We start from the raw sequence: 57,671 nt of genomic DNA, 5'->3' as shown, positions 1-57,671 counted from the left end.
TTTTGTTTTTCTTAAATTCCTGAAAAATAGAATTAGTGTAATCCAATATTCGGCGATCCTCCACGCCCGCATTATTGACGTAAGGCGGGCCGATATCTTTAGCCGTTATACTTTGATCCACTTGTTTATTGAGAAAAAATACATCCAGATTTTGCCAATCCCAGTTTTGCGGCGTGATAAAAAAAGTGCGGTAACCCAGCGCTTTAGACACATTCCAAAGCGTCGGCATGCGATGATAATCGGCGGAAGTGGCGGTTGTGGGAATCATGCCCATAAGAATAGCAGGCAAGCTGACACGGGTAGAACTCGAATTGCTGCGTGCGCGTTTGAATACGAAAGACAAGCTGTCAGAAGCGATTGCGTCGGTCATGCGTGAAGCCGGCGGAATCGGATTAGCCAATGTCTGATAACCGATAAAATCGGCGCGCAACGTTTCGTTGATGATCAACAGTACATTGGATGGTTTTGGGGCGGTCCGATTCTCCGGTAAAATAATTCGTTGAGGAACAGAATAGCCTTTTCCCGACTTATCGCCGAACGCATATTTTGCGACGGCTTGTAAACTCCCGAAGTCCATCGGTAACGTAGCGGACAGTTTTTTGGAAAAAAAACCGCCGAGCAACGATGCCGCGGTGATGATTGCCAAAATCGCTAAGACTTTCTTCACCGAAGCCGGGGTACTCGTGTGCATACGTTGTGCAATATGACGTATCACAAAATAGTGGCAGGCATATATCGCTGCGAATACGGACATCAGAAGAAACATCAGCGGCATAGAAATATAACCGGTAATAAGACTAACCGCGTCAGTCCATTCATCCATCAGATACGCCACGGCAAACTTATTGGGCAAGTTACCAAACTCATAATAATATCCGAGGCTTACGGAAATCGTAGCGGTAAATACCAAGGCAAAAAGAATTTGCCCGACAATGAAAAGCATGCGAACCCGTTTGTGTTCGCGATAATGATGCAGCGTGTACGCCGAAGCTAATTGATAAAAAGTCCAAAACGCGATAGAACCGATAAACCCGTTGGTATACGCCAGGATACGGTTGGTATTAAAAGTAACGGTTGATTTATTGGTTACATAATCGAGCAGAATCAATGCGCAAGGAAAGATAAACGCCGGTAACGTGATTTTTTTCATTTTGATTTCCCCATTTTAGCACGGCAGGTGCGATGCTACGGCAACGACGAGCATAAAAAATAAAAAGGCTTGGAACAAGTCCAAGCCTTTTCGTGTGTAATCAAGACGGGATCTATTGTTTGAATTGATCCGCGTTCTTCTGAATAAAACTTTTCCATTTATCGGGCGTGTTTTCGGCGGCGAAAATCGCTTCGACAGGGCATTCGGGTTCACATGCGCCGCAATCAATACATTCATCCGGATGAATGTACAACTGATCCCAACCGTCGCCGTCATAAATGCAGTCCACCGGGCAAACCTTGACGCAGGCTGTATCTTTAACACCGATGCACGGTTCTGCAATAATATAAGCCATATCTACTCCTCTGAAAATTTTTTATAGTGAGCACAAATCCATCATTATCGTGGCTCAACATAAAAATTAAGCCGTGAATAGTCAAGATTTTTTCAGCGAAGAGGGTGCGGCAAAAAATAAAAAGAGCTGCGCAAATTATTCGCGCAGCTCGGAGTAAGAAATGAATATATCCAGACGGACTAATACGAGGGGAAGTATCGTTTGAAAAGCACATCCGTAAGACCGGTTGCTTCTTTGCTGTCTTGTCTGATTTTTTTACGCATAAACTCGGCTTCGACGGCGTCCATCACGTCTTTCCAGTCGCGCATGGGCTCCAGTTTGGACATGAACGCATTGAATTCCTGCGTATTGCCGTCGTACAGTTTCTTAATAGCTTTATCACGCTTCACGACCCATTCCGGATCGGAATTGAATAATTCCGTAATGCTGATCAAAGGGCGCGATTCGGGTTGAGAGATTGACATAATATATACTCCGTTTCATGTCATTTTTTTTCAGATTTTCCGGACTTGATATAGAGATGTACAAACACGCCGAAAATTGTGATCGATAGGGCGATCACAACGATCTTGGTGAGCACATCGGTTGAAAAACTCATAGTACCTCCGTGAGAAACACCACCACGGATGGCATGAAGCTGTGCCGGCTCAGCCACACCGGGTGGCCGATAAATGATTTATAGAGGGGGAGATGTCAGCAGATCGGCGGGGCGCGAAGACCTGTCGTATGCCCGAGGAGAAAATTGTGGGCCAGTGAAAGTTGAAAAAAATCGAGGTATTTGCGGTACGTAATAAATGAAACAGGTAGTGCAGGCAGAATCCACGCTTTATGGCGTGTTTCTTTTAATTGGGATGCAGTTTCTTCGCGGGACGATGAAAGAAAAAATAAACCGTCACGCTGATCTAATGATGACCAGGCCGGCTCTTGTGCTGTTTTATGCGGGGAACGGTTTTCGTTTTGTTGGCTGGCCGAATAAGTATGCGAAGCAATGCTTAATAAAACGAAAACAGTGAAAAACAATGAAGCTTTAAAAATCCGTTGCATGACGTAAATTAGAACAGTTCGTATCGTATTGTCAAGCACTACTTCTAATAATCGGTATCACAAAAAACGAATTGATTTTTTGAAGAGGTTGGATTATTATAATTCGTTAATAAACGAATTAATATGACCATTCAAAATTACGCCGAAGTATTCAAAGCGCTTTCCGATCCTAACAGGCTCCGCATTCTCAAAATGCTGGAGCAACGTACGTTGTGTGTATGTGAAATACGGGACGTCTTAAAATTGGCGCCGTCCACCGTTTCGCAGCATTTGAAAATTTTGAAAAAAAATGCCTATATAAAAGAAGAGAAAAAAGGCCGTTGGGTGTATTATAGTTTGAATACGAAACCTCTGTATCCGGAAATAACCGCGCTACGTATATTGCTTCATACAGCGCTCAATGATACGGCGCAGGTACAGTCGGATGTAAAAAAAATACAAGCACCCAAAATGATAGCGTGTTTATAATATTTCGTAATATAACGAATTAATATTAATAGGTAGTGTTTATGAAAAAACGTGTCTTAATCCTTTGTACCGGGAATTCCTGCCGCAGTCAAATGGCCGAAGGGTTTCTTAAATCATTTGATGCTTCGCTTGAGGTGTATTCCGCAGGTACACGGCCTTCATCTCAAGTGCATCCGAAGGCGGTCAAGGTAATGGGCGAGATTGGAATTGATCTCAGCGGTAACTATCCCAAAAGCACCGATCTTTTTTTGGATAAGCCGTTTGACTATGTCATCACCGTATGCGGTAATGCCCAAGAACAGTGCCCTGTTTTTACGGGAACCGTGAGCCACCGATTGCACATTGGGTTTGATGATCCAGCGGAGGCTTCTGGGGCAGAAGAACATGTGATGAAGGAATTTCGCCGCATCCGTGATGAAATTAAAAAAGACTTTTTTGCATTTTATCAAAAGTCACTTCGATAAGTGATGCCACACGCAAGATTCACTATGGAAAAGATCAGTAAACTTTCATTTATAGACCGGTATCTGACGTTGTGGATTTTTATCGCCATGTTGATCGGCGTTTTTTCAGGCTATTTGTTTCCGCCCATCGTTGGATTCTGGAACCGGTTCCAATCCGGCACGACCAATATTCCTATCGCCGTAGGGTTGATTCTGATGATGTATCCGCCGCTGGCCAAAGTCAAATACGAAGAACTCGCGGATGTTTTTCGGAATAAAAAAGTTTTGTTTCTGTCGCTCGTTCAAAACTGGTTGATCGGCCCCGTGTTTATGTTTTTGCTGGCGGTCGTATTTCTCCGCGATTATCCGGAATATATGGCCGGCCTGATCATGATCGGACTTGCACGCTGTATCGCTATGGTTATCGTGTGGAATGAACTTGCGCATGGTGATACGGAGTACGCGGCGGGTCTGGTTGCTTTTAATTCCATTTTCCAAGTTTTGTTTTTCCCGGTGTATGCGTATCTCTTTTTGACGTTGTTTCCCTCCATGCTCGGATTACAAGCGTTTGCGGTGGATATCACGATCATGCAGATCGCCGAAAGCGTATTTATCTATCTTGGAATTCCTTTTTTAGCCGGGATGCTTACGCGGATGATTTTATTAAAAGCTAAAGGTCGGGTTTGGTATCATGAAAAATTTATTCCCAAAATATCGCCGCTGACATTGATTGCGTTGCTGTTTACGATCGTGGTTATGTTTTCGCTCAAAGGTGAGTATATCGTAACGATTCCGTTCGATGTTTTGCGCATCGCCGTTCCTCTGGTGATCTATTTTGTCGTGATGTTTTTGATTTCTTTTTATCTCAGCCGTCGCAGCGGTGCGGACTATGCCGAGTCGGCTACGCTCTCGTTTACCGCGGCGAGCAATAATTTTGAACTGGCGATCGCCGTTGCCATAGCGGTTTTCGGTATCTCATCCGGTGCAGCGTTTGCTGCCGTGATCGGTCCATTGGTCGAGGTGCCCGTTTTGGTAAGCCTCGTTCGCGTTGCGTTGTGGATCAAAAGTAAATATTATGATGCGCCGACGGGGGCGAACTGAATTTCAATCCGTCTTTCCATTATTTTTTGCGCACATATTGTATGCGCCATTGCAAGGCCCATGTTTTGCCGCCGTCCTCTGTTTTTTCCCAATCCCACGTAAACGCATCCGTCTTGATATCGTAAAACAGCATACGTGACATATATTGTTTGCCGTTGGCTTCGCGTATTTTGGTTTTAAAAATCTTTTTTCCGTCCGACATATCGCCTTCAAAATCAAAATAACCGCCTTGGTTATCGGCCCATGCTTGACGCCATTTTTTTTGAACAGGTGTATATACGGAAAGGCTCGTTCCTTTGAATCCGCTTTCGTCTTCAAAATGTTCCTGAATCACTTTGCCGTCTAAAATTTTGACGATGCGATTTTGACCTTTACCGGTGCTGCCGTCGGCGTTGGACCAAGTCGCCGTCCATTCACCTACCCAAAAATCAAACGCTGTCGAATCCATCGGCATTTGTGCAAAGGATTGAGTCCATATAAAAAAAAGCGCGATAATGAAAGATCGCATCAACATACGTGTGCCTTTCGTTTTGGAATAATATCATCCCTATAATATGCGCAGAGGTTTGTTAAAACAAGGTGGTGAAAATTGCTTTTTTTTATTGCGTGCGGTCGGAGGGTTTTTTGCCGAAATGCTGACGAAACAATCGTGAAAATGAACTTCGGTCTTCAAAGCCGACACGGCGTGCAATGTCTTCAATACGAAGGGAAGTGGTTTCGGTGAGTCGTTTGGCCTCGAGCAATCGGCATCGTATGAGATATTGGTGCGGCGTACATAAAAAATGTGATTTGAAAAGGCGAATCAAATGATGCACGGAAAGGCACGCCACGCGACTGAGATCGTGCAGATTTATAGATTCCGCATAACAGGCCTCCATATAATCCCGGACATGCTGAAGCCGCCGGTACAGTTCTTCGCGTGTCGAGACTTTTTGGAAAGGCAGGCCGCGCGTTTTTTTATTTTCTGACGCGGAAAGCGTGCGCATCGCTTCATATAAAAACGACAACTCTTCGTCCACGCGTCCGTTCAAATCCGCGGGCATGGTAAGGCATCGTCGAATACGGTTCAGACGGGTCCGGATATGATGATGATACGGCAGCGTGTACTCCGGAAATTGCACGGAAGGCGCTTCGCCCGAAAAAGGATCATCTAATTTTTGCATACTATCGGACATGCTATCGCGCAAAGCGGTGCGTATAAAATCCGCACTGAAATTGATTGTAAACGATTCGACGGTTTCACCGTCGCGAATATAACTGGCGTAAGTCGTATCTTCATTGAGTATCAAAATCCGTTCCGGCGTAACGCGGTGCGTGCTGTGCCGTGTGACATAGTATTCATGACCGGATAATGTGGTTTTGAGCGAGAGGGGACCCCAATGCTTGGGAAAAGCAATTCCTGAAGATTGGCAATGAATGATCACGTTGGCCACACCATGTTCATCACGCCATTCGGCTTTATCAAATCGGCGGGAGTGCGGATCGGGAAAACGATCAACGTAACGCATGGCGAAGTATCGGTTATGATTTCTAATTTATACGGTATTTTTTAAAAAAGTTTCTTTGCTAAAGGTATATCGCCCCGAAGGAGTTATTCTTCAATATTTACTTAGGAACATTACTATATGATCCAGCCGCCTATGATTGCGATACGGGCCAAGCACCGTGCAATGCCTTTAGAGTGAGGTCGTAGAGACACGCGGTAAAAGACGGATGATCGCGGAGTGCAGGCATCATATCAAAATACCGAACGCCTGCTTGTTCCGCTTCATGACGCGCTTCGATATTGATTTCAGAAAGCGTTTCGATGTGCTCCGTCACGAAAGCGATAGGAACCACCAGTATGCCTGATGCCTTTTGTGACGCGAGTTGAGCGATGGTCTGCACCAGCGAAGGCTCAAGCCACTTTTGCGGGCCGACTTTGCTTTGGAAACACAGATGATGGGGTAACCTAAAATTACCGGCGGATAAAACTGCTTCGTATGTGCGACGAATATGCAACGAATACGGATCGCCATCGCGAACAAGTTTCATCGGTGTGCCGTGTGCACTAAATACCAGATGTATCTGCGCACGCTCTTCGCTCGGTAGTTTGGCTAGTGCTTTTTGGATATTATCCGTGATTGCGCGAATATAATCCGGATGATCAAAATAACTTTCGATGATTTTGGCAGGAATGCGATCAATCTGATATTTTTTAACGCAGCGTTTCCATTCATTGATACCGGAGCCGGTCGTAGCCTTGCAATAATGCGGATACAGCGGGAGCAAAAGAATACGATCGTAACCACCCTCGGCTATGGATCGGGCTACCGCATCGGTCATGGGGTGCCAATAGCGCATCGCGATAAATACGGTACATCGGTGACCGGATGTATCCAATCGTACTTGCAACGCCTGTGCCTGCTCTTCGGTTTGCGGCAAGATCGGTGAACGGCCTCCGATATTTTTGTAGAGTTCCCGGACGGGCAGTGAACGGCGGGTCGAAATCAAACGTGCGAGACCTTTACGAAAAAGGAAAGCGCCTGGCAGATCAATGATGTCCGGATCACAAAATAAATTATACAAAAACGGTTCGACTGCATCTAAGTTATCCGGTCCGCCAAGCTGTAGTAATATAATGGCCGTTTTTTGTGCCACGTCAAGATCTCACAAGGTTTTGGAAAAAGCAGATTTTTTCCGCCTCGCATTCATATCAAAACATATTTAATATTTTGATGCACTGGGGGATCATTTGCCGTTATAGATTTGTTTGAATAATCGAAGACGTCGCCATAGCTGGGTGAACATGATCATAACGGCAACGCTATTGCACAAAGCCACGCTCAATGTGATCGCGGACCGTGCCGATCCGGAGATTTCGGAAACGAGTCCGGCGATGAGGCCGGTGTGCCATAGCACCCAGGCGGTGATAATGAGTTTGGGATTGCCGCGATCATGGGGGCCGTCGTTGCGCGGCAGTATCCAGTGTGCTACGCCGATGATAAAAGGAATCATAAAACCGAGCAACATGGTGTAGATGTGCAGCGGCAGCAAACGCCACCAGAGCATATCCCATGACCAGGTTTTGTGCAAAAGTAAAAGTGCGCCGAGCGTAACGCCGACTACAAAATAAATCAACGCGCCGCGAATCCACCATATACTGAGGCGATCCATGTCATTTGCTCCGCACTCTTTGCCAGATATGCGCGGCATATACGACGCATCCCAGCCACATCAGTATCACGGAAGCCGTAAGCGCGAATCGCAACGCATCGCCGGAGGACGGATCGAGAAACGGTTCACACACCCCGCGCAGTACGAGGCCGCTATTGATCGTCAAAAGCGCAAACCAACCGATCCGGTCGCGGAGTATGAACTGCGCCTTATCTTGCCACGGAAACATCCACAGCGATACGCCGATGATCATCTGCATGACCCAGCCGAATAAGAAAAAATGAAAAAATACGGGCTGAAGATTGTGAATGGTCGTCCAACCCCAATGCGGTCCCACTTGGGTCAACGCCTGTATCAGGATCGAAAGCAGGAGAAATACCAAAGCGCATCGGATAAAATATTTGGCTATAGCCGGCATAAGTTTGAGTATAGGTAATTCGATCATAAGATTATCGGGCACGCATCCCGCTCAATGTAAGAAAAAAAAGTAAAATAAAAAGCCGGTATGTATATGCCGCCGTACTTCGGTTAATTGTCTATACACGTTGCGGCGGGTAATGCTTCATTTTATGAAGTGATTTCTTTGAGATAGAGTTTTTTTATAATCCATCGTTCAGTATGTTTGATGGATCTTAGGCAGGTAACATAACACATGAGCATTGGAATACCTGCGCCAAAAATTGCAAAAGCCGATCGTTCATACAGCGTTGATGCGCTTTCGATACCGTCAACGGACATGCGATCCGTAAAAAAAGCAGTACATAAAAAAACTAAAGCGCACAGTGTGAACGATAATATCCACCCGTATCGCGGTGTAATATGGATATGTATCTTTGTGGGGTTATCACCCAGTATCGTACCTTGGATGGTCGGATAGATCATTCCGTTATTGGTGGCCCATACATTTTCTTTGAAACGGAAATGGTTTTCTTTGATCGCGCCGGTAAAAGTTTTTGATGAAAAGAAAACGATACGGTTCTTTTTCTCTAAGGTTTCTTGCACGATGGCCGTGATACGGCTTGGGGAATATTCGGTGATGTATGTTTTTTCTATTTCAAACGGGTTTTTCATCAATCACTTTGCTTAAGTTTTTTTAATTCCGTGTATGGTAAGTGCTAACAGTGCACTATAGTATCCCATTCATCGCTTTTTTTTAATTTCGATGATCATATTATACACTTGCCGGACGTTTTGTATCAGATGAAGTGACGGTGTCGGATTTGTTCCTGGCCACCAGCTCATTCCGTTTCCCCATACCATCATCGGATTTTTCGGGCCTATCGTGATCGTGCCGCTACCGTCATTTTTTTCGTCGTATTCGAAATCAGCGAGGGTTTTGATATGTATGGATTTTATAGTCTTCTTAAATAGGCCGGACTTGATAATGATGCGTTCATCGGTCAAACCGTAAATCGTCGATTCCCTTAGTTTGGCGTCTATGATAAATCGCCCGAATACCATCATCAGCCCTATGACAACAAATGGAACCCCAAACAAGCTAAAGAAAATCGGTGCACCGGAAGTAATGGCTGTGGTAAACCAAAATATCGCAAACCCGCACCACAAAAGGCTAAACGGTATCATAAAAATGTCCGCCGCACTAAAAACAATTCCCTTTCGGGGCTGTCCTGTCCAAAGCAGTTTTTCGTTTTTATCTAAATAGTCTTGTAATTCCGAGGTCAGATTGAAATCCATACATCCTCTGTATATGTTATGTAGATTATGCTTGATCGTAATGCTTCATCGGCGACAGATATTATTTGTAGATCAGTTTTGTCGTCACGGCGATGCGATTCCATGAATTAATCAAAACGATCAGCATTATGATTTGAGCGGTTGTTTTTTCGCCAAAATGTTTTACGACGGCATTATAGGTATCATCCTGCACGCCATGCGCATGGATCAAGGTGACTTCTTCTGTCAATTGTAAAACCAGTCGCTCTTCGTCAGAAAACAGATGCGATTCTTTCCAGGCCGGTAATACGAAGAGCCGTCTTTCGCTTTCGCCTAACTTAATAGCATACTCCGTGTGCATGTCTATGCAGTAAGCGCACCCATTGATCTGCGAAGCGCGTATCTTTATGAGTTCTGTCAGAAGTGGTGAAACACCGATCGTTTTGGTATAGTTTTCTAAAGCCATCATGGCCTTATACGCTTCGGGTTCAATGTCTTTTATCGAAATGCGAGTAAGCATGTTGTATCGTTTTATTAAATGACAGTAATCAAATAATCGGACGTTACGCGATGGTGCGAACGTCTGTATAAAAGCGATCCGACGAAGTTTGGTGATTTTTCCGGTCGGATGAAAGTATTTATTTAGTCCGGAGAATGGTAAAGGCCCGGTCTTCTTTGGTCATTCCGATTTTGGGATAGTAGGTCATCGCGGTGGCAACCGAAAGCAATAGTATCATGACTTCTTCGCCCACTTTTTCTTTGGTGAGGCGAACCAGTTCCTTACCGATGCCGTTTTTTTGGTAATCGGGATGGATCGCCAGGTCGGCGAGGTAACAACTCCAAACCCAATCCGTGATCGAGCGGGAAACTCCGACCAGCAGGTCGCCGTCCCAGGCGGTTACGATCAGATCGGAATGGTCATACATCTTTTGTATGCGTTCTTTGTCCTGGGTCGGTCTCGGCAAACCCGATCTATCATAGAGCGCTATGATCTGGTCGGCGGAGGGTCTTTTGTCAAAACTATATTCGATGGGCATGGTGGTGGTTTGATAGTTAAGGTTAAGGATTCTCAGTTTGGCATTGGTGCGGGATTTTCAGTACAAATACTCAATCGAAAAACGATCGTTGTATTTAGCATTAAGCCTGTTATTTTATTTAACGGGTGATCAGTGTTCGTTTTTATTTCTTTTTAGACTTCATTGTTTTTCTTAAAATTTTAACCCACCAATTCCATTCGCTACTTTTTTTGTCTTTTGTGAACTGGTTTTCGATTTTATCAAAAGCGTCTTCAATGTAAGCATCGTGCAGCCAACGAATTGCTAACACCCATTTTAAAGTCGCTGAACCTGTTGTTGTCATATCAATAATATGTGTAAGCTCAGTTTTGTTGGGCTCTACCTCGTTGATGTCAAATCTGTGGTAACCATTAAAACCGATCAAGTTAAACTGAAAAGTGATTGATTTTTCAGGCTGATACTCCGTTACAACATATTTGATGGGTCCGTGTCCGCCTTTTGAACCAACCTGTAATCCTTTGTCCAATTTCATCGGCGACCATTTATCTGTTGCCAACATCATATCATTTTCCGTCGCCAAAGTGTTTAACAGTTTGGCGATATCGGCCTTGGGTTGTCCGATTTCTCTCGTATGAATATTTATTACTTTCATCTAACTTTTCCTGATACCCATTATGCAGATCGGTTACAGTTACCCGTAAAGTGACGAAGAACTTATGAAGGCGGCGGTTTCCGAAGCCGTTATTTTCCAATGTGGATGAACGAAAAAACTAAACTTCATATCAACCTGTCACCTGCAGCTGACATAAACACGGTGTGGGTGGTTGTGTGGCTTTCTCGTTATCTCATTTATTATCCAACTCTCAAGTCATTCGGCAAGCATTTCCTTCAATCGATCTTATTTACTTTACTGCAATACATATACCAATTCCACTCCCAAGTCTTACCATTGTCGCCCGAAAATGCTTGACTCCAAATTGGATTTTCTTTGTCTCTAACGTCCCAACGGAATACGACTAATATGTTGCGCCCGTTAAAAATGTCCTTTGTAAAAAAATGAGCAATATTGTTTTCAAATGAACCTAGAACCGGCGGTTGTAATACACCTTCGTTAGAATCAGCCCAGTAGATGCTCCATAGTTTTGTCTTTGGATTAAACAGTCTGATGGACATTCCCTCAAATGGTACGCCGTCAAATGTTGCAAAGAAATTGTCAATATTTCCTAGTCCGTTTAAAACCTTATACATGTCCTGAGTTGATTCAAACTCTGCCCACTCTGTACAATTGTTTAATCGTGTTTTTAATTTCTTATTTTTAAGTTTCCATTTACCCTGATAAAAATCAAAATCATTTTTGGAAGAAGTCGGTGATGCTGTGATTACCAACTCTCCGTTGTCGTCAAAGCTTATTTTGGGTATCTCTATAATTTCTTGATTTGTCATACTCTTCAATGATCCATACGTTTTAGTAAGAAAGAAAAGTGGTAAAATTAACGACATAATGTATCATGTTGTTATTTTAGTTGCTATTTGTTTTACATTTTTCGTCTTCCCAACGCAAATCGTTATTAGTAGAGCTTCAAACCGTTAAGAGACGTTAAGACGTGCGATTTTAGTAAGAATATCTTTCAATTTTCTATGCGGCTTTGCTAGGCATTGTATTTATCGGTCATTTCGGTACGGCAAACCTACGAAATGACCTAGGATACGTTCCCGCAGAGACGCCAAGGCACAAGAGGTTTATTAAGAATATTTTTCAGTTTCTCTTAGCGGCTTTGCGAGAGATTGGTTTTCGACTAGTTGTTTCATCTTCAAGAGAGCTTCACTCCAAAACTCGCCCGAAGGTTTTTTGCTTTTCTGCGGGTATATTATCTATTAGTAATGGATAATTTTAAGGTTCATGCCTTTTCCAATTGATCAAAAGTCCATATTCTATCATCAGGTAGTCCATCAAAATACTTCATTGAGAATGTTGTTGCCAAACGACAGCTCTATGTTTAAAAGCATTCTTTTGCTTGTTCGGGGTTGGCTAATGCGTTCCAAATATTAGGAGGAGAGGCATTTTATAACTAAAGATGGTTTTGTAATCAATTTCTTGTTCGCATAGTTTTACTTTACTGTGTGAAAACGGATTTGGCGTTAGCGACGCGTGAACAATAAAAAAAATCAGCTCACAACATTGGTTCAAATATTCATTTTAATAGCCAATGTTGATCATATAGTATGGTTTTGTCTTTACGATATTAACGATTAGCCTTCTCAAGTAAGTTTAGTTCTTGGATTAAACTTTTGCAGATTTCTGTACTCCATGCGTTATTGTTAGGACCGGTGTCTTTTGCCCAAACAATAATTTTATAACCATTTTTTAGGAAATAAATGCTGTTATTGTGCATCCAATCACCTCTTCCGCGATGCCTGATTTCCAGAACATTTTCTTTGGATTGAACAATTGCCCATCCATAAGCAAAAGATAAAATAGTATCATTTGTGTTGCTAAGTTCAAATCTAGGTCGAAACAGTTCTCTTAAAGAGATTTGATTAAGTAGTTGTCCACTATTAAGAGCAATCATCATCTTATAAAGATCTGCTGTATTGCTGCTTATTCCAGCAGCGCCTTTATTGTTCCAATTCTCGAGAGTTTTTCCATCTCTGAATATTTTCGGATAAAACGGGTAGTATTTAGCTGAATCATTCACCGGATCTACGGCAATATCGTCGCCTCCCCAAAAACCTGAATTAGTCATACCGGATTTGGTAAACACAGCATCTCTTATATACGATTCGTATTTTTTGTTTGAACTTAACTCAATTATTGCTGCAAGGAGAATGTACCCGTCATTGGTGTAATTAAACTCCTTTCCCGGTTCAGAAATCAGTTTTTGAGACAGAATTTGCTTAACAGCCAACTCCATATTTTGTTCACCTTCTGCAATAAAATCACTTGGCAAACCTGATAAATGAGTAAGTAATTGTTCGATCGTAATATTTTTTTTGTCTGATGGAACGTTTTTTAAAAACTTAGTAATGCTGTCCTTAACGGAAAGTTTTCCATCTTCTTGTAGTTTTAATATTGCGATAGCGGTGATGGGTTTTGTGTTGGATGCAATCCAAAAAGTCGTATTTGAGTCATGATTGTTTTTGCTTTTCCCATAAGCTCTATTCATGATTATATCAGACGAGTCGGCAAAAAGTACAACTCCAACAAAACCTTTATCGACAAATGGAGTTATTATTTGATGCAATTTTAATATTAAGTCCGCAGTTTGGGCTTGCTTATTACTTTCATTTTTTTTCGAATTATTTGAGTTACACGCGCAAAGTATGAGGAACAAATAAAGTGCGCTTAGTTTGAATATTTTACTCATATGGATTTAACTTATAGTCTTATTGTTTACAATGTAATATGCATATGTTGTATATGTCTCTACCAAATTGAATGATGCTTTTTAGTGTATTCATACACTCCTAAGTTAGGCTTATTGTGTGAATTTAAATTTAATAAAAGCGGCTAATGTTTTTTTAAGTCGCATAGCGTTTTGGTGTTTTACAAGGAGTTAAGAGGCTTTTAGTTTTTTCTTATTCTTTTGATTTACATGCGAAAAAATGAAATGTGTTTTTATTTCTTATTTATCTCATGAATTTACGGAATAGCCTGATTTTTTTATGTTTCTAGAATTCTCGTAAAGTAGGCGACGTACGTATGAAATGAATTCGTTTCTAGCTGTTTTGGCGAGAACTTGGTTTTTATCGGTCATTTCGATACGGCAAACCTACGAAATGACATAGGATACGTTCCCGCGGAGACGCCAAGGTACAAGAGGTTTATTAAGAATATTTTTCAGGTTCTCTTAGCGACTTTGCGAGAGATTGGTTTTTATCGGTCATTTCGACACGGCAAACCTACGCAATGACCGGGATGTAGGACACGTTCTTGCCGAGACGCCGAGGTTAAAAATCAGCGACAGTTTTATTTTTTGACTTCCGGTGAAGGATCGGTGAGATCCAGTGTGATTTTCCATTGGTTTTTTTCGTTACGTTTCCAGAAGCGCACGTAGTGGCCCTTTTCGGAAGCCTCGCCGCGTCGGATAGTGTACGTCCCGTACGTGTAGCCGAGGTCACCGGAAGCGGCTACATCGCCGCCGATGGGTTGGGATTCCCAAGCGGTGATCCCGCGCAAACGTGCTGCGATCGTATCGCGATGGGTCGTGGGCAGGTATTCATTGCGCTGCAAACGTGCATCGCTTGATAGCGCTTCGAAAAACGACGGGGCCGAGAATGACGCTGCCGTCGAGCGGCCCAGCGCGGCATCGCGTTGGATCAGTTCGTCCCGTACGGCATCGAGCTTAGCGACGGGGGTAAACGATCGGACTTTATCGGCGCCCGGCGGGTACTGCAAAGCGTAGGTGTATGTCGCCGGTTTCGGATTGGATGTACCGATGTCGAGTACGACTTTCCATGTGCCATCAGTTTGTTTTTTCCATACCGATGTGAAGTATCCGTAGCCGCCGGACTCCGTGAGCGGGCGATATTCCTGTATCTCCCAAGGACCTGTCGTAAAACCAAAATCACCGGAGGCGGCGATGTCGGCAAACTCCGGTTCCCATTTGAGTAAAAACGGCGCGGGTTTGCGCTTTTCCCATAATTCTTTGCCATTGATGGGGCCATTGCGAAACATCAGCGCTTTATCGGCAAGATTGTGAACGAAGGCATTGCGCACACCTTCGGCGGCAGCCATTTTGGCAAAACTGCGCTCGGCTTCGACCAGGGGTTTGAGCGGCGATGCCGAGTCGGGTTCCTGCGCTTTGATTTGTAGCGCATAGGTCAAAACAAAACTCAAAAAAAGAAGGATGGTTTTGAAACAATTTTTCATGGGACATACGGGGTTAGATTTATAAAAAAATACGTTCGCGCAGTTTGGTGATCGTCAGGATCATGCCGGCGACCAAAGCGGCCAGGGCTATTTCGGATAACCAGGCGACACCGATCATCGGCAGTACCGTTAGTAAAAGCAAAGGCATGATGAAAAATAAACTCATTTTGAAAATGAGTACATACAATTTTTGAGATTGTGTTAACCACTTCACGATAGAGCCTTTCCTGAAACTTTGTAGAATAGACTACGGATGCGATCGTATTAGAGATATACGCATACAGAGTAAAAAGTTTCAGAAAAACCGAGTTTAGAGGCTCTTCAGTCTGAGCGAAGCCGAAGACGGATTTTACTAAACTTGGTCATGGTTCGACTCCGCTCACCATGACGTAAATGAGTCATTCCGATAAGCGCATTATTTTATTCGGATAGTTTTAATACCATTTTTGCAAAATCATTGAAGTTATCGGTTTCGTCCTGAAAACTTTGGTGGCTGATCATCCGAACGGCGACGATTTTGGTTTTAAAATCCACGATGATATAGTTTCCTAAATACCCGTCCGCCCGATAGGTCACATGACCGCTAAATTCTTTTTTGCGCAGTCGAAGATTGGCGCCGAGCGTAGTATTGATGTATTCCCAGGGATTAGCTCCGAAAACGGTGAGTAGTTTAGCGTAATAGGCATCGTTGCTAGCGTACGTTCCTTGCATGGCCTTGGCTTTTTGGACAAAGTCCTCTGCGACGCCTGCTTTCTGAAGTTCGCGCACGATCTCATCATCAACGATGGAGGTCGTTTTTTCGTAGTCAATCCACCACAGTATCCCGTAACCCGGATACGGCTTGCATGGTGTGATCACTTCCTGTATGTATTTTTCAGCGATGATGGTTTGGTTATTGTATTTTCCGTTATTGAGCAAAAGAAGTCCGATTTTAGCGAAGTCGCCGGGTTTGATTTGGCATCCTGACATGACGTGCGGGTTACCTGCGCTGTCCAGCGACCAACTGAATTCCGTGATGCCCAGTGGTTTGAAAAGGCGTTCGCCGATATACTGATCCATACGTTGGCCGGTGATTTTTTTGATCACGCCGGCCATAAGGTTTAGTGATTTGTTATTATAGGACCAGACTTCGCCGGGTTTGGATGTTAATTCCGCGGCCAGCGCAAGCTGTACGAAGTCGGGGCTCGGATAGATTTCAACGGAAGCATTGGGATGATTTTGCAAACCGGATGTCATATTGACTAAATGCCGCACCGTGATCGCTTGTTTTTGGCCTTGCCGCCATTCCGGATAATATCGGGACACGGGTTCATCCAGACTAGCCAGCGTTTGATCGGAGAGCATGCACGCCACGGCCAAACCGACAATACTTTTGGTGCAGGACATGCTTTCGATTTTGGTATCGGCCTGTCCGATGCCGAAATATTTTTCGGTAACTAGTTGGTTGTCCTTATAGACGATCACGGCTTCCGAATGCGTCTGTTCGGCTTTTTTTAAAAGCACGTCCAGTTTGTTTTTATAAATAGTTTGCCCGTGCACAACGGAAACCAGAATCCAACTCCATAACAACCCGTACATCGCATTTTTCATAATTCATTTCGTTTTAGAATGCCATCAACACGTCGGAATTACGTGTTACAAAGTGTTACCACCTCAAACGTAAATCCGTAAACAAAAGTTTCATCGGCATGCGTGATGCGTGAAGCGTAAAGCTGCGTCGTATGCCGGATTAGTACTAAGAGCCTGAAAAATCAGTTCGTCGTTTTTGTTTCAAAATTATCGTAATACGTGAAGTCTTTGCTAATCAAGCCATTCTCAATCGTAAAAACGGTACAAATCGGTAATTGAAACTTGGTGTTATCGGGCGCCGTCCCGGTAGAAACAAACTCAACGATGATATGTTTATCGCCGGAAGGGTAGGTCTGAATGATTTCGTCTTTGACATCGGGGAACATCGTACTCAATTCGGTATACTTTTGAATGATTTGTTGCCTTGTTTGTTTTACGATACCGGGTCCCAGCGAAGGATCTTTAAATTCGGATACCTCCGTGTACATGCCCGCCATTTTTTCCCATGCGTGATTATTAAAGTATTCATAATACTGCCGGACGATTTTTTCATTCTCCGATTGTACCGAAATTTTCGGCTCGGGGCTGTTGCATGCTAAAAGCAAAACTGATGCGATTAAAATTTTGATGTTATGTTGCATAGATATTTTTCTTTCGAAATGATATGGTGGATTGATCGCGAGCGCTTACTAAAATTAAACTAAACTAATTTTTCTAAACGATCGTTTAGCAAATGTTTTTCCGCTTCGCTGATCGGGCATTGGATAGCGCGGGTTAAGGCTTTGCGGGCGGAGGGTTTGTCATCAAGGGCTTTGTATAACTCGGCGTACGTGGCATGCAAATACGGATAATCGGTCAGTGCCTCGTCAATGCCTTGCTGCTGAAGCCAGGCGAGCGCCGTTTGAGGCGATTGGGATTGGCAAAGTGCGATACCTCGCTGGAGCCGGATCACGGGATGATCCTGCGTTTGCAAAAGCAGATCATACAACTGCACGATGCGATCCCAATTGGTCGCGGCAAAACTTTCGGCTGTGGCATGGCAACCGGCGATACCAGCTTCCAGATGATACCGTGTGATCGTCGTACCGCGTGCCGAGGCGTGCAGATGCGTCAGGCCTTTGAGAATCATTGTTTGATTCCACAAACGGCGGTCTTGTTCGGCCAGCAAAAGAATATGGCCGGTGGCGTCGGTACGCGCATCGGTACGTGCGGCGTGCAGGTACATCAGCGCCAGTAAGGCCTGCGTGGCGGGGGTATTGGTGCGATTATTTTGTAAAAGCATTTCCCCCAACCGTATTGATTCGTCCATCAGATCTTGGCGAATCACCGCATCGGTGCGGGTCGTATTATAGCCTTCATTAAACAGCAGATAGATCACATGCAAAACCGAGTCAAAGCGTTCCGATATCCCGTCATCGGGGATTTCAAACCGAATACGATGTTCCCGCAAAAGCTGTTTGGCGCGGTACAGTCGTTTTTGAATCGTTTCTTCGGATGTCAGGAAGGCGCGTGCAATTTCTTTGGTACCCAGACCGCACAGCGTTTTGAGCGTCAGAGCGATGCGGCTTTCCTGTGGCAACATCGGGTGGCAGCAGGTAAACATCAGGCGGAGTTGGTCGTCGCGGATTTCGTGCGGCAGAAAAAGATATTCCATACGCGTTGCACGGGTCCATGCACTGGATAACAGCGGGTCGGTATCTTCCGGTAATTCGATTTCGCGGCTGCGGCGACGGATCAGATCCAGCGCACGGTTTTTGGCTACCTGCATAAGCCAGCCTTCGGGATTTTGCGGAATACCGGCGCGCGGCCAGATTTGCATCGCCTTGAGCAGCGTATCCTGCACGACGTCTTCGGCCAACGTGATATTATGACTGCCGAATAATCGCGTCAAAACGGAGACCATCTTTCCCGCCGAATTACGAAAAAGATGGTCTACCAAAGACTCTATGGATGGATGATTTTCGCCGACACTCATGCTGGGTTATTATGCGTGCTCCATTTCCTGAACCTGGCGTATCTCGACCGTGGCGCCGTCAAACTGAAAACTGGGGCACACTTTGGCCATGTCGCATGCTTCGTCGATGGATTTGGCTTTGACTATAAAAAAACCGCCGACCAATTCTTTCCCTTCGGCAAAAGGTCCGTCCGTGATGACGCCTTTGGCGCGAACGACTTTGCCTTCCATAACCAGCGGTTCGCCGCTGACATAACGTCCTTCTTTGGTCAGTTTTTCCACCCAAGCAAACCACTGGCCCATGTGCTGCTGGATCTCATCCGGTGACATTTTGACCATGGCGTCATCGCCACCGCGGAAAATCATCATGTACGATTGCATACGTTGTACCCTTTCGTTTGTATGAATTTAATGTGCTACATATTAATGACGAATGACGGATCGGAAATCGGACATGTAACCGGAATTATTTTTTTCTTTGTAAGGCCAGGCGAATACCCAAAACGATCATGGCCAATCCCGTGAAACGATTGAACCATGAAGCATTTTTCAGGCTTTGTTTGATCCACACCCCCGCATACGATGATACAATAGCGACAAGAATATTGACGATTGTTCCGCTTGTATTAAAAAATAAGCCTAAAGAGGCCATCTGAAAACGCGCCGACGGATCATGCGGATTAACAAATTGTGGCAGAAACGCTACGAAAAAAAGAGCTACTTTCGGATTGAGTATATTGGTGATCGCTCCTTGCCTGAATATTGCCCATAAAGGCATGGATCTTACAGTTTCTCCTTCGGCCGGAGGACCTGCATTTAGAATTCGGATTCCTAAATAGATCAGATAACCACTGCCGGTGTATTTGATGATATCAAAGGCTAATGGTACCGTTTCCAAAAGCGCGGTTAAACCCAATGAAGCGGCGATAATATGAAAAAAACAACCTGCAAAAATTCCAAGGGAAGAGACGACGCCGGCTAATTTACCTTGTCCAATACTTCGTGCTATGACGTATATCATGTCCGGCCCGGGTGAAAGATTGAGTAATAGCGTGGCCGTGAAAAATAAAACAATATCAGATGTTTCCATAATTTGCCTTTTTGATTTAAATATCTAAAACAGAACGATTTAAATATAGCATTATCACTAATGTCGAAGCGATGTTTTGAATATATTTTTTTGAAATATTGCGATTGGTTGTATTTATTGGCCATTTTGATACGGCATGTCTATGCGATAACTAAGTTGAGTGTCTATTCGAAATACGTTCTCGCTAAGACGCTAAGAAATGAATGTACAAAAAATGTCTTGTAACCTTTGCGTCTCTGAGAGAATAGTTTTTATTTTTCATTTCGATACGGAATGTCTATGCGATGACTAAGTTGAGAGTCTATTCGAAATACCTTCTCGCTAAAGACGCTAAGAAATGAATGTATAAACAATGCCTTGTAACCTTTGCGTCTCGAATGTATAAACAATGCCTTGTAACCTTTGCGTCTCTGCGAGAATAGTTTTTATTTTTCATTTCGATATGGAACGTCTATGCGATAACTAAGTTGAGAGTCTATTCGAAACACATTCTCGCTAAGACGCTAAGAAATGAATGTATAAACAATGCCTTGTAACCTTTGCGTCTCTGCGAGAATGGTTTTTATTTTTCATTTCGATACGGCACGTCTAAGCGATGACTAAGTTGAGAGCCGATGTGAAATAAGTTCTTCTAAGAAACCAAGGCCCAAGGCGATTTTATTGAGACTATCTTTTTTTCCTCTATGCGGCATTGCGAAGAGTGATTTTCATCAGACAGAATTTCGTACAAGAAATTGAATTTGCATCGAAGTTGCGCTCTGTGATTGGATTAGCCAGCCGTTTTCTTGAAGAAAGTGAGTTGCTTCCGTCGTTGATATTAAACGTAGAGTCTTTCCGTATCCGAAGCGCAGATAATTCCAAAATACCGGCGGGGCAAACGTTATCACCATCGGCGCACCGGGTTTGGTTACACGTTTTATTTCAAGCAGTACCCTCGGGATATCGTTGATATACTCGGTGACCCCGATACACATCACGGCATCAAAAGTATGATTTTCTTCTGCGATGGCATCCAGTGAAGCGATTCGAATTTCAGTGCGTCCGGAATGTTCTATATAGTTTGCCATGGATGGAGATTGATCTATGCCCATGATTCGAACCTGAGGGTGTATTTTCAAAAGTATTCGCGTAGCATTGCCATCGCCGCATCCGGCATCCAGTACATAGTCATCGGGTCGAATCGACGGTTGGAGAAGCTTTATCAAAGCGGCGTTCTCTTTATTTAAAAAATACCCAAAAGGAAATACATGCCGGAACCTGGCATACAGAAGCGCTTTGATTTTCCAAAACATAAAATAAGAATATGTGTCAGCGAAGTATTATTTCTGAATGAATCCGTCTAAAAGATTGATGATACGATTTCCGTACGCCGCATTTTTTTCAGAGTGGGTGACCTGAATGATCGTCGTGCCTTCCTGATTGAGTTTTTTGAAAAGTTGCATGATCTCTTCGCCCTGGGCGGAATTGAGATTGCCCGTAGGTTCGTCGGCGAGGATGACTTTCGGTGCGGTGATCACCGCACGGGCAATGCCGACAAGTTGTTGTTGACCGCCGGATAGCTGGCTGGGGAATAGATCCTTTTTACCGACGATATTAAAACGATCCAAAATATCCGCGACCAAAGCTTTGCGTTCCGAGCCGCTCGTTTTTTTGTACAGCAGCGGTGTTTCGATGTTTTCATAGACGGTCAGTTCGTCGATAAGATGGTAACTCTGAAAAACAAATCCGATGTGATTTTTATGCAATTCGGTTTTTTGGCGTTCGGATATGCGGTGCACTTCCTGATCCAAAAAAAGATACTCGCCTTTGGTCGGTTCGTCCAGCATACCGAGGATATGCAGCAGGGTGGATTTGCCGGAACCGCTCGGCCCCATAATGGAAACAAATTCGCCGGGCTGAATGGTCAGGTTGATATCCCTGAGGACATAATTTTTGATGCTTTTGTTTTCGTAATACTTTTCGATGTTTTTCAGCGTGATCATGATACCTCTATCAATGGATTAAAGTGCCGGGGGTGTGCTTTTCGCGGAACATCACTTGTACGGTTTTATCCGTATAAGCGCCGATCTGCTGAAGTTGCCAATTAGGATCGTAATTTTCAACCAATCGTTTGAGGCACAGTGCACGATCCGCTACGGGTTCATTGCAATCCTCCCAAGCAAAAATTTCCACGCGGTAATGCAGGACTTGTTTTTTTCCGTTGATCCGGCATTCGACTTCGATGCGGTCTTTGGAGTTGAGTTCCGGCAATTGGATAACGACTTCAGCCATGGCATATCCTTTCAGTTTTTATGGCATTGTGGTCAAATATCTTTGATATAAAAACGATCGCAACTGTAGTGGCCGGTTTGTCCCATCGCTTGAGGAATGGAACGAAACCCGTGCTGTTTATACAAATGCTGTGCTGCGTCCATGCCGGTCAATGTTTCGAGATAACATTGTTTATAACCGAAAGCCATGGCGCTTTGCAGACAAAGCGTGATGATCTTATGTCCGACGCCGCGTCCCCGCAAGCCGGGAAGAAAATACATTTTTTTTAATTCGCATACGTTCGCATCTCCGCCCGCCAAAGGAGCGATGCCGCCACCGCCGGAGACGACGCCATCGGCTACGACCACGAAATAAGCGCTGCGCGGGCGTGTGTAAGCGGCGAACATATCATTGACTTCGGCATCGTGTATGGCAAAACCCGGACCGTCGGCGCCAAACTCCGGCATAACCGTGCGTATGATGGATGCTAAAGCCGTATTATCGCGATTTTCAATTGCGCGTATTTCTATGGACGAAACGTTATTCATACTTCAATGCGTTTACGGGGTTAGACAAGGCGGCGCGGATCGCCGTATAGCTTACCGTCAGCAGCGCCACGGTCAATGCAATCACGCCCGACAGAATAAATACATCAGCGCCGATGTCAATACGGTAGGCAAAATCCTGCAGCCAGCGATTCATCACGTAGTATGCGATCGGCACGGAGATGACCAAAGCGACGGTAACCAATAAGACGAATTCTTTGCAGATCATGCCGATGATGTGACCTTCGGATGCGCCGAGTACTTTGCGAATACCGATTTCTTTAGTGCGCCGTTCGGTGGCAAAAGCGGCAAGACCCAAAAGCCCAAGGCAGGCAATAAATATAGCCAAACTTGAAAACGTCGTTACGATCGTGCCGGCGCGCTCTTCCGTGCGATACAGGTTTCCGAAATCTTCATCGAGGAAGGTGTACACGTACGGTTCACCGGGCTGGAATTGATTCCACACCTGACCGATGGATTGTATGGTTTCCTGTAAATGATCCGGTTTTACGCGAACCGCTAAAAATGAAGGTGCCGGAAAACCCGGAGGATTCATAAAAATCGAAATCGGGCGAACCGGATTGCGTAAAGATTGAAAATTGAAATCCTGCGTGACGCCGACGATTTCGTATGGCGGAGAACTAAAACGCGTCAGACGTTTGCCGAGGGGTTGCGGCATATTCATCAGACGGACAGCCGCCTCATTGATAATGATCGCAGAGGAATCCGAAGGATGTTCCATCGAAAAATCGCGGCCTTGGGACATGTTAATCCCCATAGTTTTAAGAAAGTCGAAATCGGTTCGCACTTGCCAAAGGAGATACGGTTCATTGGACGCATCGCCTTCGATCTGAAATGCGCTGTTGCCGGTAGGATGCCCGGGTAAAGTACTGGTGAGCGATGCGCTTGCGACGCCGGGTGTGCGCAGGACGGATTGTTTGAAGGCATCACCTTGTTTATTCATTTGCCATACATTATGAATAACGAGGATCTGTTCTTTTTGGAAACCCAGATTTCGGTTTTGTACATACTGTAGCTGTTGGTAAACGATGATCGTGCCCGCGATCAGGATGATGGATACGCAGAATTGAAAAACAACAAGGACGTCACGCAGTCTGCTATTTTTTACGCCGGAAGCGATCGCTCCTTTGAGTACGGCGATCGGTTGGTAAGCCGTGAGGTAAAACGCCGGATAGGTGCCGGCCAGCACACCGACTAAAAGTACCGCCAAGGCAAGTCCGATACCAAGCAGGGGATTGGTTGCGATTCCGATATCAAGCGATTTGCCTGAGAGTTCGTTGAAAAATGGCAGTGCCATTTCAGCCAAAAGTACGGCGATGATCATCGCCAAGGTCGTGATGACCAGCGATTCGATCAGAAAGAGACGTATGAGCTGACCGCGTTCGGAGCCGAGTACTTTGCGAATGCCGACTTCTTTGGCGCGACCTGCGGAACGTGCGGTGGCAAGATTCATAAAATTGACACACGCAACGAGCAAAATAAAAATAGCAATGCCTGAAAAAATATAAACGTACGTAATATCCCCGCCGGGTTCTTGTTCATTTTCAAGATTGGAATACAAATGGATGTCGCGGATCGGCTGCAAATGATAAGCGTAGGCGCCGCCTTGCGAAAAAAACTGTTCAAAGGTCTTATTAGCGTATCGTTTTAGCTCAGGCCCGCCATAACGCATGACCATTTCATGCATCTTGGATTCGACGCTGGTTGTGGATGCGCCGGGTTTTAATCGTGTGTACGTTGAAAAATTATTGCTTAGCCATTGCGTACTTTTCCCCTCCTCACGGTTGGTGAGGCTGGCCAAAAAATCAAAATGCAAATGCGCGTTGCCGGGTACATCATTATACACGGCGATGACCTTGTAATCGGTTTTGCCGTCAAGCCGCAGGACTTTGCCGATCGGATTTTCGTCTGAAAAATATTTTTTGGCCATACTTTCCGACAGAATAATCATATTGGGTTGGTCAAAATTTTTGACATCGCCGTCGCGAACGGTCACACTAAAAATATCCAGCATCGTCGGATCGGCAAAATACATACGCTCTTCATTAAAGATTTTTTCCCCGTAACGAATCGTAAAATTTCCCGGACTGTAGAGACGACCGGCCGTTTCGACTTCAGGGATCTCCTTCATCATAGCGGCCGCCAAAGGGCTATTAGTAGTTACCGTGACAAAGTCTTTGTTGTTGATGCGAGCGTTCAGATAAACGCGGTACAAACGATCACCGTTGGCATAATGGGTGTCGTAGCTCAGTTCGTCGCTGATAAAAAGTACGATCAATAAGCAACACGCCAGACCGACGGCCAATCCCAAAATATTGATGGCCGAATAGCCTTTGGCTTTGAGCATATTGCGTAAAGCGATTTTGATATAATTGGTCAACATGCGCATGTACTCCTGAATATATAAATCATGTTATTCGTATTTCAGGGACCGTATCGGGTTGGCGCTGGCGGCGCGATAGGCTTGAAAACTCACAGTGGCGATTGCGATAATGACGGCCGTCAGCCCTGCTACGGCAAACGGTACTATCGAAAGTGGAGTGCGATATTCAAACGTCGCAAGCCATTGATTCATGACATAGTAGGCTAGCGGCCAGGCCAGCAGATTGGCCACCGCCACCAATCGTACAAAATCAGAAGCCAAGAGCCGGACTATACTCCAGGACGACGCCCCCATTACTTTGCGGACGCCGATTTCTTTCGTACGTCGTTCAGCCATATAAGCGGCCAGACCGATCAGTCCAAGGCAGGCGATAAAAGTGGCAAATATGGCAAAGGCGCGTAATATGGTTCCCAAGCGCTCTTCGGCGCGATACAACCGATCAAAACTTTCATCAATGAATTGATATTCAAACGGCAGTGACGGATGGTATTCCGCCCAAAGTGTACGGATGTGATCCATCGTTTCCGGTATTGCTGTTCCGCGCAATCGAATGGACAGGCGAGTATAGTTGCCTGTATTGGGAATAAAAACAATCGGCGAAATTTTTTCGTGCATGGACTCAAAATGGAAGTCCTTGACGATACCGATTACTTTCATAGTACGATTGGCCGAGATCACCATTTTGCCCAGCGCTTCATCATTGGATTTCCAGCCTATGGCTTTGACGGCCGCCTCGTTGAACATGACCGCCGCCGTGTCGTCGGTCGCGTACGTTCTGGAGAAATTACGACCGCTTGCCATCGTCATACCGTAGGTCGGAAAGAAGTCTTCATCCACGCGCACTGCGGCTATGCGAAAATCAATTTCCTTCATTTTAGATTCCGACTCCACGGTCATTTTATAACTATCTAAAAGGCGACCGGAGGGAATACGACTCGATGACCCAACGGATTCAACGCCGGGCAGTTGCAGAAGTTGTGCCTTGACTTGTGGAATTTTGTCGCGGGTTTCCTGTTCGATAAAAAGCGACACGACGCGATCCTTATCAAATCCCATATCGGCATTGCGGCAGTAATCGATCTGATTACGGATGATGCCGATACCGATAACCAGAGCGATGGAAATTGCAAACTGGGTCACGACGAGGACGGAGCGAAAACGTGATCGGGCGGAACCAAACTGCCGTTTGTCTTTGAGTACTTTGGCCGCCTCGAAGGAAGACAAATAAAAAGCCGGGTAGCTGCCGGCCACAACACCGGTGACCAGCAAAATACCCAGCACCGACAACAGCATTCCATAATCTTCTACTAACGAAAGGTCGAGGGATTTTCCGACAAAAGATGAAAAAAACGGGAGCGAAAGTTCCACAAGACCGATCGACAATATCATTGCGATGACGGCGATCACCAGTGATTCGCTCAAAAACTGACGGATCAAATCGCCGCGATGTGCGCCGATCGCTTTGCGCACGCCGACCTCCGTGGCACGATCCGATGCTTTCGCCGTGGAAAGATTCATAAAATTAATACACGCGATCAACAGTACGAAGACTGCAACAATCGAAAAAGTCCAGACATACAAAATATCGCCGTTGGGTTCGATTTCCGAATCGAGATGTGAATATAAATGGATATCGGTCATCTTCTGCACGTGCAGGCGAGTTCCCATGCTCGGTTTTGGAAAATGTGAGTTGCTCAGCGGGATATGCCGATCTACAAAAGCGACCAGCTTATCTTCCAGCGCCGAAGCCGTTAAGTCTTCAGGCAACAAGGCATACGTGATATAGTTATTCGAGCCCCAATAGGTCAATCTTTCCGGAGGGGTAAAAGCTTTATAGGTGCTGAACGAAACAAGGAAATCAAAGTGAAAATGCGTTTGCTGGGGCGGATCGGCAAGTATACCTGCGACTTTCAGGTCGGCGTCGTCCTCGTAACGGATGATTTTACCGATAGGGTCGGCATCTCCGAAGTACTTGCGTGCCATACTTTCGGTTATCCATAGCTCATTGGGATTTTTCAGTGCGTTCTGGATATCTCCTTTGACAACCTTGAAACTGAAAATAGGAAACGCGTATTCATCCGCGAAGAATAAGCCGCTTTCAACGAAAACTTTATTATCGCACTTCAGTCGGGTTTGAAAATCCTGTAAAATTTGAGTTACGACTATTTCCGGAAAGTCCGTTCTCATCAGCGGAGCCGCCGGCGGTGCAATTTTTCCCAGGTGAAGGCTGGTTTCCCCGTTGGGATTATTCCAAGAACGCGTAATACGGTATATCCGATCGGCCTGCGGGTGATGGCGATCATAACGCAATTCGTCCTTTACAAAGAGTAATATGGCCAAACAAGCGCCGATGCCTACTGACAGACCCACGATATTGATCGTGGAGTAAAGTTTGTGTTTAATAAGATTGCGAAAAGCAATTTTAAGATAATTATTAAGCATGGGGCTCGTCTCTTAAGGTTGAAAATTGTGTTATTTAACAAGCGCGTAAATCAATTTTTATACGTTTGACCTCATCATAAGGTTGCCATAAAAATGATGCGTTTTGATCGTACACGTATTATTCATATTTGAGCGAATGTATCGGATTGGTCACAGCCGCTTTGAATGCCTGAAAACCAATCGTCAGCATGGCCATGCTCATCGTTGCAACCAGCGCCAAAGGAAATGCAAGCCATGGAAACGAAGGGCGGTAAACAAATTGAGTGAGCCATTCCTGCATCCAATAATAGGCTATCGGCCAAGCGATCATATTGGCTGCACCGATCAGTAAAAGATATTCTTTAGTAAGTAACCGGATAATATTACCGATCGTAGCGCCGAGAATTTTGCGTACACCGATTTCTTTGACGCGGCGTTGGACGCTGAAAATAACTAATCCGAAAAGACCGAGGCATGCGATGATCAGAGCGGCCGAAGCCCCGGCACCGACGACCAGAGACCACCGACGATCCTGCGCATACAACTGCTGAAATGAGTCATCTAAAAACGTGAAGGCAAACGGTTGCTCCGTGGCCATCTCCGACCAGACGGTTTTGATCCGATCCAGTGTCTGATCCAATGCTTGCGTATTGCAACGAACCATAAGGTAGGCGCATCGTTCGAACTGTGGAACGAGAATCAACGGCGTAATTTTGTGTCTAAAGCTTTCGTAATGAAAATCATTTACCACACCGACGACGGTTCGTTGTTTACCGCCGTCAGTTCCCTGAAGGGTGATCAGCGTGCCGATCGCTTTTTCCGGATCGGGGTATCCCAGTTCACGCGCCGTGGCTTCGTTGATCAAAACCGATCCGTCGTTGTCGGTCGGATGAGGGGGTGAAATATTGCGACCAGCGATGATTGAAAGATCCATGGTCGGCACAAAACCTTCATCTATCCAGTTGACCGCGACGGCTAGGTCTTCATCCGTGCCGCGGTGTGAAATGTAATCACCGGCATGCGTTTTACCGGGCATAGCATTGGCTAAGGCTACGGATTGGACACCCGGAATATTGAGCCAACGCTGTTTGAGTGCGGGGAGATTGGATGCAACCGAAGGATCCATCAGACGTACGATCGCCACTTCTTCTTTAGTAAAACCTAATCGCGCTTCACGGATAAACTGCATCTGATGCCAGATCACACTTGTCGCTACGATCAGAATTACGCCGGAAACAAATTGCGAAATGACGAGACCTTTGCGCAGCCAACGGCCGCGTACGTGTTCGACCCGTCCTTTCAGAGTATGGACTATTTTAAATCGCGCGACGATCCACGCCGGATAGACCCCGCCCGTTATGGCCAGCAGGACGACGGATGCGGCGATCATCATCCAGTGTGTGCTATCCAATAACGAAAAACTGAGATGAATGGAGGTCATACGATTAATCGCAGGAAACAACATTTCCGAAAGGACCATCGAAAAAGCGAGTCCTAACAAAACGAATAAAAATGATTCGCATAAAAACTGGATGACGATCATCGAGCGAAAACCGCCGAGCGTTTGGCGAATACCCACCTCTTTACTGCGCGAGAGGCTTCGCGCCGCGGTAAGATTGGTATAGTTAATCAGCGAAATCAAAATGATGATTAATCCGATGACGCCCAACAGCTGTACATAGCGTATATCGTTGTTGACACTAAAATCTTTTTCGACGGTGGATTTGAGATGAATGTCGGTAAGCGGCATCAGGCTGAGGGTGACACGATTATCATTACCGTAGCGCGTCGTATAGATACTTGTCAGATCGGCTGCGAGGTTTTCGACCGATGCCTCCGGGCGTACGACGATATAGGTTTTTACAAGGTTGCCGCTTGATTTTAAAAATGTCGGCCAGAATATTTTTTCCGTCGAACCCATCGAAGCGATAAAATCAGGCCGCACATGCGAAGTGGATGGAAAATCGTCAATAACGCCGGCGACGGTGAATTCATGTTCGGCATTATATTTTAATATTGATCCTACCGGAGACTGTTTCCCGAAATATTTGCGCGCAGTCGAAGCGGTTAATAATACGGTCATCGGTCGCCCAAGCGCTTCTCGCCCTTCACCTGCGAGAAGAGTTAAACTAAACACATCAAATACAGACGAATCCGCAAAGAAAAATTGACTTTCGATAAAACCGTTTTCTTTATCGCGTGAAACCAGAGGGTCAAACCAATGGCGAAAGACCCGTGTTGCGCTTGCTATCGCATTATATTTATGTAATTCTGAAAACAACGCCGGTGAAGAGGCGTTCGACAAACCAAAACCCCGTGTATCTGAATGAATACGATAGATACGTTCGGATTTTTCATGAAACCGATCGTAGGATGTTTCATGAATCACATACACGCCAATGATGAAACATGCCGTCAGACCTACGGTCAAACCGATAATGTTGATCGCGGCGTAAGCACGGTTGCGCCACATATTGCGCAGGCTGACTTTTAGGAAATTAAACAGCATTGGCGGCCTTTCGATTTTTTTTTCGGACGCAGCGGTTAACGTATTTATTCAAAACTTTTTACTCATACTTCAGTGCATCCACGGGATTGGCGGATGCGGCACGATACGCCTGATAGGCGACCGTTACCCATGCAATGCCGAGCGCTATCAACCCTCCGGATATGAATAAATCCGGTTCGATGCCGATGCGGTATGCGAAATTACTCAACCAATAAACAAGGACGGCGTAGGCTATCGGTACGGCCACAAGAATTGCAAACACAACCAATTTAAGAAAATCTTTTGCCAGGAAGAAAACGAGGCGATGGGTATGAGCCCCCATAACTTTTCGGATGCCTATTTCTTTGCGTCGTTGTTCAGCCGAAAATGATGATAAACTAAAAAGCCCAAGACAGGAGATAAATATTGTAAACGCCGCACTTACAATAAAAATGTTGCCGATACGTTCATCTTCCTGATAAAAGGAAGCAAGTTTCTCATTCAAAAAATTATATTCAAAAGGATGTTCCGGGTCATACTTTTCACCCACCTGACGAAGGTGAAGCATCAAGTCATTCATGTTGTCTGCCGTGAAACGAACCGAAAAATAATCGCTTCGATCTATCGGATGTTCACCGAGTGGCGATAAAAAACCTATGATCAAAGGTTGGATTTTATCATGAAGAGAGCGAAAATGGAAATCACCGACAACGCCGACAATCGTTGCTTCGAACTGACGGTCCGGCACGCGAATACGTTGGCCGATAGGTTCATCCCATCCCCAAGCTTTGGCCGCCGTTTCATTGATTATTACGCTGAACGAATCGGTACCCATCGCATCGGAAAAATTGCGTCCCCGAATAAGTTGTACACCGAACGTATGAAGAAAATCCATATCGGAGGCAATAAACGCAGTTTTTACGGATTGGGTTACGCCCGGTGAATAAGCTTCCACTTCGGGAATATCTTTCCATTCGCCAGGTACGCGTGAAGTCACACTGACGGATTTTACCGACGAGTGTGAGGCGAACTGGGATTTCATACCGACTAGATGCTTGCGCACTTCACCCGAATTGATATCGATAACTACCAAATGTTCACTTTCAAAGCCGAGATTTTTTTCACGAATATAAGTTAACTGCCTATAGGCGGCGATGGTGGTAACGATCATCACGATGGATAATGTAAATTGACCGACGACAAGACCCGCGCGGATACCACGTTCATGTTTAGATGAACGCGAATACCCTTTGAAAATATGAATCACATTGAGTCTCGAAAGGTGAAATGCCGGATAGGCGCCTGAAAGGAGCCCGACCGTGAGTGTGAAAAGGATTATCAATGCGATAAGAAAAGGATTGTTGAAAACAGAAAACGATATCGGTTTCCCGATCAATGCACTAAAATGCGTGACAAAAAGTTCAACCAAACCGCATGCAAAGATCATCGCAATAAACACCAGCAAAACCGATTCGCTTACAAACTGGCCGATCAACTGCGGAAGACGGGCGCCGACGGATTTTCGCACGCCGACCTCGCGCGCCCGATGCAGAGAACGCGCCGTGGAAAGATTGATATAGTTGATCGTGGCGATAATGAGAATAAACAGCGCAATGGCCGAAAAAAGGTACAAATATTGAGGATCGCTTTTTTGAAAATTGCGGTCAGATTCGATAGCACTCGAATAAAGATGGATATCCGTCAGCGGTTGTAACTGTATCGTGCGACGTTTATTGGTATGGCCGATTTTTTCGTTTATGATATTCAGGACATCCTTTTCTAAAGTATTTATGTTCACACCTTCGCGTGCAACAGCGTACGTAATAAATCCACCGGACTCCCAGCTTTCTTTGAATTTTTTGAAACGCTGATCCTGAATGGAAGAAATTGAAAACAACATACTGAATTGAAGATGTGAATTGCCGGGCAGTGTTTGCAATAAACCTGTAACTTTGACGAGTCCAAAACTTTCGACGGATAGAAATCGGCCGACAACATCCGTATGACCGAAATATCGTAGTGCCGATTCCGGAGTTAATACGACGGACAGGGGTTCGCTTAATGAAAGTGAAGGATTGCCGCTGCGCATCGGAAAATCAAAAACTTCAAAAAATGTGGGATCGGCGAATAGATAATCGCCTTCATAAAACCGGTTATCTCCGACCGTGATGGTATAGCGGCCTAAACGGCGCACTTGCGTTGCCGATTCGATATCCGATTTCGATTTAAGATGGTCAGCAAGAGGTCCGGCGGTATGCGCGGCTAGGCGTTCCATCGTATCGCCCGATGATTGGTGCTCCACGATACGGTACATCCGTTCAGCTTTTTCGTGAAAACGATCAAACGATAACTCGTGCGCTAAATACAAACATAACATGATGCATGCAGCTAAACCGACCGTTAATCCGATCAGATTGATGGATGAAAACCAGATGCTTTTTTTGAGATGCCTCAGAGCTACCGTTACATAATAAAGGATCATAAAAACACTTTCGGTTATGAGCGGTGATTATTCATGTTTCAATGCGTTTACGGGATTACCGCGTGCCGTTTTTATAGCCTGCAATCCTATCGTAAGCATCGCAATACATACGGCGATCAGGGCCGCCATCAAATACGTGAACGCATTCTGATCCGTGCGATAGGCAAAATTCTCCAGCCAGGTTTTCATGGCTAAATAAGCCAATGGTACGGCGATAATGTTGGCTGTCATTACCAGTGTGAGAAATTTACGTACCAATGTGCCTGTGATCTGCATCGTGCCTGCACCTAAAACTTTGCGCACTCCGATTTCTTTTGTTCGTTTCTCAGCGTCAAAAATCGCGAGACCCAAAAGGCCAAGGCAAGCAATCACAATAGCAAAAACAGAAAAAACGATAATGAGGCGACTTTGTTTTTGTTCGTTGCGATACAAGCGGTCCAAACGCTGGTCTAAAAATTTGTATTCAAAAGGATACGCCGCGGCAAGTTGCATCCACGTTTTTTCAATATGCATAATGCTCTCTTGCACGTCATCCGATTTGATTTTGACGGCGCAAATTCGGTTATCCGCGTGGATGGAAATAGCCAACGGTTGTATTTCATCTTTCAAAGATTCAAAATGATAATCCTTCACCACGCCGATCACGGTTTTCGTATCACTGTCGCGGAGCAACGTTATTTTCATTTTTTTTCCGAGTGCTTCATCCGGCGACCAACCCAATGCACGCGCGGCCGTCTCATTTAAAAGAATACCGTCTTTGTCGGTTCCGAATTCTTTAGAAAAATTCCTGCCGGCGACAATTTTTAAGCCGAAAGTTTTGGTGTAATTAAAATCCGCAAAAACCGTGCGCATCATAAAACTTTCGTTTGATGTTTTCCCTTCGATTTCAAAGCCAAATTTGTCATGAAAGCCGCCGGGCTCACCGGACATGGACGAAGCCTGAATAATGCTCGGATTGGCAGCAAGACGATCTTTAAACGATTCTATATTTTTACGAATGTCGCTGTTGTCAAGCGGTACAAGCAGGATTTCGTCTTTATCAAATCCCAAATTTTTAGATTGGATAAAATCAAACTGTGCAAACATCGTGATGACAGCGATGATGAGGAATGTGGCGATTCCAAACTGTGCGATAACAACGGCTTTCCACAGGCGACTGCGTTGTGTACCGGAGTGGAGTTTATACTTGAGTGCATCGACCGGCTTAAAGGATGAAAGAACCAAAGCGGGATACAGGCCGGCCAATCCGCCCATCATGAGTGTACCCAAAATGAAGTAAGGCAAAAAGAGTAACGGATCGGATGTCCAAGACAACTCTTTCTCAAGAAAAGCATTCATATAGGGCAGAACAAGCTCCGTGCCCGTCAGCGCTAATGTCAATGCAATGAACGCAACGATGGATGATTCGGCCAAAAATTGGACCATCAGAGTGCGGCGATGCGCGCCGACTACTTTGCGGAGCCCTACCTCTTTGGCGCGCATAGCGGATTTTGCAGTCGATAGGTTCATAAAATTAAGCGCGGCAATCAGTAGCACCATCAAGCTTACACATAAAAAAACAAACAACGATTGATCGTTGCCGTGAGGTATCAAGTCAAATTGCGTATGGTGATCCAGATAAATCGACTGCAACGGCTGCAAGGACAAATCCATGCGCCGCCCCTGTTTTTTAAAATCTTCTCCAAAATATTTATCCATGAACGCGGGGAGTTTTTGCTCCGTTAGAGCGGCGATTATGCCCGGTTTCAACGTGATGTAGGTAAACAGAAAATTATTCCACCAGTTGGAATACCACTTACGGTCTTTGAATAATGTCAGATTGGCGACCACGTCAAAATTCAGATGCGAATTATTGGGCGCTGATTTAGCGATACCGGTGACTTTGAGATCAATCTCATTGTCTAATCGAATGATTTTGCCGATAGGATTTTCTTCGCCGAAATATTTTCTGGCGGTTGCCTCGGTCAGCACGACATCGTTGGGATTGCTGAGAACGGAAGCCGGATCGCCTTTGGTAAGTGTATAGGAAAAAAACTGAAAAAAATTAGCATCCACATAATAAAGTTTTTTTTCACTAAAAGACGTGCCGTTGTACGAGATCAATCCGTCGTTGGGCGCCACACGCGTAATGGACTCCAGATCATCCGGTAAGTCATTGGCCATGGCGTCCGCGTAAGGAGCTGAAGTCACCGCAACGTGATTTAACCCGTGCGCATCTTGATTCACCCGTAATACCCGATATATCCGATCACCATTGCGATGAAATCGATCGTATCCGGTTTCATGAACGATATAAACAGCGATCAGGATAACGCACATCATTCCCAGTGACAGCCCAAAAACATTGATGAAAGAAAAAAAACGATTTTTTAGGATGCTGCGAAATGCGATTTTGAGATGATTGGATATCATACATCACCTTTAGTGTTAAAAAATTGGAGATTATTCATACTTCAGCGCATCTACGGGATTGGCGGATGAAGCTTTGATCGCTTGATAACTGACGGTAATCAATGCAATACAAAGCGCCGTCGTGCCGGCCAGAATAAATGTCATAATGCCGATGTCCACGCGAAACGCAAAATCCTGAAGCCAGCGACTCATAAGGAAATACGCAACGGGCCAGGCGATAATATTGGACAATAGAACGAGCTTTAGAAATTCCGTCGAAAGCATGATGATGATTTTCGGAATCGAGGCGCCAAGCACTTTACGAATGCCGATTTCTTTGGTGCGTTGTTCCGTCGTAAAAGAGGCCAATCCGAAAAGTCCGAGGCAGGATATGATAATCGCCAGTACCGTAAAGGACGTATATATTCCGGTCAGGCGTTGCTCGGCTTTGTATAGCTTCTCAAGTTCTTCGTCTACAAATTGATATACAAAAGGATATTGGGGGAGTACTTGTTGCCACGTTTCTTCAATGGAAGCCAAAGTTTTAGTAGTTTCCGATGGTCCGAAGCGAACGGTCATAACATTCACGCGTTCCGGATTGAGTATAAAAATCAAAGGCGTGATTTCCTGGTGCACGGATTGAAAGTGAAAATCTTTGACAACACCGACGATAGGGCCTTGTATGTTCCATAGCGTAATCGTTTCCTGAAGCGGATTCTCCAACTTCATTTGCCGGATAGCCGCTTCGTTGACAATAAAGGCGCCGCTGTCGGCGGCAAAATTTTTCGAGAAAAATCGCCCTTGAGAAACCTGAATGCCGTGCGTTTCAAAAAAATCATAGTCCACACGCAGAAACGTAGTCAGTATGCGTTGGCCTTCTTGTTGGCCGCGCCATTTTAATCCCCATGTGTTACTCCCAAACCCGGTCATCGTCTGATCGGCGGCAGAAACCGATACGATACCCGGTTTCTGTTGAAGCTTTTCTTTGAGTACGGGGTATTGTTTGGCCGTATCATCCAGTAATCGAATGTAAACCAGATGTTCCTTGTCGTAGCCGAGGTTTTTATTCGTCATATACTGAAGCTGCTGGTATGCGATGATGGTGCAGATGACGAGCGCGATGGATAATGTAAACTGAAGCGATACGAGAATTTTTCGAAGGCGCATGCCTTGTATACTCTTGCTGAATGAACCTTTGAGTACGAGAGCAGGTTGGTAACGGCTGAGTACCATAGCCGGATACAATCCTGAGACCAATCCCGTGAAAAGAACCATCGCACACATCAAACTAAACGTTTGTATGTCGTCCCAACGTAAGGATAATTGTTTTCCGGAGAGATCGTTAAAAAAAGGAACCAGCAGCTCGATCAGAATGAGCGATAATAACATGGCGACTAACGTGATCGTTACGGATTCGATAAGGAATTGGCGAATGAGCTGAAAACGATCGGCCCCTACGACTTTGCGTAATCCGACTTCTTTGGCGCGTTTGATCGAGCGAGCCGTAGCGAGATTGGTAAAATTAATACATGCGATCAAAAGTATTAAAAATGCGATACCTGATAAGATGTAAACGTAGTTGATGCGCGGCGGTATTTTATTGAAGTCCGAGTACAGGTACATGTCGCTTAGCGGTTGTAAGAATAATTCAATTCGTACCGCCATGTTAGGATTACGATCAATAATCACATTTTTTATTTTTTCACTTACATCCGTTCCTTTTTGATTCGGCTGTAAAACGGCAAACATTCTCAGCCAGTTATTATCCCAATTACTTTTATCCGGCTGTGTTTCTTTCAGATACGACAAGGACCACAAAAGATTAAATTTAATGCTCGATTGCAACGGAGGATCGGCAGCTATAGCCGTGACTTTAAATAAGTCGCGGCCACCCATTTTGATGGTTTTACCTATAGGATCTTCGTTCCCGAAATATTTTTTGGCCAGGGTTTCGCTGAGTACTACGGCGTCGGGTTGATGGAGTGCTGTTAACGGATCGCCTTTGATTAATGGAAAAGAAAACATGGTAAGAAAATCGGGGTCCACACCGAGGCCGTCGTTTTCATACATGCGTTTTTCGCCGTATTCGATAAGAATATTATTCCAAAAATTCATTCGGGAGATGCCTTCGAATTCAGGAAAACGCTCCTTAAGATGGTAGAGCAGCGGAGCCGGCGTAGCCGATGTCGTAAAAACCTCACCATTGGCATAGTGCTGACTTTCCATCACGCGGTAGAGGCGCGGTAGTTTTTCATGAAAACGGTTATAAGACAATTCGTCTTGCACCCACAGGAGTATCAGCGTCGTACACGTAAGTCCGATGGCAAGGCCGGCAATATTGATGAAAGAATAAGCTTTGCTTTTGGATAACGTACGCAAGGCCATAGTGAGATAACTTTTGAGCATGGTGGTCCCTGTTTATTTAAGCATTAACGGTTATTTTCTTTTGTATTTACATCTTCCATTACAAGACGAAAGCCTAAGCTTGGTCCACGATCATGCGGTTCATGAGTATAGCGACGGCCGCTACGCGCCAGATCACCTCCGAAGTGCCAACTTCCGCCGCGAATGATTTTTCGATCGCCGGCACATCGCCGTACAGGATCATACTCCGTTTCCTGATTATATCGGCAATAGTCATCTTCGCACCACTCTAAAACGTTACCATGCATGTCATAGAGGCCCCATGTGTTGGGAGCAAAACTTCCTACCGGCAAAGGGCGAGATCGGAAAATACCTTTTGAGGACTTGCCGTAAGGCCAGTTACCATCGTAATTGGCCTGATCCGTACTCAATGTATGTCCCGTGGCGAAGGGTGTTGACGTACCTGCACGGCATGCATATTCCCATTCGGCCTCACTGGGCAATCGGTAACGACGACCGGTTTTGCTGTTCAGATGTTCAATGAATCTTTTCACATCAAACCAGCTGACGTTTTCAACAGGGCAATCTGAACAATCATGAGAATACTGACTGGGATTCTCATGCATGATCATATACCATTGGCGTTGTGTTACTTCATACGCGCTCATCCAAAACGGTTTTGTAATATGTATCTCGTGCAAGGGGGCGACCGTATCGTTTTCAGCTAAACCGGCCATATATTTTCCCGCTTCGATACGGCGAAATTTCATACCGGTAGTCGAATCCTGCCACCATACAGAAAAAGAAGTTTCGGCAATATATCCGGAAGGATTTTTACGATGCATGGCAGAGCAAGCTGTTAAATACAAAGATATCATTAGAATAATAAGTGTTCTCAAATCAGCTATGATGATTGAGTCTTTTGTGATTAACATACTTTTATTCGTATTTGAGTGCATGGATCGGATTGGCGGAAGCCGTGCGCCATGATTGTATTCCCACCATGATGAGTGTCAGTCCCAATGTCAATATTCCTGTAATAGCCATGATTTCCCATCGAACGGCAACGCGATACGCAAAATCGTCCAGCCAGCGATTCATCATAAAATAAATCAGAGGGAATGAAATGATGTTTGCCAGTACGACCATTCCGACATAATCGCGCGACATCAGATACAATACATCCGTGATCGTGGCGCCCAAAACTTTGCGAATTCCGATTTCTTTGGTACGCTGCTCATTGTAATACGCCACCATGCTATAGAGGCCAAGCCCTGCAATAAGAATGGCCAGTGCCGAAAAGCCAATCATCAGGTGATGCAGGCGATCTTCCTGTTTGTATTGTTTGTCAAACACTTCGTCAAGAAAGCGGTACGTCATCGGAATTTCCGGCGCCATAGTTTGCCACACGGACGAAAGTTTTGTGATAGCCTGTTTTGTTTGTTGCGGTGCGACACGAATAATCATGCGCCAGGATTCTGCCGGCGCGTAGCGCAGGACCAATGGTGCGATGGTGCTTTTAAGTGACGCATAATGAAAGTCTTTGACAACGCCGACGATTGATCCCGGTTTATCATGATTTCCGTCCAATGAACGCAAGCGCATCGTTTGAAAATCCGATTTTCCGTAAGCTTTCATAAAAGCTTCGTTGACCACATAATAATCCGTGTTCTCTGCCGCATGTTCCGGATAAAAGTAACGCCCTTCGGATAACGCTATGTTAAGTGTCTTCAAATATTCCGCATCCGCATATATGGTATTGATAGAAATGCGTCCGTTTTCCGTTCCGCCCAGTATTTCATACGGACCATGCGAAAAAGCATTGCCGGGTACGGAGTTGGCAAATGTTACGGATATGATTGATCCGTCGTTGGTGAGCTGTTGACGTACGGCTTCAGGTTTTTCACGCAATGAACCCGGGGCGGAGGTCACGATAATCTGTTCTTTTTGAAAGCCGAGGTTAAATTCTTTCATGTGGTTGATTTGTTGCCAAACAATCACCGTGCACGATGCAAGAATGATCGAAACGGTGAATTGGGATAAAACCAATCCTTTGCGGAGTTTATTGGCCACCGGAAGTTTGGTCACGCCTTTGATGGTGCGCGCGGGTTCAAAGGATGATAAAACCCATGCGGGGTAAAAACCGGCGATGAGCCCGGTCAATACTCCGACGCCGATCATAATGCCTAACCAGGGACCGTGTTCGGTATAGGTAAAAGGAATAGATATGTCGAGATAATGACGTAAAAGAGGAAGTAAGCCTTCCAGCATCCCGATAGCCAAGACGGTAGCAAAAACCGACAGCATAAGTGCTTCGCTGATAAACTGCAGAGCTATGAGCCACCGGCTTGCGCCGGAAATTTTTCGCACGGCGATTTCTTTGGCGCGTCGCATCGCTTTGGCTGTCATCAGATTGGTAAAATTGAAACATGCGATGAGTACGACCAATACGGCGACGCTGCAAAGCGCGATCAGTGAAGTCCAATTTCCGTCGGCGTTATCACGGCGGATACCTTGCGTGAAATGAATATCGTTGAGAGACTGTAGTCGGATCGTGCGCTGATTTTTCCGCGGAGCACGTTCTTCGAAAATATTGAGCACTTTAGACTGTACCGCGCTGATATCGGCTTGGGGCGTTGTCATCAGGTAGGTTGCAAAATTCCAACTGGTATTTTCTTCCGGTGTCGTATCCATTCCCCAGATTTCGCGAATGCGCTGAAAATGACCCAGCATTTCAAATTGTAGATGGGATTCGACCGGTACATCCGTAAATACGGCTTTGATCGTAAAGACGTGGGAACCATTGAGTGTTATGGTTTTCCCGATCGGAGATTGATCTCCAAACATACGATACGCAGCGGAACGGGAGACAATCAGTGCCGAAGGATCGCTGAGCGGATTCATGCCGGACGTGAACGGTTCCGTAAAAGAGAACATGTGTAAAAAATCCGGATCGGCCAAAGCTAATCCGTCCGTAAGCATACGTTGGTTTTCATGCGTGATCAGTTGTTCCGATCCCAAATGGATGTATCGCGAAGCGAGGCGAATCTCGGGAATTTTATTTTTAGCGGACGGGGCAAGCCATGCCGGTGTCCAAATTTGTTCATAATCGTTGGCGCCGCCTTGGATCCGCGGCAATACACGGTAAATGTGTTCCTTGTTAACGTGAAAATTTTCGTAAGCCAATTCCTTACGCGCGTAGAGTAAGATCGTAAAACAACAGAGTAGTCCGACCGATAATCCGATCAGGTTGATCCAGACGAAAGAACGTTCTTTCAGAAAGTTTCGTAAAATAATTTTCAGGTAAACTTTGAACATGAAGCATCCCATTGTTTTATATCTAAAAAACTTAGTTACTCATATTTCAACGCATGCACGGGGTTGGCGCGTGCAGCGCGCAACACCTGATAACCCACCGATACGGCAGCGATCAAAAGTGAAACACAAAGTGCTAATACAAACACATCGGTTCCGATGGCAACGCGATACTCAAAATCCTGAAGCCATTCTTGCATGATGCAGTAAGTCAGTGGCGCTGCGATAATAAATGCAACAACTATTAATCGGGAAAACTCACCGGCGAAAATCTTTAATATATCGACAATAGAGGCGCCAAGTACTTTACGGACACCTATTTCTTTGGTTTTGCGATTGACCATAAAAGCTACCAAACCAAATAAACCGAGACATCCGATGAGAATAGCAATACCGGCGAAAGTGGTAAACAGATTTGATGTGAGGCGTTCATTTTGATAAAAACGTTCGATGCGTTCATCCAGAAATTCGAATGAAAAAACGTATTCGGGAAACGTTTCATTCCATACTTTTTGAATATGTGCCATTGCTTCAGTTGACTGTGTCATTCGTATTTTGATGCCGGCCTCACGATACATAGGGGCATAATTTCCCAGTACGACGGGACGAATCCGAGAATGTAAGGAGTTTGTATTCCAGTCTTTGACGACACCGACGATCGGCACAGTTTTGTTGTTGCCGCGCATCATGATTTTACCGACTGCGTCTTGTGGCGATGTCCAGCCGATGGTTTTGACAAACGTTTCGTTGACCACGATTTCATTCAGTGTGTCGCTCTTGGTGTAATTTCGCCCGGCGATCATTTGTAATCCCATCGTAGGGATGTGATACGCGTCGGCAACCCGCATCATCGTTCGAATGCGTTCTTCTTTGCCATCGTGCATATGACGCATGATGGTATTCCAGCTAAAATTAACGGCACCGGCTGCATATCCGAACGTAACCGCCTCGATGCCTGAAAATTCTAAAAACCGAGATCGTAAACTTTCCAGTTGTTGCGGTTCAGCGTTGGGTAACGGCACCGTGACGACGGCATCTTTGGAAAACCCGATATTTCTGGTGCGTAAAAAATCTAACTGGCCTACCGCTACAAGCGTCGCTATGATGAGCGATTGGGATATTACAAACTGAATCATCACTAACCCGCGCCGCAGCAGCAAACCGCCGGCATGTTCGGATGATTGAGAGGACTTCAAAACGAAGGCAGGGCGATAACCGGACAAAATCATTGCCGGATAGAAACCGGAGAAAAGTGTGACCGAAAAAGTAATTGCCGATAATACAAAGAATATCGTGAATGTATCAATCGGTGTTTTGAAGGCTTGAAGCGTTAAGGCGTTGAGTACAAACGGTAACGTGAGTTCGCATATCATAACGCCGATAAGAACAGAAAGCATCGTAATCAAAAACGTTTCGCCGAGGAATTGGATAACGAGTTGAGTACGGTTGGCGCCGAGCACTTTGCGCACACCGATCTCTTTCGCACGACGTACAGCTTGTGCCGTAGCAAGGTTGATGAAATTGATGCATGCCGTAGCAATTAAAAAAAGGGCTATAAAAAAAAGCGCGTATAATGTGGATCGGTCGGTCGTCTGACCGGAATACGAATCGTAATCTGTGGCGTAATGTACATCGGCTAACGGTTGTACGCGGTAGTTGCGGGTGATGTCGGAAACCGGCTGATGCTTTTTGGAAAGCGCCGGTAGTTGATCTTCCAATTCTTTTGCGGTAGCACCTTCTTTGAGTAATACCCAGGTATTGGTATTGCTGGAGAGGTTGCCCCATGAAGAGAGATTTAATCCGAGCACCGCATCCGGATTATTACGACCCGACTCTAGCGACATCATTACGCGAAAGGGCAATTCTGTGTTGACCGGAAAATCGGCTGCGACACCGACTATTTTAAAATCAAATTTGTTATCAAAGCGAAACGTACGCCCAAGTACGTCAGATGAGCCGAAATATTTGCGAGCGATAGATTCGGTGAGGATCGCCGTGAATGGTTCGCTCAATTTTTCGGACGAACCATGGATAAGCGGAAAATCAAAAATTTTGAATAATTCCGGCTCAACAAAAGCAACTCCTTCATCTTCTTTGAATTTAGCCGAGGCCCCGCCTTGAGTATCATAAATAGAAATCAACCCGTTATCGTTGTCGGCATAATAAGTACGTGTCGCAAACTCTACCTGTGAAAGGTCGGATTGCATCGCTGTAGCCAAAAGTATAGGCGAACCCTGCGTGTGATTTACTTTTCCGTTGTCATCGGAATCCGTCACGACACGATAGATGCGATCTTTTTTACTGTGGAAACGGTCGAAACCGGTGTGAATATGCAGAATGCTAAAAATGATCAATGCACTGGATATGCCAATGGATAAACCGACCACATTGATGAGAGTATAACTGCGGTTACGCTGTAATACTCGGATTGCCGTTTGTAAATAATTTATAAACATAAAACCTCACGTTTCTTGAAAGGTTGTGATAAATAGAAAACATCTATTCCGATTTGAGCGATACCGCCGGATTAGTTTTCGCGGCTTTCAATGCATGATGAGTGACTGTAATAACCGTTAAAAACAAGATCGCGATAAAGGATACGATAAAGGGTTCAGCCGTCAGCTCCACACGATATGCAAATCCTTCGAGCCATTGGGATAGACCGGAATACACGGTCGGAACAGCTAAAAGCGTGGCGACAATGACCATGACCGAGAATTCGCGGGCAAACATTCCGATTATGCCCCAGATTGATGCGCCCAATACTTTGCGAATGCCGATTTCTTTGGTGCGTTTTTCAGCCATTGCTGCGATAAGGCCAAATAAACCCATGCAGCCGATGATCATGGATAAGATCGTGAATAATTTGGTTATGGCCGAAAGTTGATTTTCAAAACGATAGACGCGCTCGATACGTGTATCTAAAAAGCTATAGTCCATCGGGCGTTCCGTATCAATGTTATTCCATAAACGTTCGATGGCGCCGATGGTTTCCGGCGTTGCTTGGCCGTCAAATCGTACGGAGATGTAAGGCATCGGGAATCGGAATAATCCGATGACCATCGGTTCGATGGCTTCGTGCAAACTCGCAAAATGAAAATCTTTGACCACCCCTACGATGGGTCCGCGAACCGGGCCGCGATCGCCGCTGACGACTATGCGTCCGATAGGATTGGTCAGCCCGTACGCTCTGACGGCGGCTTCGTTTACGATATATGCACCGGCTGTGTCAGCCGGGTACTGTGCGGAAAAGTCACGCCCTTCAATAAGCTTCAGATCGTACGTTTTGAGATAATCCTCGCCTACAAAGATAAATTGTATCGGTTGGCGCTGCTCTTCTGAAAAAGAATCAAAACCGACGGACCGGATTCGAAACCCCTCGCCTGCCACCCATGAATGACGTGTGACTGAAATCACACCGGGCAATTGTTCGCATTGGTATTTAAAACGATCGTAGTTCAGGTTAGAGGCTACCGTGCTCCCGATCGCACGTATCAAAACGGTGTGATCTTTATTAAATCCAAGTTCTTTGGAGCGAACGTAGTTGATCTGAAGCTGAATGATCCAAACCGCGCTGATGAGTGCAGCGGTCACCGAAAGCTGAACAATAACCAGTATTTTTCGGAGGGGAAACCGGCGACGAAAAGCCTTCATTCTTAAATTTCGGATTGGCGCATAACCGGACAGAACCACAGCCGGATAAAAACCTGCACCGACGCCGACGACCACGATCAGAAACGCCGAAAATATAAATAAAAACGGATCCGAATAATCGAATGTGAGTTGAAGATCCGTGAATCGGTTGAGGACGGATGCCAGCACTTCGGCCAATCCCAAGGCAAGACCCAATGCAAATATACTTTGCAGAACGGATTCCATCAAAAATTGAAATATTAATTCCCTGCGGCGGGCGCCCATAACTTTGCGTACGCCGACTTCGCGCGTACGTTGTTCCGATTGAGCGGTCGAAAGGTTGATGTAGTTTACACAAGCTACGATCAAAAGAAGCAGCCCGATAATCGTAAACGTGTAGATGTAAAAAATATTGCTATTCGGTCTAATTTCTCCGCCCATTTGTGAATGAAGGTGGATATCCGTGACGCGCTGGAGCTGCATGTGCGACGGCTTGCGCGTTTGAGGAAAGTGGCGCTCGACGATCTGATGGAGTGCGGCATTAACCGATGCTTCATCGTTGATATCCTTAATGCGCAGGTATGTCCACATGGGGTAATTAAACCAGCTCTGAAAAAAATCCAAATCACCGACGTAATTTTTTACTCCGTCAAATCCCAATAATACGTTGGTATAAAAATGCGAGTTGGAGGGATAGTTTTTGAATACGCCCGTAATCTTGAAATCGGCGTAGCGTGTATTGATGCGAACGCGGATATTCTGTCCGATCACGTCGGTATGCCCGAAGTAGGCACGAGCACTGGCTTCCGATAAAACGGCGTCCGTAGGATTTTTTAAAGCATTAGCAGGACTGCCATTCAGCAGTTCGATACTCAAAAGGTCGAAAACATCCGGTTCGGCGAACATCAAATCCGGCTCGGTAAATTTTTTATCGCCCGTCAAAATGACGGCGTCTTGATCAAATCGAAATAAACGTGCCATGGATTCAATACCCGGGGATTCCCGGCGAAGGATGTCGGCGACACTGTGCGATACGGTTGCGATAGGCTGTGGAGAGCCGGTATTTTCCCGATGCAGTGCTATACGAAAAAGGCGATCGGGATTTTTTTGAAAGGTATCAAACTCCGTTTCGCGGCGAACATACATGGCAATGACCATGAAGCACGCCAACCCGGTTGCGAGACCGGCCACATTCATGATAGTGTACGATTTGTGTTTGCGCATGGTGCGCATGGCCACGATCAAAAAATTCTTTACCATAATATTATTATCCTTGATCACTCATATTTTAATGCGTTTACCGGATTGGCGCGCGCTGCTTTGAGAACACGACCTGTAATCGTCGCCAATCCGATCAGGAGAACTGCAATATTGGCCAGTATGAGAGCCGTGATTCCGACTTCCACGTGGTATCTGTAAATACTTCCCAGAAGCGCTTTGAAAAGGAAAAACCCGGCGACATCGGCGATGACGGAGGCGATCAATAAAAGAATGATAAAATCCGAATTCATCATACGCATGATCTGTAGTGCCGATGCGCCTAGTACTTTACGGATACCGATTTCCTTAGTTCGCCGTACGATATTTAGCGACACGAGCGCAAAGAGGCCCATACCGGAAATAACGATCGCCATGAGTGCTACGTAGAAAAACACGAGCATGATACTCTTGCTAAGTTCGGCCGCGTTGGCCGTTTGTGTTTCCTGATAAAATCCCTCAAAGGGCATCTCAGGAAAAAGTTTTTTCCATGTTTCTTCCACAGAATGCATCGCAGCATGGATGTTAGTTTGATCGGCCTTGACGATTACAAATCTATAACTGTCTTCTTTGGCCGCTTTAAAAACGCAGGGCAATATCGGTCGAAAAGGGCCGCGGATATAAAAATCTTCTACGACACCGATGACACGGCACGTCACCGAATCAATAACCATGGTCTGTCCGATAGGATTTCCCCAACCTTGCTCTTTGGCCATCCTGCGGTTGATCACGATCGATTCCGTCAAATCGAGCGGTTTGGATGTATCAAAGAAACGGCCTTCGGCCAACCTCAACCCGACGGTTTCAGTATATCCGGGACGTACATATAAAAATTCCGCTTCGATATCACGATCAACGACTTTGATAGTTCTTCGCCAAGATGAATACAAAATGTGATTTCGTCCGGCCGATACGCTTTCGATTGGTGCATTCTGCATGAGTGCGTTCGAAAGTACCGGATACATGGAGCTCTTCTGAATAACCACACCGATGAGCTTTTCCGGTTCATACCCTAGGTCTAAATTTTTTTGATACTCTGCATTTTGTGAAAACACGACGCTGCCGACGACGGCTATGATAGAGACCGAAAACTGTAATGTCAGCATCACTTTCATGATCCAACTCGCCGTAGTTTTGGATTGATGCCCTTGCAGAATTTTAGCCGGATTGTGCGCGCTGATGACATAGGCCGGATACAATCCGCCACCGACCGCTGTTAAGCCGACGAGCCCGATAAGAAATAACCACAAGCCGGAAGTTTTCGATTCGTCCATAGAAAGTTGAATGTCATAAAAAAGCGCATTCCATCCGGGAACCAAAAACTCAGCCAATCCGAAAGCTGCAAAGATAGCAAGAACACAAAGCAGAACATTTTCCGTCAAAAATTGAAAAATCAGCTGTGTGCGCGGGCTGCCCATTACCTTCCGAATTCCGATTTCTTTAAGTCTTGCCGTGGCCATGGCGAGCGAGGTGTTCATGTAGTTAAAGCACGACATCACGAGGAGCAGAATGGCCGTGATAAACAAAGTTATGCGTGCTGACGGCGGCGGCGCATCTTGCAAATCGTGACTCCGGAAGTTTTCTCCTTCTATGGCCAGATCCTTGAGTGGTGTGATGACGAGATGGCTTATCGGAAAACGGGTGTTGGCGGATCGAACCAATTCAATGTATTTAGATTCATTGTCTTTGATCTGTTGAATGGTTTCGGCCTGATGCACTTCGATAAAGGTCGCACCCGTCACATGACTCCAGTTATTACGTTCGTCAACGCCGAGATCCGATAGAATTTCGGTTGAAAGCAAAAAACCAAACTGCAAACTCGAGTTACGCGGAATGGTTTTTAGCACGCCGCCGATGGTATAAGTGTGTTTAACTTCATTGGCATAACTTATCGTGATGGATTGACCGACCACGTTCGTTTCGCCGAAATATTTCATCGCCATGTCATGGGTGATGATGAGATCGGTTTTGCTTTTTAAAGCATCGTAGCGACCTTGTTCCAATTCAAAGCGAAACATATCGAAAAATTGTTCGTCCGCGAAGTGTATGGACTCATTAAATACTTTATCACCGACTCGGACGATGGCTACCTGATTGGCAAATCGTACGGCGTGTTTTACGCCCGAAAAATCCCGTGCCAGTGCCGGGGCTAATGGCAGAGGAGAAATTCCAAAAATTTGATCCTGTTCATTGATCACCCGTGTGGTTCCGATGTGATAAATGCGTTCGGCGTTTTCGTGAAACTGATCAAAGTGATAACTATAATCCCAAATAAGGTAGCCGACGATGCACACCGCGATCGAAACGCTCAGGCCGAATAAATTGATAAATGTGTACATTTTTTTTCTGTACAGATTCCTGAAAGCGATGATGAAGTAGTTATGTATCATTAATTTCTCCCAAAAAAGTAAGGCGTTGACAATTTATTCGTATTTCAAAGCATCGGCCGGATTGGCACGTGCGGCACGAAATACCTGATACCCAACGGTGGCTCCGGCAATGATCAGTGAAGCCATTACCGCTGCGGCAAAAACAGCCGGGCCGAGGGTGATGCGGTACTCAAAATCTTGCAACCATTGTTGCATCGCGTAGTAAGCCAGCGGAGCGGCGATGATGAAGGCCAAAATGATCAGCGCGATAAACTCTTTTCCAAATATGAGTAGTATATCCGTGACCGAGGCGCCAAGAACTTTACGTACGCCGATTTCTTTGGTTTTTTGAGTGGCCATAAATGAAACGAGACCGAACAGGCCGAGGCAACCAATGAAAATAGCAATGCCCGAAAAAATGCGAAGCATATTGGTATAGATTTGTTCTTGCTCATAAAATTCGGCAATGGTCTCGTCCTGGAAACGTCGGTCAAATACGTATTGAGGAAATGCAGAATTCCATACTGTTTCGATGTGTCTCAAGGCTTCCGTTGCCTGTTGCATGTTGATCTTTATGGACGCCTCCTGATAAAACCGACTGTTCGTAGCAATTATGCACGGAGCGATCGGATCATGGAGTGAGGAGGCATTAAAGTCCCGCACAACGCCGACAACGCTGACGCGGCGACGTGCACCGATCTTGAGTTCAATGCCGATAGCATCCTGAGGATTAGAAAATCCGAGTTTGCGAACCATCGTCTCATTGATCAATACTTCGCGCAATGTATCACCGGCTACATAGTTCCGCCCGGCTATAAATTGTAACCCGAAAATATCCGCATAATGATCATCAGCCATTTTGAGGTCAACGTCTAATTCGATCGGTTCATCCTTTTTTAAGAAAGTGATATTGGAAGTCCAGCGGTTGCCTGAAGCGGCACTGGCGTAAGAAAAACTCACCGATTCGACGCCGGGATGGCTCTTCCATTGGTGCTCCAAACTTTCAAATAATGTTTTGGTCCGTTCATGTATCGGTACGATGACCACAGCTTCTTTATTGAAACCAAGGTCTTGTTTGTTGAAAAAATCCAACTGCGTTGTCGCAATGATCGTACCGATGATCAGCAGTTGTGAAATCGAAAACTGCAAAACGACGAGACCTTTGCGCAGATACAGGCCACCGGAATGATGCGAAGTGATCTTACTTTTGAGCGCAAGTGCAGGACCGAATCCGGATAAGACGAGCGCCGGGTAAAGGCCGGCTAAAAAGATAACCACCACCGAGAGAGCGGCTATAAACAAAAGACTGTTGGCGTTCCAGATCAAGGCGGAAGGAATAGTCAGATCCAACCATTCCATAACTTTAGGGAAACTAAATTCGGTAAGTCCGAATGTAAGAATGACTGCAAACAGCGTGATCAAAATCGTTTCACCATAAAATTGAGCGACCAATTGAAAACGATTGGCGCCTAATACTTTACGCACGCCGACTTCTTTGGCGCGTTTGACAGCTTGGGCCGTTGCAAGGTTAACGAAATTAATGCAAGCGGTTACAATCAGAAAAAATCCGATCAAACCGAGTGTGAGTAGCGTATTTTGACTTATGGTGGCGCCGGCATATGAACCGAAATGGCTGTCGTAATGAATGGCGTCAAGCGGCTGAAATAAAAAAATCCGATCAAAACCCGGTCGTATCTCCCGGTGTTTTTTGGCTTCTTCGTTCAGTTTGGTCTCGGCCGCGCGAAGGTCGAAATTCTCTTTAAATAGTACGTATGTGTTCGTATTGCTCGAGGTGGAACCCCATTCTGTTTTATTGTTGGGATACATGGCCCGCGAGGTTTCAAACGCGATCGCCATCTGAAAGGGGAAGTCGGAGTTAGCCGGAAAATCTTTGAAAATGCCCGTAACTTTAAGATCGTGCTCATTATCCAGACGAATGATTTTTCCGATGGGATTACCTTCGGGGAAATATTTTTTACTCAACGTTTGACTCAAAGCAACGGTATTCAGTTCGTCCAGAGTTTTGGGCGTGCCCTCGATCCAGGGAAAATCAAACATGTCGAAAAACTGAGGCTGAACAAATGCGATACCGCTGGTTTCGCTGAATTTTTTAGGTTCGCCGCTCTGTTGCGGGATCAGAACCTGACCATTGTACACATAGTCGGTTACGGCTACCGTTTCGATTTCGGGGAATCCCGTGCGCAGTATACCTGAAATTGGATACGGCGTGCCCATGCTCGTCGCGTCTTCCTGAGCGGCGCGTTTATCCGTCGTCGTGACGCGGTAAATGCGATCTTTGAAATGATGCTGGTCGTTGAAACTGAGGTGAAAGCGTACGATCAAAAAAATCATAAACGCGCAGGTCATACCGAGAGTCAGACCGAAAATATTAATAGACGCATATCCTCGATTGCGCAGCAAAACGCGCCATGCGGTTTGTAAATAATTTTTGATCATAGGTGTACTCCGAAATAAAAATTTTTAAAATCAAACATCGTCAAACAGAATGACTTGTTGCGATGTAGTTTCCCGTCGGTTATTCATACTTCAAAGCATGTACGGGGTTTTCCTTCGCGACGCCATATACCCGCATGCCGATTGTGATGGCTGCCACCAGACCGAATATCAATACGCTGAGTATGAAGGGTAATGCCGTGATATCAACATGCACGGCATAAATACTATTAAGCAGATTGGTAAGCAGAAAAAATGCGATCGGAAAAATAATGACCGAAGCAATACCGATCAGCCAATAGAAATCCCGATTGACAAGGTGTATCACGTGCGCTACGGATGCGCCCAGTACTTTGCGAATACCGATTTCTTTCGTCCGTTTGGCGATGGATAGCGATACCAAAGCAAATAACCCCATCGCGGCGATCATTAAGGTCATGATGGCGACATACAGAAACACGTTTTTTACTTGCTCATCCTCCGTCAGATCTTCCAGAAAAATTTCATTTTGATAAATCATGTCAAACGGTTCGTCCGGCAAAATCTCGTGCCATGTTGATTCCAATAACGGACGAATAGACAAAACGTGTTCCGGCGCTACTTTGATGGACATGAAACGGTATTCGTCGTCCGGTATCATCGTCAGGATACAAGGGTCTATGGCGCGGTGGTACGAACGGTAAAAAAAATCTTCCACGACACCGACGACAGTCAATTCTTTGTCGTTCATTTTGAGGCGCTGTCCTATAGGTTCCGTCCATCCTTGTGCCTTGACTAAGGTCGCATTGACGATGGCGCTATTTTCAGCGTCGGTCGTCATCGCACGATCAAAAGCGCGTCCTTGTTTCATGCGCAAAGCCAAAGTCTGTATGTAGTCGGAACCCACGCGCATGACGTTAGCTTGGGACGGCGCACCGTTGGATTCATAAACGACATTTCCCATGATATTGCGTCCGGCGTGATGCGCGGAACCGGCGATGGCGTGAATTCTCGAGTCCTGCCGTATTTTTTGTTCAAATTGATGAAACTGCGCGGATTGTTTGAAATACAAAGCGACGATCTGATCATCTTCGTAGCCGTAATCCAAAGTTTTGATGTATTCGGCGTTTTGTGTAAAAATAATGCCGGCGATGACCGCAAAAAGTGAAATGGAAAATTGTAATACGAGAAGCGTTTTACCCAACCAACGGTTGCCGTCTATTTTTTGAACATCTTTGAGAATGTTAACAGGTTTGAACGAACTCATGTACAACGACGGATACAGCCCTGCTAAAAGTCCGATCGAAGAGGTCAGTACGGCTAAAAAAATAACAACGCGCAGATCAGCGGAAATATCAAACGCTAATACCGTGTTGCCTTGTATGATGGAATTAAAAAATGGTATGGTAAGAGTTTCTGCAAACACGATACCTAAACCTAAAGCCGTCAGCGTGGTAATAAAATTTTCTGTCAGAAATTGTTTGACGAGTTGCCCGCGGGTTCCGCCGACGACTTTGCGAATTCCGATTTCTTTAAAACGACGTGCCGCCGAGGCCACGGCTATATTGATATAGTTAAAGCAGGCCATCAGCATGACCAGTGCGGCGATGAAAGTCAGTGTGTAAATGCCGTGCGGATTGGTACCGCCGGAAATATCACCGCGTACCTGCCACGAATTTTTAGACATCGTGAGCAGATTGTCGAGATAAAAACGCTGCGCGGGCTGATTGGGATTGCTTTCATTTTGAAGCGCCAAATATCGGGAAAGCCCCTGTTCTACTTTGAACGCATCTTCCGGACGATGCAGCTTGATAAATGTAGCGCTGACGTTGTAAGTCCAGCGATCCGCTTGGGGGTAAATATCTTTGATGTTTTCGTAATTGACGAGAAAGTTGAATGCGAAACTGGTGTTGCGGGGAAATTTTTTGGCCACACCTTTGACGACAAACTCCAAACGTTTTTCGCCTTCAAAAATCAAAGTCAACGTTTGACCGACAGGATTTTGATCGCCAAAATATTTCAGCGCTTTTTCTTCGCTCAAAAAAATGGCGTTTTTCTGAGTCAGATCGCTGCCGACACCGGAAGCCAATGAAAAGGTGAACATGGAAAAGAAATTGGCGTCGGCAAAACGAATATCTTCGTTAAAGATAAGATCGCCGCGCTTGACCACGGCATTATTGTCATCCAGACGGATAAAATCAGTGACTTCCGGAAAGTCGTTTTTAATAGCCGGGCCAAGCGGTCCTTTGGACAAACCCCAGAATTCTTCGCGGTTATTGATCAGGCGAACGTGATTGATCGTGAATATACGTTCGGCCTCGCGATGCGCGGTATCCATATTGAGCATCGTATCCACGAATATATATACCGTGATACAGCATGCGATACCCATCGCCAGTCCCAATACGTTAAAAAAAGTATGCAAAGCATTTTTTTGCATATTCCGTATCGCGATTTTCAAATAATTCCTGATCATAGTCCCCGCCTTATGTTTTTACTTCTTTCTTCACTGTTTCCCGTTTCCCGTCTGCCGTTTGCCATTTGCCGTTTCCCGTCTGCCATTTGCCATTTGCCGTTTCCCGTCTGCCGTTTGCCGTTTGCCATTTGCCGTTTCCCGTCTGCCATTTGCCATTTGCCATCTGTTATATCTTAGCCGCTTCTTTCATGTTCTCCGTCACGATGTGACCGTCGAAGAGGTGAATGATGCGGTGCGCATATTCGGCATGCGACGGGGAGTGCGTTACCATGATGATGGTGGTGCCGGCTTTGTTGAGGTCGGTCAGCAGGCGCATCACTTCTTCACCGTGCGCGGAATCAAGGTTACCCGTAGGTTCGTCGGCGAGGATCAGTTTGGGTTTGGCGACGACGGCGCGCGACACGGCCACACGCTGCTGCTGACCGCCGGAAAGTTGTTGCGGAAAGTGATTGCGGCGGTGCATGATTTGCATATGTTCCAGGGTTTCTTCGACGCGTTTTTTACGATCCGATGCCGTCATACCGAGATACAAAAGCGGCAACTCGACATTTTCATACACCGTCAGTTCGTCGATGAGGTTAAAACTCTGAAACACAAAACCGATATTGGCTTTGCGCAGATTGGAACGTTGGCGCTCGGAGTAGCGTGATACCTCATGCCCGACAAAATGATATTCACCGCTGGTCGGATTGTCGAGTAAGCCGATGATATTGAGCAGCGTGGATTTACCGCAACCGGATGGTCCCATGATTGCGACGAACTCGCTGTCGTTGATTTCAAAGTTGACGTTATTCAGTGCGGTTGTTTCCACTTCGTCCGTGGTGTACATCTTGTTTAGATTCTTGGCTTTGATCATACAGGCATCTCCTAAAAGTGATATGGATTAATTTTTCGTTAATGTTTTATGGATAGTGCTTTTTACTAATTTAGAAAGACTGGCAAATACATGGTTTAGTAGATCAGAGATAGAATGCAAATTTTCTCTGATGCAAAACTTCAGGCGTAACGCAATTTCTAATTGCGTATCAATTTCTACTAAAGAAGAACGCGCAATCTCATAGTAGCGACGTCGTTCGAGTTGAGATCGTCGTGCAGCGCCTTCGGCGATATTTGATGAAACCGACACCGCCGCTCGCCGAAGTTGATTGGTGATACCATACATCTCTGTTTTTGGAAAATTTTCTGTTATGGCGTAAATTTTAGTTACCAATTCGATACTCAGTTTCCATACATCTAAATTTTTATGACCCAAATTCAGCATACCGTTCTCATTCATTACAAAATCTCCTAATTTATTATCGCTTTCCGTCTGCCGTTTCCCGTGTCCCGTTTCCCGTCTGCCGTCTACCGTCTGCTACTTATTCAGCATGAGTTTGTCCACATCACCGTAACTGTCGTAGCTGGATGTGATGACTTGTTCGCCGGGGAAGATTCCGTCCATGACTTCAAAAACCTGCGGGTTTTGGCGCCCGAGGCGAATATTCCGTTTTACGGCAAAGTCGCCGGACGGATCTACGACAAAAATCCACTGCCCGCCGGTTTTTTGATAAAATCCGCCGCGGGGTACAAGTACGGCCTCCTGCAAATCGCCCAATTCCAGACGGATCTGCAAACTTTGGCCGCGACGAATGTCCTTAGGTGTGTCGCCTTGAAATTCCATATCCACTTCAAAACGTCCGTTCTGAACTTCCGGATAAACTTTTTTGATCACGAGATTGTACGTTTTTCCGGCGAGATCAAATTCGCCGGTCTGCCCGATCTGAATTCGTGCGATGTAGTGTTCGTCAATGCCGGCACGCACTTTAAAGCCGTCCAGCACGTCGATTTGCCCGAGGCGATCGCCGGAGCGTTTGGATTCACCAAGTTCCGCGTTGCGTGACGTGAGTTGCCCTGCGATAGGCGCGCGGATGGTAAGATTGGCGAGGTTCTCTTTGATGGTATTGAGGTTGGTTCCCATGTGCTCGATACTGGCTTCCAGCGATTGCATCTGCACGGCGCGCAAGATCGAATCCTGGCGCATGGTTTCCAATAGCAGATCGCGCCGCTTGGCGGCGTAGTCGTATTCGTCCCGTGCGGTTTCAAATTCTTGCGGCGTGGTCAGATTCTGCGATTGCAGGCCTTTCTGAATATCGTACGTGCGTTTGAGTTTCTGAATTTCATAATCCAGATTGATCAGGTCGCTTTTGTTGCGCAAACGGGTTTGTTCGTAAGATAACCGCGTATTGCGCAGGTTGTTGATCTGTTCAAATAACTGCGCTTCGCGAAACATGACATCCATTTGCAAATTGGTGTTCGTCAGTTTGAGAATCTCTTCGCCTTGTTTGAGCATCGCGCCTTCTTCGACGAAAAGTTTGTCCACACGTCCGCCTTCCATCGCGTCGAGGTAAATCGTTTTGATCGGCATGACGTTGCCGGTTACAGGTATGAATTCCTGAAACGGGCCTTTCGTCACTTTGGCGATGGTGATTTTGTCGGATTTGACATTGAGCTTCGTGGAATTGTCTCCGAAGAGAAATTGATACGCGATGAAAAAAACAAACAATGCGCCACCGCCGATGATCGCAATGCGTTTGGGAGTCCATGTCTTTTTTTCGATTTTCCGGTCCATGTTACCTGTCGTGTTTCAATGCGGTTGATAATTGATAAACCTAACTCAATACTATTTATTGTCAATTCTTGTGCCAATGGTTAAATAGTTGTTTTTAATAATTTTCATTTTATAAATAAGCACGAAAATCGTTCGCATGCGTGCAGGGGTGTACGAATCCGTACACTCAATAAATGGTTCAAATAAATACATCGTAGGAATTTTGAGAAAGTGAAGAATGGATAGAATGATCCAACAACCACAGCATCTATTAATCACATGGAGGATTAATTACTCATCGAGTAGCGTTGCTGTACCGAGACGAGGTATCACAATTAAAACGTGAAGCGCGATAAACATCCCGGGATAGGAATAACGATTTTGTAATTGAATTGGCATGGGTATAGCGACCGGTGAATGGTTCGTTGACAAATAGGCGATCCCTAAAAAAAATTATCTCAAAAGACTTTTTCATTTCTCTTTGCGGCTTTGCGCGAGCGAATAGGTGCTCGCTAAAGCGCCAAGGCGTAAAAATTATCAAAGTTTTTTTAATTGAATTGGCATGGGTATAGCGACCGGTGAATGGTTCGTTGACAAATAGGCGATCTATAAAAAATTATCTCAAAAGACTTTTTCATTTCTCTTTGCGGCTTTGCGAGAGGGAATAGGTACTTGCTAAAGCGCCAAGGCGTAAAAATTATCAAAGTCTTTTTAATTGAATTGACATGGGTATATTGCATCGAATCATTGGACGCCCGTTTTGTGTTTGTAATTTGTTACGTAGGCCATTAGATTGACGACAAAATCGGGAGCTGTGCATGTCTGAAGAAAAAAAAGAACATTTCGTAGGCCGATTAATTTTTGAACTCCTCATCGTATTTGCCGGTGTGTATGGTGCTTTTGTCGTATCGGATTTTCAGGATCAGCAACGCGCCAAACGGGCACGGATCGCATTTCTGCAGACGTTTCGCGAAGATCTGGTGCGCATGGATCGGCAAATGGTTATCCCGCGCATGCAAGTTTTGGATTCGTTGATTGTGTTTTATGAATCGGCCATGGCCGCCGGAAAAAAACCGGAATTAAAATTTCACCCTACGATTGATTTTACTTCCACGATGCTGGTAGTTCGTGCGGCGTTCAATTCGGACTATTTGGAAAATATCGAACGCGAGCATATCGTGAGTATCAGTCAGGGTTCCAATCTGATCACGTTGATCGAAAAAAAATCGGATGTTTTTCAAAACGAATGCCGCCGGTGGTTTCACGGCCCGTCGTATACAAATGATGATTTTTATGATCGCTCCGGACGATTAAAACCGGGGATGCAGTGGTACTTGGATGATATGAAAGAATTGCGACACTTATTGCAGATCCTGGATATGGCCATCATGCAAGGTGCCGTAAAATCCACGGACCATCTTTTGAAAAAAGAAATGGAGTGACCGATGAAAGATATCCTTGATCTGCTGCGCGAACCGCAGGTGACGATCGCCGTCGTGGGGGCCAATAATAATCCCAATAAATACGGCAATACGATTTATCGCGATCTTCGGCGTAAAGGGTATACGATTTTTCCTGTTAATCCCTCAGCCACCGAAGTCGAGGGGGATAAAGCCTATGCCAATCTCGCGGCATTACCCGTAAAACCGACGATCATCAATTTTGTCGTCCCTCCTTCGGTGACTTTAAATATCCTACAAGAGTGCCTGGAACTCGGACATACCAATGTATGGCTGCAACCCGGTTCGGAAAACGACGAAGTGCTGAACTTTCTTGAAACCCGGCGATTCAATTATTTAGCCAATGCGTGTATTATGATCGAGAGCCGCGTTCTGCATTGATCAGTTTTTCATATATTAAGCATCTCTGATTTTACGTTTGTTTGATCTGTAGATATATGGTTCGATCCCGATTACTGAAATTTGTAGATCAAACTGGACTTACAAAATTTTTTATGCATACTTTTTCCATTTCTGCGCGAATGACAGTGCGGGTAAGGCAAAACACACACCATTGTCTTACCGTTTCCTTGAAAGGTTACTATTCCGGCGCAAGCATGTCGTTCCCGCGAAAGCATGTCGTTCCCACGAAAGCGGGAACCCACGGAGAAGAAATAAATTCGTTAACCACAATGCTAAACCTGTGGTCACTTAGACACCCGCGTACGCGGGTGAGACAATACGAATAACTTCACGCGGCCACGCCCGTGCAAGCATGTCGTTCCCGCGAAAGCGTGTCGTTCCCGCGAAAGCGTGTCGTTCCCGCGAAAGCGGGAACCTACGGAGAAGAAATAAATTCGTTAACCACAATGCTAAACCTGTGGTCACATAGACACCCGCGTACGCGGGTGAGACAATACGAATAAC

General features: G+C 45.4%; 49 protein-coding genes (1 of these 49 running past the window's edge). 5 read left to right on the top strand and 44 right to left on the bottom strand.

Going from position 1 to position 57,671, the window contains the following annotated elements; all coding sequences use genetic code 11:
* The 4 genes from HUU58_07285 to HUU58_07270 all read right to left on the bottom strand — a co-directional run.
* On the bottom strand, window positions 1–1,150 hold the 5' portion of the coding sequence (locus tag HUU58_07285) for a sulfatase-like hydrolase/transferase (protein ID NUN45471.1). 797 nt of this gene lie to the left of the window's left edge; the window shows 1,150 of its 1,947 coding nt (coding positions 1–1,150); its start codon is at window positions 1,148–1,150; its stop codon lies off the left edge, out of view.
* Window positions 1,151–1,262: 112 nt separating this feature from the next.
* Window positions 1,263–1,505, bottom strand: coding sequence for a ferredoxin family protein (locus HUU58_07280; GenBank protein NUN45470.1), 243 nt, complete (start codon window positions 1,503–1,505; stop codon window positions 1,263–1,265).
* A 179-nt stretch (window positions 1,506–1,684) separates the two neighbouring features.
* Window positions 1,685–1,969, bottom strand: a complete 285-nt coding sequence (locus HUU58_07275; protein ID NUN45469.1) for a hypothetical protein — start codon at window positions 1,967–1,969, stop codon at window positions 1,685–1,687.
* A gap of 229 nt (window positions 1,970–2,198) precedes the next feature.
* On the bottom strand, window positions 2,199–2,549 hold the full coding sequence (locus HUU58_07270; GenBank protein ID NUN45468.1) for a hypothetical protein: 351 nt from the start codon (window positions 2,547–2,549) through the stop codon (window positions 2,199–2,201).
* A gap of 129 nt (window positions 2,550–2,678) precedes the next feature.
* Between HUU58_07270 and HUU58_07265 the strand changes: the two genes are divergently transcribed.
* Genes HUU58_07265 through arsB form a run of 3 tightly spaced genes read left to right on the top strand, consistent with a single transcriptional unit; the run spans window position 2,679 to window position 4,561 of the window.
* The gene (locus HUU58_07265; protein NUN45467.1) at window positions 2,679–3,017 is read left to right on the top strand and encodes a winged helix-turn-helix transcriptional regulator; all 339 of its coding nucleotides are present in this window, start codon (window positions 2,679–2,681) and stop codon (window positions 3,015–3,017) included.
* Window positions 3,018–3,058: 41 nt separating this feature from the next.
* Entirely contained in the window at window positions 3,059–3,481 is a 423-nt protein-coding gene (locus HUU58_07260) for an arsenate reductase ArsC (protein ID NUN45466.1), read from the top strand.
* A 33-nt stretch (window positions 3,482–3,514) separates the two neighbouring features.
* Window positions 3,515–4,561, top strand: a complete 1,047-nt coding sequence (arsB, locus tag HUU58_07255) for an ACR3 family arsenite efflux transporter (protein NUN45465.1) — start codon at window positions 3,515–3,517, stop codon at window positions 4,559–4,561.
* A 19-nt stretch (window positions 4,562–4,580) separates the two neighbouring features.
* Here arsB and HUU58_07250 read toward each other — a convergent pair whose 3' ends face one another.
* From HUU58_07250 to HUU58_07055, 40 genes are all read right to left on the bottom strand, one after another.
* Window positions 4,581–5,075 (bottom strand): hypothetical protein, encoded by a 495-nt coding sequence (locus tag HUU58_07250; GenBank protein NUN45464.1) that lies wholly within the window; start codon window positions 5,073–5,075, stop codon window positions 4,581–4,583.
* A gap of 85 nt (window positions 5,076–5,160) precedes the next feature.
* Window positions 5,161–6,069: a helix-turn-helix transcriptional regulator gene (locus tag HUU58_07245; GenBank protein ID NUN45463.1), complete on the bottom strand. Its 909-nt coding sequence runs from the start codon at window positions 6,067–6,069 to the stop codon at window positions 5,161–5,163.
* Window positions 6,070–6,199: 130 nt separating this feature from the next.
* Entirely contained in the window at window positions 6,200–7,201 is a 1,002-nt protein-coding gene (gene hemH / locus HUU58_07240; protein NUN45462.1) for a ferrochelatase, read from the bottom strand.
* Window positions 7,202–7,291: 90 nt separating this feature from the next.
* A complete protein-coding gene (locus HUU58_07235) occupies window positions 7,292–7,717 on the bottom strand; it encodes a cbb3-type cytochrome c oxidase subunit I (protein NUN45461.1) in 426 nt (141 codons plus the stop codon).
* Between the two features lies 1 nt (window position 7,718).
* Window positions 7,719–8,162, bottom strand: coding sequence for a hypothetical protein (locus tag HUU58_07230; protein ID NUN45460.1), 444 nt, complete (start codon window positions 8,160–8,162; stop codon window positions 7,719–7,721).
* A gap of 122 nt (window positions 8,163–8,284) precedes the next feature.
* Complete coding sequence (locus HUU58_07225) at window positions 8,285–8,788, bottom strand: hypothetical protein (GenBank protein NUN45459.1); 504 nt, start codon at window positions 8,786–8,788, stop codon at window positions 8,285–8,287.
* 69 nt (window positions 8,789–8,857) lie between these two features.
* A complete protein-coding gene (locus HUU58_07220; GenBank protein ID NUN45458.1) occupies window positions 8,858–9,412 on the bottom strand; it encodes a hypothetical protein in 555 nt (184 codons plus the stop codon).
* A gap of 61 nt (window positions 9,413–9,473) precedes the next feature.
* Window positions 9,474–9,911 (bottom strand): carboxymuconolactone decarboxylase family protein, encoded by a 438-nt coding sequence (locus HUU58_07215; protein ID NUN45457.1) that lies wholly within the window; start codon window positions 9,909–9,911, stop codon window positions 9,474–9,476.
* 118 nt (window positions 9,912–10,029) lie between these two features.
* On the bottom strand, window positions 10,030–10,428 hold the full coding sequence (locus tag HUU58_07210) for a GNAT family N-acetyltransferase (GenBank protein ID NUN45456.1): 399 nt from the start codon (window positions 10,426–10,428) through the stop codon (window positions 10,030–10,032).
* A gap of 142 nt (window positions 10,429–10,570) precedes the next feature.
* Window positions 10,571–11,059, bottom strand: coding sequence for a hypothetical protein (locus HUU58_07205; GenBank protein NUN45455.1), 489 nt, complete (start codon window positions 11,057–11,059; stop codon window positions 10,571–10,573).
* Between the two features lie 236 nt (window positions 11,060–11,295).
* On the bottom strand, window positions 11,296–11,850 hold the full coding sequence (locus tag HUU58_07200; GenBank protein ID NUN45454.1) for a hypothetical protein: 555 nt from the start codon (window positions 11,848–11,850) through the stop codon (window positions 11,296–11,298).
* A gap of 800 nt (window positions 11,851–12,650) precedes the next feature.
* On the bottom strand, window positions 12,651–13,772 hold the full coding sequence (locus HUU58_07195; protein NUN45453.1) for a serine hydrolase: 1,122 nt from the start codon (window positions 13,770–13,772) through the stop codon (window positions 12,651–12,653).
* A gap of 602 nt (window positions 13,773–14,374) precedes the next feature.
* Window positions 14,375–15,277 (bottom strand): nuclear transport factor 2 family protein, encoded by a 903-nt coding sequence (locus HUU58_07190; GenBank protein ID NUN45452.1) that lies wholly within the window; start codon window positions 15,275–15,277, stop codon window positions 14,375–14,377.
* Window positions 15,278–15,296: 19 nt separating this feature from the next.
* Window positions 15,297–15,491 (bottom strand): hypothetical protein, encoded by a 195-nt coding sequence (locus HUU58_07185; GenBank protein NUN45451.1) that lies wholly within the window; start codon window positions 15,489–15,491, stop codon window positions 15,297–15,299.
* Window positions 15,492–15,697: 206 nt separating this feature from the next.
* Entirely contained in the window at window positions 15,698–16,867 is a 1,170-nt protein-coding gene (locus tag HUU58_07180) for a beta-lactamase family protein (protein NUN45450.1), read from the bottom strand.
* 161 nt (window positions 16,868–17,028) lie between these two features.
* Entirely contained in the window at window positions 17,029–17,487 is a 459-nt protein-coding gene (locus tag HUU58_07175; protein NUN45449.1) for a nuclear transport factor 2 family protein, read from the bottom strand.
* A gap of 59 nt (window positions 17,488–17,546) precedes the next feature.
* The gene (locus tag HUU58_07170; protein NUN45448.1) at window positions 17,547–18,821 is read right to left on the bottom strand and encodes a sigma-70 family RNA polymerase sigma factor; all 1,275 of its coding nucleotides are present in this window, start codon (window positions 18,819–18,821) and stop codon (window positions 17,547–17,549) included.
* Window positions 18,822–18,830: 9 nt separating this feature from the next.
* A complete protein-coding gene (locus HUU58_07165) occupies window positions 18,831–19,181 on the bottom strand; it encodes a hypothetical protein (protein ID NUN45447.1) in 351 nt (116 codons plus the stop codon).
* An 85-nt stretch (window positions 19,182–19,266) separates the two neighbouring features.
* Window positions 19,267–19,890: a LysE family translocator gene (locus HUU58_07160; GenBank protein ID NUN45446.1), complete on the bottom strand. Its 624-nt coding sequence runs from the start codon at window positions 19,888–19,890 to the stop codon at window positions 19,267–19,269.
* A gap of 710 nt (window positions 19,891–20,600) precedes the next feature.
* A complete protein-coding gene (locus HUU58_07155; protein ID NUN45445.1) occupies window positions 20,601–21,095 on the bottom strand; it encodes a class I SAM-dependent methyltransferase in 495 nt (164 codons plus the stop codon).
* 114 nt (window positions 21,096–21,209) lie between these two features.
* Window positions 21,210–21,872, bottom strand: coding sequence for an ABC transporter ATP-binding protein (locus HUU58_07150; GenBank protein NUN45444.1), 663 nt, complete (start codon window positions 21,870–21,872; stop codon window positions 21,210–21,212).
* Window positions 21,873–21,882: 10 nt separating this feature from the next.
* The gene (locus HUU58_07145; protein ID NUN45443.1) at window positions 21,883–22,161 is read right to left on the bottom strand and encodes a hypothetical protein; all 279 of its coding nucleotides are present in this window, start codon (window positions 22,159–22,161) and stop codon (window positions 21,883–21,885) included.
* 32 nt (window positions 22,162–22,193) lie between these two features.
* Window positions 22,194–22,688 carry a GNAT family N-acetyltransferase gene (locus HUU58_07140; protein NUN45442.1) on the bottom strand — a complete coding sequence of 165 codons (495 nt, stop codon included), beginning with the start codon at window positions 22,686–22,688 and terminating at the stop codon, window positions 22,194–22,196.
* Window positions 22,681–25,089: an ABC transporter permease gene (locus HUU58_07135; protein ID NUN45441.1), complete on the bottom strand. Its 2,409-nt coding sequence runs from the start codon at window positions 25,087–25,089 to the stop codon at window positions 22,681–22,683. The genes HUU58_07140 and HUU58_07135 overlap by 8 nt, the downstream gene beginning before the upstream one ends.
* Before the next feature lie 30 nt (window positions 25,090–25,119).
* Window positions 25,120–27,531 carry an ABC transporter permease gene (locus HUU58_07130; GenBank protein NUN45440.1) on the bottom strand — a complete coding sequence of 804 codons (2,412 nt, stop codon included), beginning with the start codon at window positions 27,529–27,531 and terminating at the stop codon, window positions 25,120–25,122.
* Between the two features lie 118 nt (window positions 27,532–27,649).
* On the bottom strand, window positions 27,650–30,019 hold the full coding sequence (locus tag HUU58_07125) for an ABC transporter permease (GenBank protein ID NUN45439.1): 2,370 nt from the start codon (window positions 30,017–30,019) through the stop codon (window positions 27,650–27,652).
* A 58-nt stretch (window positions 30,020–30,077) separates the two neighbouring features.
* Window positions 30,078–32,480 (bottom strand): ABC transporter permease, encoded by a 2,403-nt coding sequence (locus HUU58_07120; GenBank protein ID NUN45438.1) that lies wholly within the window; start codon window positions 32,478–32,480, stop codon window positions 30,078–30,080.
* A 27-nt stretch (window positions 32,481–32,507) separates the two neighbouring features.
* The gene (locus HUU58_07115) at window positions 32,508–34,892 is read right to left on the bottom strand and encodes an ABC transporter permease (GenBank protein NUN45437.1); all 2,385 of its coding nucleotides are present in this window, start codon (window positions 34,890–34,892) and stop codon (window positions 32,508–32,510) included.
* A gap of 30 nt (window positions 34,893–34,922) precedes the next feature.
* Window positions 34,923–37,277 carry an ABC transporter permease gene (locus HUU58_07110; GenBank protein NUN45436.1) on the bottom strand — a complete coding sequence of 785 codons (2,355 nt, stop codon included), beginning with the start codon at window positions 37,275–37,277 and terminating at the stop codon, window positions 34,923–34,925.
* Between the two features lie 23 nt (window positions 37,278–37,300).
* Window positions 37,301–38,080 carry a formylglycine-generating enzyme family protein gene (locus tag HUU58_07105; protein NUN45435.1) on the bottom strand — a complete coding sequence of 260 codons (780 nt, stop codon included), beginning with the start codon at window positions 38,078–38,080 and terminating at the stop codon, window positions 37,301–37,303.
* Window positions 38,081–38,174: 94 nt separating this feature from the next.
* Window positions 38,175–40,553, bottom strand: coding sequence for an ABC transporter permease (locus HUU58_07100; GenBank protein NUN45434.1), 2,379 nt, complete (start codon window positions 40,551–40,553; stop codon window positions 38,175–38,177).
* A gap of 35 nt (window positions 40,554–40,588) precedes the next feature.
* Complete coding sequence (locus HUU58_07095) at window positions 40,589–43,006, bottom strand: ABC transporter permease (protein NUN45433.1); 2,418 nt, start codon at window positions 43,004–43,006, stop codon at window positions 40,589–40,591.
* 43 nt (window positions 43,007–43,049) lie between these two features.
* Complete coding sequence (locus HUU58_07090) at window positions 43,050–45,443, bottom strand: ABC transporter permease (protein NUN45432.1); 2,394 nt, start codon at window positions 45,441–45,443, stop codon at window positions 43,050–43,052.
* A gap of 17 nt (window positions 45,444–45,460) precedes the next feature.
* The gene (locus HUU58_07085; protein NUN45431.1) at window positions 45,461–47,830 is read right to left on the bottom strand and encodes an ABC transporter permease; all 2,370 of its coding nucleotides are present in this window, start codon (window positions 47,828–47,830) and stop codon (window positions 45,461–45,463) included.
* A 33-nt stretch (window positions 47,831–47,863) separates the two neighbouring features.
* Complete coding sequence (locus HUU58_07080) at window positions 47,864–50,266, bottom strand: ABC transporter permease (protein ID NUN45430.1); 2,403 nt, start codon at window positions 50,264–50,266, stop codon at window positions 47,864–47,866.
* Between the two features lie 79 nt (window positions 50,267–50,345).
* Window positions 50,346–52,718 carry an ABC transporter permease gene (locus tag HUU58_07075; GenBank protein ID NUN45429.1) on the bottom strand — a complete coding sequence of 791 codons (2,373 nt, stop codon included), beginning with the start codon at window positions 52,716–52,718 and terminating at the stop codon, window positions 50,346–50,348.
* Window positions 52,719–52,728: 10 nt separating this feature from the next.
* Complete coding sequence (locus HUU58_07070; GenBank protein ID NUN45428.1) at window positions 52,729–52,881, bottom strand: hypothetical protein; 153 nt, start codon at window positions 52,879–52,881, stop codon at window positions 52,729–52,731.
* Window positions 52,882–52,884: 3 nt separating this feature from the next.
* Window positions 52,885–53,574, bottom strand: a complete 690-nt coding sequence (locus HUU58_07065) for an ABC transporter ATP-binding protein (protein NUN45427.1) — start codon at window positions 53,572–53,574, stop codon at window positions 52,885–52,887.
* A 27-nt stretch (window positions 53,575–53,601) separates the two neighbouring features.
* Window positions 53,602–53,994: a four helix bundle protein gene (locus tag HUU58_07060; protein ID NUN45426.1), complete on the bottom strand. Its 393-nt coding sequence runs from the start codon at window positions 53,992–53,994 to the stop codon at window positions 53,602–53,604.
* Between the two features lie 78 nt (window positions 53,995–54,072).
* Window positions 54,073–55,326 (bottom strand): HlyD family efflux transporter periplasmic adaptor subunit, encoded by a 1,254-nt coding sequence (locus tag HUU58_07055; protein ID NUN45425.1) that lies wholly within the window; start codon window positions 55,324–55,326, stop codon window positions 54,073–54,075.
* Window positions 55,327–56,123: 797 nt separating this feature from the next.
* Here HUU58_07055 and HUU58_07050 point away from each other — a divergent pair.
* Window positions 56,124–56,747, top strand: coding sequence for a hypothetical protein (locus HUU58_07050; protein NUN45424.1), 624 nt, complete (start codon window positions 56,124–56,126; stop codon window positions 56,745–56,747).
* Between the two features lie 3 nt (window positions 56,748–56,750).
* Window positions 56,751–57,146 carry a CoA-binding protein gene (locus HUU58_07045; GenBank protein NUN45423.1) on the top strand — a complete coding sequence of 132 codons (396 nt, stop codon included), beginning with the start codon at window positions 56,751–56,753 and terminating at the stop codon, window positions 57,144–57,146.
* Window positions 57,147–57,671 lie beyond the last annotated feature (525 nt).

Source organism: bacterium (assembly GCA_013360215.1).
GTDB lineage: Bacteria > CLD3 > CLD3 > SB21 > SB21 > JABWCP01.
Note: the sequence above shows the minus strand (reverse complement) of the source record. Positions and strands in the feature narration are given on the sequence as shown.

What these genes read in the sequence shown, in the direction of transcription:
- HUU58_07200 (NUN45454.1), bottom strand. Translation starts at nt 11,850, where the DNA reads ATGACAAATCAAGAAATTATAGAGATACCCAAAATAAGCTTTGACGAC.
- HUU58_07090 (NUN45432.1), bottom strand. Translation starts at nt 45,443, where the DNA reads ATGGTAAAGAATTTTTTGATCGTGGCCATGCGCACCATGCGCAAACAC.
- HUU58_07180 (NUN45450.1), bottom strand. Translation starts at nt 16,867, where the DNA reads ATGAAAAATGCGATGTACGGGTTGTTATGGAGTTGGATTCTGGTTTCC.
- HUU58_07145 (NUN45443.1), bottom strand. Translation starts at nt 22,161, where the DNA reads ATGGCTGAAGTCGTTATCCAATTGCCGGAACTCAACTCCAAAGACCGC.
- HUU58_07130 (NUN45440.1), bottom strand. Translation starts at nt 27,531, where the DNA reads ATGCTTAATAATTATCTTAAAATTGCTTTTCGCAATCTTATTAAACAC.
- HUU58_07065 (NUN45427.1), bottom strand. Translation starts at nt 53,574, where the DNA reads ATGATCAAAGCCAAGAATCTAAACAAGATGTACACCACGGACGAAGTG.
- HUU58_07235 (NUN45461.1), bottom strand. Translation starts at nt 7,717, where the DNA reads ATGGATCGCCTCAGTATATGGTGGATTCGCGGCGCGTTGATTTATTTT.
- HUU58_07125 (NUN45439.1), bottom strand. Translation starts at nt 30,019, where the DNA reads ATGCTGTTTAATTTCCTAAAAGTCAGCCTGCGCAATATGTGGCGCAAC.
- HUU58_07060 (NUN45426.1), bottom strand. Translation starts at nt 53,994, where the DNA reads ATGAATGAGAACGGTATGCTGAATTTGGGTCATAAAAATTTAGATGTA.
- HUU58_07095 (NUN45433.1), bottom strand. Translation starts at nt 43,006, where the DNA reads ATGTTTATAAATTATTTACAAACGGCAATCCGAGTATTACAGCGTAAC.
- HUU58_07050 (NUN45424.1), top strand. Translation starts at nt 56,124, where the DNA reads ATGTCTGAAGAAAAAAAAGAACATTTCGTAGGCCGATTAATTTTTGAA.
- HUU58_07115 (NUN45437.1), bottom strand. Translation starts at nt 34,892, where the DNA reads ATGATATCCAATCATCTCAAAATCGCATTTCGCAGCATCCTAAAAAAT.
- HUU58_07170 (NUN45448.1), bottom strand. Translation starts at nt 18,821, where the DNA reads ATGAGTGTCGGCGAAAATCATCCATCCATAGAGTCTTTGGTAGACCAT.
- HUU58_07225 (NUN45459.1), bottom strand. Translation starts at nt 8,788, where the DNA reads ATGAAAAACCCGTTTGAAATAGAAAAAACATACATCACCGAATATTCC.
- HUU58_07105 (NUN45435.1), bottom strand. Translation starts at nt 38,080, where the DNA reads ATGCATCGTAAAAATCCTTCCGGATATATTGCCGAAACTTCTTTTTCT.
- HUU58_07070 (NUN45428.1), bottom strand. Translation starts at nt 52,881, where the DNA reads ATGGCAAATGGCAAATGGCAGACGGGAAACGGCAAATGGCAAACGGCA.
- HUU58_07165 (NUN45447.1), bottom strand. Translation starts at nt 19,181, where the DNA reads ATGCAATCGTACATGATGATTTTCCGCGGTGGCGATGACGCCATGGTC.
- HUU58_07080 (NUN45430.1), bottom strand. Translation starts at nt 50,266, where the DNA reads ATGATCAAAAATTATTTACAAACCGCATGGCGCGTTTTGCTGCGCAAT.
- HUU58_07100 (NUN45434.1), bottom strand. Translation starts at nt 40,553, where the DNA reads ATGTTCAAAGTTTACCTGAAAATTATTTTACGAAACTTTCTGAAAGAA.
- HUU58_07215 (NUN45457.1), bottom strand. Translation starts at nt 9,911, where the DNA reads ATGCTTACTCGCATTTCGATAAAAGACATTGAACCCGAAGCGTATAAG.
- HUU58_07150 (NUN45444.1), bottom strand. Translation starts at nt 21,872, where the DNA reads ATGATCACGCTGAAAAACATCGAAAAGTATTACGAAAACAAAAGCATC.
- HUU58_07085 (NUN45431.1), bottom strand. Translation starts at nt 47,830, where the DNA reads ATGATACATAACTACTTCATCATCGCTTTCAGGAATCTGTACAGAAAA.
- HUU58_07045 (NUN45423.1), top strand. Translation starts at nt 56,751, where the DNA reads ATGAAAGATATCCTTGATCTGCTGCGCGAACCGCAGGTGACGATCGCC.
- HUU58_07275 (NUN45469.1), bottom strand. Translation starts at nt 1,969, where the DNA reads ATGTCAATCTCTCAACCCGAATCGCGCCCTTTGATCAGCATTACGGAA.
- HUU58_07110 (NUN45436.1), bottom strand. Translation starts at nt 37,277, where the DNA reads ATGCTCAAAAGTTATCTCACTATGGCCTTGCGTACGTTATCCAAAAGC.
- HUU58_07190 (NUN45452.1), bottom strand. Translation starts at nt 15,277, where the DNA reads ATGAAAAATTGTTTCAAAACCATCCTTCTTTTTTTGAGTTTTGTTTTG.
- HUU58_07160 (NUN45446.1), bottom strand. Translation starts at nt 19,890, where the DNA reads ATGGAAACATCTGATATTGTTTTATTTTTCACGGCCACGCTATTACTC.
- HUU58_07260 (NUN45466.1), top strand. Translation starts at nt 3,059, where the DNA reads ATGAAAAAACGTGTCTTAATCCTTTGTACCGGGAATTCCTGCCGCAGT.
- HUU58_07210 (NUN45456.1), bottom strand. Translation starts at nt 10,428, where the DNA reads ATGCCCATCGAATATAGTTTTGACAAAAGACCCTCCGCCGACCAGATC.
- HUU58_07140 (NUN45442.1), bottom strand. Translation starts at nt 22,688, where the DNA reads ATGAATAACGTTTCGTCCATAGAAATACGCGCAATTGAAAATCGCGAT.
- HUU58_07195 (NUN45453.1), bottom strand. Translation starts at nt 13,772, where the DNA reads ATGAGTAAAATATTCAAACTAAGCGCACTTTATTTGTTCCTCATACTT.
- HUU58_07120 (NUN45438.1), bottom strand. Translation starts at nt 32,480, where the DNA reads ATGATCCTTTATTATGTAACGGTAGCTCTGAGGCATCTCAAAAAAAGC.
- HUU58_07220 (NUN45458.1), bottom strand. Translation starts at nt 9,412, where the DNA reads ATGGATTTCAATCTGACCTCGGAATTACAAGACTATTTAGATAAAAAC.
- HUU58_07175 (NUN45449.1), bottom strand. Translation starts at nt 17,487, where the DNA reads ATGCAACATAACATCAAAATTTTAATCGCATCAGTTTTGCTTTTAGCA.
- HUU58_07205 (NUN45455.1), bottom strand. Translation starts at nt 11,059, where the DNA reads ATGAAAGTAATAAATATTCATACGAGAGAAATCGGACAACCCAAGGCC.
- HUU58_07075 (NUN45429.1), bottom strand. Translation starts at nt 52,718, where the DNA reads ATGATCAGGAATTATTTGAAAATCGCGATACGGAATATGCAAAAAAAT.
- HUU58_07250 (NUN45464.1), bottom strand. Translation starts at nt 5,075, where the DNA reads ATGTTGATGCGATCTTTCATTATCGCGCTTTTTTTTATATGGACTCAA.
- HUU58_07135 (NUN45441.1), bottom strand. Translation starts at nt 25,089, where the DNA reads ATGTTGACCAATTATATCAAAATCGCTTTACGCAATATGCTCAAAGCC.
- HUU58_07270 (NUN45468.1), bottom strand. Translation starts at nt 2,549, where the DNA reads ATGCAACGGATTTTTAAAGCTTCATTGTTTTTCACTGTTTTCGTTTTA.
- HUU58_07245 (NUN45463.1), bottom strand. Translation starts at nt 6,069, where the DNA reads ATGCGTTACGTTGATCGTTTTCCCGATCCGCACTCCCGCCGATTTGAT.
- HUU58_07055 (NUN45425.1), bottom strand. Translation starts at nt 55,326, where the DNA reads ATGGACCGGAAAATCGAAAAAAAGACATGGACTCCCAAACGCATTGCG.
- HUU58_07230 (NUN45460.1), bottom strand. Translation starts at nt 8,162, where the DNA reads ATGATCGAATTACCTATACTCAAACTTATGCCGGCTATAGCCAAATAT.
- HUU58_07280 (NUN45470.1), bottom strand. Translation starts at nt 1,505, where the DNA reads ATGGCTTATATTATTGCAGAACCGTGCATCGGTGTTAAAGATACAGCC.